Origin of the sequence: Comamonas sp. F1-6, assembly GCF_039581415.1 — a bacterium.
Classification (GTDB): Bacteria; Pseudomonadota; Gammaproteobacteria; order Burkholderiales; family Burkholderiaceae_C; genus Comamonas; species Comamonas thiooxydans.
Genome location: NZ_JBCPWN010000007.1, coordinates 165,217 through 212,260, shown reverse-complemented (window position 1 = coordinate 212,260; position 47,044 = coordinate 165,217). Strand labels below are relative to the sequence as shown.

The following is a 47,044-nucleotide window of genomic DNA, read 5'->3' as shown; positions in this document are numbered from 1 at the left end:
GAAAAGCCCAGCGTTCAACGTGCCCAGTACCGCCAGTCGTCCCCACCAGACACGTGGGGGCACGCAGCGAACAATGGCCAGCAAGACAAGAGCTCCTCCCAGAGCACGAAATGCAGCGAGGAACAGGGGATGCGGAGGCAGCCACGTAGTGGTCAGCACATAGGTGAATCCCCAGAGAATGGCTGCGGCGGCAGCTGAAAGTTTGGCGTTCATGATTTATCCCAGGTAAAGGCGCGGCTCTCCCACGCTTCGAAATTGAAGACGAAACACGGCTGGCAAGGATTGAGAAAAGAGGTGGCGATAGCATCAGCCTTCGGCTGATTTCACGCGCAGTGCGGTCTAGGAGGCTGGAACATGGATCTGGCCAAATCTGCCGCTGTTGAAGTCTGTGACGGCCATGCGAATTTCCTCCTCGCTATTCATCACAAACGGGCCATATCCAACAATGGGCTCCGCGATCGGTATCCCGCTGAGAACAAGCAACGAGCTGTCGTTGTTCGCCTCCAGCAACACCTGCGTACCGTCCACACTCAGATGTGCCACCTGGTCGGTACGAACAGCATCCCGGCCATTGATCAGCACCGAGCCATGCAGCATCACCACAGCCAGTGTGTGCCCTTCCGGCATATGCAGCATTGCGGACTTGCCAGCTGTCATCCGTACATCCCAGACATTGATGGGCGTATGGGTGCGTGCCGGGCCTGTATGTCCCTGATGGTTTCCGGCAATGACTCGCACTCGCCCGGCATTGCTGGAAAGTGGGACATCGGGAATTTCTGCATTGGTGATCGACTGATAACCTGGCTCGACCATCTTGTCGCTGGATGGCAGATTGACCCACAACTGAACCATGTGGAAGGGGCCGCCACTCTCGGCATAGGCAGATGAATGGAATTCCTCATGCAGAATGCCACTAGCAGCGGTCATCCACTGCACGTCGCCGGGGCCGATGACGCCACCTGCCCCCGTGGAATCACGATGCTCGACCTCACCCTCGTAGACGATTGTTACCGTCTCAAATCCACGATGCGGATGTTGACCCACACCCCTACGTTTGCTGGTAGGCGCGAAGTTGTATGGACCTGCATGGTCCAGCAGTAGAAAAGGACTCAGCTGGGTTCCGTGCTGACTGTAGTGAAACAGAGAGCGCACAGGGAACCCATCGCCGACCCAGTGCTGCTGAGGTGCGCTGTAGATTCCTTGAATGGTCTTTTGCATTTACTTCTCCTGAAGTGCGCAAGAACGTAGGACTTGCGAACGAGTTAGAAGTAACTGTAGAGACGCACACGAGCGCTGAATAGCCTGGAATTCTTGCCACCAGCGTTCATTAATTGGAACGATAGTGCATCGTCCCTTTTGAGCTGGTCCTGGACGTCATGCCTGCTTGATTTGTGCCTGCAAGGCAGTGAACTCCACGCCAAGAAAGTCAAGCAGCAACCTTACCGAAGGCAGCAGCCCACGGCGAGACGGGAATACGGCGTGAACGATGCCTGCACGAGGCTTCCAGCCGGGCATGACGTCGACCAGGCGCCCGTTACGCAAATCATCCAGGATCATCATGGCCGGCAACTGCACCACGCCAACGCCATGCAAAGCCGCCTGAAGCAAGGCAATACGGTCTTCGCAAACCATACGAGGCTGGTAATGCACCTCTGCCGTTGCGCCTTGTGGCCCCTGCAACTGCCAAATTTCACTACGCTGCAGCCGACCGTCGCCCAGGCTTGGCCACTGCGAAAGATCCGCCAGTTGAGGCATCCCGCCCATTGCGCTCACAAGCCTAGGGCTAGCCACCAAAAATTGCGTGCTCTCACCTAAAGTCTTCATTACCAACTCGCTGTCTTCGAGCGGCGGGAAACGTACACGCAGAGCCAGGTCCAGTCCCTCACGGATCACATCTACCCGGCGGTTTGTGCTGTCCACCTGAAGTTGAACACGTGGATGCTGCACCATGAAGCGCGCCAACATGTCACCGACTTGGTAGTCCAGCAGCGCCAGCGGGCAACTTAGACGCACGATGCCTTGAGGATCCTCGTGGGTACGATCAATGACTTCCTGCGCAAACTCCGCCTCCACCAGCATTGCCTGACAGCGCTGGTAATACTCTTGGCCAATATCCGTCACAGCAAAGCGCCGACTTGAACGCTGCAGCAGTCGCACGCCCAGGGACTCCTCAAGCAGAGCAATACGGCGGCTGAGTTTGGACTTGGGCATACCAAGAGCTCGGCCTGCCGGAGCAAAACCACCATAGTCCACTACCTGGACGAAGTAGTACAAATCATTGAGGTCGCGCATGGGTGGTGACGAAGCAGAGAACCACGGCAAATCTGCCGCACATGATGATTCCGCATTGTGGCGCATCATCAAATCCAGCAGATAACATGAACTTACCTAGCAGTTCTGTGAAACGGTCTGCAGTCGCACACAAGTGCGTGGACATCGCTCCAGGCCAGGGCATGGGCGGTGGGTATGTACTGCGACTGCTGAATTAGGTTGCGCAGAGCAGATAGCCGGACTCGCGCCCCTGTCTGCCGTTGTGATGCACGACACCCAGCCTGCTCAACTGGGCCACCACCTGCATGACGGTTCCCACACTGACAGGAGTCCCCCGAAGGTATAGCTGGCGATATATCTCATCTCTGCTGAGAGCATGGGGAGCAGAACTCAGCAGGACTTGAAGCACGCCAATTCTGGCGACGGTTGGACGCAGACCTGCTGCCCTCAACCGTTGCATTACGCTTACGCTCTTCAACTCTCGGGCCCTTCCGGCAATCGTCTCCAACCTCCTCCCAAGGCTCTGTAAAGCACGATGCTCGCCTGAAGGCGCTCCTGTCGTATTTGAACTGCCAGGTCTCGGCTCTGATAGGCCACACGCTGCACATCCAGCAAGGTCTGCAGGTTGTCCGCCCCGGCTTTGTAGCGGCTTTCCGCCAGCGAAAGAGCCCTCTGGGCCTGAGCCACTTCCTCCGCCTGAACCAGCGCCTGTCTTTCTGCGCCGTCAACTGCATTCAATGCAGTTTGAACATCATTGAAGGCTTGCAGAATGGCTTTGCGGTAGCCGATCACAAGCTCCTGCTTTTGCGCTGCAGCCAGCTCCCGGTTCGAAGCAAGTCGCCCTGCATCAAAGATCGGAGCCAGAATTCCCACTGCCAGAGAAGACAGGGGATTCTCCAGCAGCCTGCTGAGCTTTTCGCTCTCGGAGCTCAGGCCCGCGGTCAGCGTCACGCGGGGCAGCATGGCTGCTCTGGCAGCGGCAAGATTCGCATCCGCCGCAAGCAATTGAGCCTCCGCTTTCGCCACATCCGGCCTGCGTGTTATCAGATCCGCGGGCGTACCCTGGCGAACGCCTGGAATCGCCAGATTCGAAAGACTGGTCTCGCTCACAAGATCCATAGTCCATTGCCCTGACAGCAGTGCCAGCACCGCGTGCGCATCTGCAATCTGTTTTCGGAGCAAAGCCACAACACGCTGCTGTGCAGCAACCTGGCCACGCTGCTGAGCCAGTTCCACGGAGGTCGCTGCACCATAACGGGCTCTGGACTCGACCAGCTTCAAGAGCCGCTCGGAAATCTCCAGATTGAGCTGGGCAATCGCGGCGCGCTCGCGCAAGCCCACACACTGGAGCCAGGCCTGAGCGACTGAGGCAGTGACCGTCAACCTCACGGTCTCACGGTCAAACACGCTGGCCTGCCTGTTGGACTCTGCGGCGTCTCTCAAAGCACGCTGGCGCCCCCAGAAGTCCAGCTCGTAGCTACTCGACAGACCCACTCGCCAAGTGCTGGCGTCTCTTTCCATATGACTGTTCATCGCTGCAGATCTTGTGGCCCCGAAATCTGCATTCAAATCAGGCACCAGGGCCGCACGTGCATAAGCTGCCCGGGCATCCGCCTGCTGCACTCTCGCGACGGCAGCCGCCACATCCAGACTTTGATTCCTGGCTTGCTCAACCAGCGCGCTGAGCTCCGGGCTGCCAAAACTGTGCCACCAACTGGCGCTGACTTGTTCGTTTTCTGCTCCCTGCTCCTGCGCCCAGGCATGAGGAATATCGAGAGACATTCCCCGGGTCTCGTCACTGGATTGCGTTGTCGCGCATCCAGCCAGAGCAAGAGCCGCCAGCACTGCGTTCCATTTGTACATGCCTACTCTCCCGCCAATGCTCGCACGGGCTCCAGACGCGCCGCCGTCCTGGCAGGCATGAAGCCAAACACCAGACCGGTGAGCACCGCACAGGCAAATGCCCCCAGCATGGCTTTCATCGAAAAAATCACAGGCACGCCAGAGACAAGAAGTGTCATTCCGATGCCCAGCCCTGCAAGCAGACCGACACCCCCACCCACAATGGTCACCATGCTGGCTTCCGTAAGGAACTGGCGCAGGATGTCACGCTGGCGAGCCCCAACCGCCATGCGAATGCCGATCTCCCTGGTGCGCTCGCGTACCGTCATCAGCATCACGTTCATGACTCCGATGCCTCCGACCACCAGTGAAACTGCCGCGATCAGCCCCAGCATCACGGCCATGCTCTGGCGTGTTGCTGCTTCGGCCTGAATGCGGGCTGCTGCATTGCCGATTCCGAAGTCTTCCCGCCCCCCGTGGCGCGCCAGCAAAAGACCGCGGATGGACTGCTCGGCCTCGTGAACCTGCTCCGAGGAGCTGGCCTCCACGACCACGTAATCGGGCTGCGTCTGCGCCTGATAGACCCTCGCGCGCCCCGACTGATAGGGAATGAAGACCATGTCGTCATAGTCCTGAGCGCCAGAGTCAGCCCCACGCTCGCTCATGACACCGATGACTTCGAACGCCGAGTTCCCGATGATCAGCTGCAGCCCCAGGGGATTGGCCACCTCCGGGAAAAAATGCTGGTGCGCCTTGTGGCCTATCACCACCAGCGGAGCCAGATCGCGGTCTTCCACATCGGTGAAGTAGCGGCCCTGGGCAACGCGCCAATGGTGAACCAGCGGCATCTCCTCGCTGGCCGCAAACACATAGACCTGCTTGTCGGCCTTGCCATAGCGCACCGTGACAGGGTCCCCAATGACGGGCATTACTCTGCGTATCGCCGGCAACTCCCGCATGGCGGCCAGATCGTCTTCGGTGATCTGGCCCGCAGGTCCGCCGCTGGCCGGCGGCTTGCTGCCCATATAGAGAATGGCTGTTCCCATGGTGCCCATCTGCTCGACCACTTTGCGCCGTGCGCCCTCGCCTATGGCCAGCATGACGATCACCGAGGCCACGCCGATCACGATGCCCAGCAAGGTCAGGCTGGTGCGCACCCGGTTCATGCGCATGCCGCGCCAGGCACTGCGTGCAGCTTCGGAAATCTCAGCCACCCAGGATATTGCCGACGTTGCGGTGTTGCGCTGCGGGGTCAATGGAGGAACCTCTGCGCGGCTCTGAATGCCATCGGGAGCACTGTCATTGACGACACGTCCATCGCTGATTTCGATGATACGCCTTGCCTGAGCCGCAACTTCGCGGTCATGCGTGATCACGATGATGGTGTGTCCCGCATCGGCCAGCTCGCGCAGCAAAGCCATCACCTCGGCGCCGCTATGCGAGTCAAGCGCCCCGGTGGGCTCGTCGGCCAAAATGATGTGGCCGCCATTCATCAACGCCCGCGCAATGGACACACGCTGCTGCTGACCGCCCGATAGCTGATTGGGACGATTTCCCAGACGCGACCCCAGCCCCAGGCGCTCGAGCAGGAGCTGGGCTCTTTGCACCCGCTGCTCCTTGGCCAGGCCTGCATAAATCGCAGGCATCTGCACATTCTCCGAGGCACTTTCACTGGGAATCAGGTGATAGCCCTGAAACACGAAGCCGAAGGCTTCACGACGCAACCAGGCCAGGGCGTCCGAGTCCAGCAGGGACACGTCCTTCCCTTGAAACCGATAGCAACCTTCGCTCGGTTTATCAAGGCAGCCCAGGATATTCATCAAGGTGGACTTGCCCGAACCGGAGCTGCCGACGACGGCCACATACTCACCCGCGCGAATATCCAGATCAATGCCGTGCAACACGGTCACCGAGGGCTGATCGCCCACTCCGCCATAGTGCTTGCGAATGCCGCGCAGCGAAATCAGCGGAACCTGCTCCATCGCACTCACCATTGCAGCCACCGCAGGCCGCCGGGAATCAGGGTTTCGCCGACGATGACCCGCTCGCCTTCGGCCACACCATCGAGCACCTGCACCTGATGGCGACTTCGTACTCCGAGCTTCACGTTTCGCTGCTCGGGCTTCCGCTTGGCTGTCAGTACCCGAACGCTCTGTGATTGCTGATCTTTCCCAGACTGAAGAGCTGTCAATGGAACCGTCAAGGCCTGCTCGGCGCTACCGGTCACAAAGACCACCTGGGCCGTCATCTGCGGCAGCAGTTCCGCATCCTTGTTATCCACGTCGAACAATGCCGTATAGGTCACGGCCTTGGTGGCCGCCGCAGGTGTCGCCGCATTGCCCGCGGCGGGGGAAACGCTGGCCGGCGGCGCAGGCAGCACCTGCCGCACTCGGCTGTTCCACCGACGCGCCTGTTCCTGACCTGCACTGCCCAGAGTCGTGAAATAAACGGGCATGTCCGCTCTCACACGCCGCACGTCGGCTTCCGATACATCGGTCCAGACCGTCATGGCCGTGAGATCGGCAATGCGCAAAATATTCGGCGTCTGATAGGTGGCATTCAGAGTCTGGCCTTCACGCGCATCGACGGATACCACCGTGCCGGACATCGGCGCATAGATGCGGGTATAGCCCAGACGTGCTTCGTCAGCCTTGAGGCTGGCCTGTGTTTGCTGCATCTGAGCCTTGAGATGGTCGATGCGCGCCGCAGCCCCGGCAACCTGGGCCTCGGCAATCTGCACATCCTCCTGCCTTGTGGCCTCTTCGGCGGCCAGTTGCTGCTGTCGTTTCAACTGCTGGCCAGCCAGTTTCAGCTGTGCCTGCTGCTCCGCGATCTGGGCCCGCAGGCTCGCCAGCGATGCTCTTCCTGCATCCACTGTGGCGCGCTGCACGCTGGGGTCGATCTCCACCAGCAATGCACCTTTCTCGACCCTGGCCCCAGGACTGACCAGCAAACGGGTGATCTGCCCTGAAACCTGAGCCCCCACATCCACATAGGTTCTGGGCTGCAAAGTACCGATGGCAGTGACGGTGGACTCCACATCGCCGCGCTGCACCGCAACACTTTGGTACTCGACCCTGGGCCGACTCCCCCACCACAAGGCAATACCTCCGGCACAGACCAGCAGCAGCCCGAGGCTGCCCCAGCGTTTGATTTGTCCCACCGTCATGAACGTTGCACTTTCCAGAAAACAATTCGCAGTCGCTGCTGAAACCCATGGCCACGGCATGAATTGGAGCGATTGAAGATCAGAAGCCTTGCACGCTTCAAGGGTTCCGTCACCAAAGGCAGCTGACGCCCCCCAGCAGCGCCGTCACGGCGGCTGCCACAGCCAGGTATCGAGCCGACCAGGAAAGCCCCGCGACCGTCGCGAGAGCCCCCAGACTCCAGAAGCCCAGCACGAGCACGCTGCCAACCGATGCACTCCACCCACGCATGGCAGGCAGGCAGACGGCCAGCAAAAGCAATGCTCCCAGCACACGCAGCGCCATACGATGCGCTGTCGGCACCTCGTCCAGAGATGTCAATTGCGCGTAATGGCGGTCCATGGCAAAAGCGAGAGCCGTCATGCCCCCCATCGAAAGAGCAAAGGCCTGCAAGGATGACTGCCACAAGGTCATGACAGGCTCCCTTGCTTCGCTGCACTTGCGTCCGCAGCCACAGGCAGGCCTTTCGACAATTCACGAGCCATTTGCTTTCGCGCAGGCTTCAAGCCCGATGTCTTGCGCATCCAGGCCCAGGCACCAGCCGCCGCCACTCCGACAGCAACGGCAAAAAGTTCTACCCCCGCGCCCTCCCAGTCACCATCGAGAAGGTATGCAGCAAGTTGATCTCCAGTCGTCACGAGATTCAGCAAAGGCAACAGGAGACAAAGCACAGCCAGTGCTGCCATCTGATCACGCCATGCCAGTGGAGGCGACCTCAGCAGCGCATGTATGAGAGCCAGAATCCACAGCGCAAAAAACACCACCAATTCCCATCTGGAGCGTTGCGAAATCTCGACAGACAGCAAACGATTGGCCCACAAAAATCCCACACAGGCGATGCCCAGTCCCACGATGGCCGCCACATTCGCGGCTTCAATCATTCGGTAGACCGTGGATGTGCTGGAGCCAAACTCCCCCTGATGCTTGCCCCGCCGTTTGACCATGAAGAGAATCGATCCAGTGGCCATCATGGCGCTTCCGGCCAGCCCGCAAATGAAGTACATCCACTTCAGCGGCAGCCCGCCATAAGTCGCCATATGCAGCCCGCCGATCACCGATTGCGTGAGTGATGCCGCACCGCCATCCACACCTCCTGGCAAGCGCAACTGCTGCAACTCTCCAGTGGCGGCCGAGAACATGGCCATGCCGCTGCTGGGGCTGAGACGCTTGCTCAGATCGTCGGCGTCATTCCATCCATAGATGCCGATGCGTGCAGCCGCATCGCCCGGGTAATCAATCACCACCGCGCGCACCGGTTGCCCGATCAAGGCCTGCCCGCGCAGCACGAAGGACTCCAGATCCGGTACGGACATGGCCTGGCCCGAACGCTGCGGCTTGCCCGGTTCATTCAGCGCCACCTGGAAAGACTTGACGGCTTCGGCACCGGTACCAAAGTAGGCTGCAATACCGGCAGGCATGAAGGTCGAGCAAGATATGGCGATGCCTGTATAGGCGATCATGAACTGGAAAGGCAAAGTCAGCACCGCCACGGCGTTGTGCATGTCCAGCCAGCTTCTCTGCCCTTTGCGGGCACGGAAGGTGAAGAAGTCCTTGAAGATTCGTCTATGGGTAATCACTCCGCTGACCAGCGCCACCAGCATGGCAAGCGCAGCGATGCCCACGATCCAGAGACCGAGCTGACCCGCGTGCAGCTGATAGTGGAAATCCACAAAATGATGACCGCCCAATGTCTGGCGCACCCTGGGAACTTCGGAAGCATCCACGGCATTTCCGGACGCAGGATCCAGTTGGGCCGCCGCATACTGGCCGTCGCCATCGAACCAGTAGACGCGCAAGTCCCCGCCTCCTTTGGCGTCCGCAGGCCACAGCTCCCACATGTCCGCCCCAGGGTGCTGCCTCTGCATATATGCTATGCCCCACTGCAGACGCTGGCTCATAGAAGACGCCGTCTCCCGCTCAGAGCCTGCCTGCTGGGCCTCGGCCTGCTCATGCGCATGATGCTCCGGGGTCATCCAGTGGGTGATTGGCTCCTCGAAGACGGCCAGGGTACCCGTCAGAAAAACGGCATACAGCAGCCAGGAGAACCACAGGCCGCACCAGGTATGCAGCCATGCCTGAGCCTGACGGAAGCTGCCTTTGCCCGCGCCCGATTCCTTCTTTGCCGGCTGCATCAGCGTCCTTTCAGCAAGATCAAGGCCGCAGTGGCTGCAAGCATGGCGAGAATCAGAATGAGCAGCACGCCCCAGATCCGACGCGGCGATGCCGGGCTGAAGGCACCGATCACCACAGCCACGTACCACAGCCAACTGGACTGCATGCCACCCACCATGGTCTCGAGTCGGGCTTGACTCATCGCACCACATAAAACCACCCAGGCACTGGAGACGGCATAGCCTCCCAGCACTGCAGCAGCCAGACGCGATCCCAGTCCCCAGTCAGAGCGCAGCCCATCAGATTGCGACATTTCTACACCCCGTCAGAAACGGCCCTTGAGAGACACGGTAACGGTACGCTTTTCGCCGTAGAAGTTGCCGTAGCCCGCATAACCAACCGTGCTGTAGTAGGTCTTGTCGAACAGGTTGCCGACATTCACGGCTACGCTCCAGTCCTTGTTGAACGCATAGGCAGCACGTGCCGACCAGACCGCATAGCCCGGGGAAGTGAAGTTGTAAGGTGTCCAGGCTCCGTCATAACGGCCCGTTGCCGGGTTGTAAGCGCTGATGCCCGAAGCCCGGTAGTTCGAGCTCTGAGCCACCACACCGCCGCCCACGCTCCAGCCGCGCAAATCGCCGCTCAAGCGATAGTCCGCCCAGGCCTTGAACAGATGGCGCGGCGTGACCGTGCTGAACTGCGCGCTGTCCTTGCGTCTGTCTTCGTTGCTGTTGTAGGTATAGCCCACCGCCAGTTGGAGATTGGGGGTGATTCGTCCCGTCATCTCCAGATCGATGCCCTGGCTCAGCTTGAAGCCGTCGCGGAAATAGCAGCAACCGCCGCGCCAATCGGTCTGGGGGTAAGCGGGGTCGTAAACGGCTTCGCCTTTTTTATCGGTACGAAACAATGCCGCACTGGCGATCAGATGGGGAGTCAGCTCGCTTTTGACGCCCAGCTCGTAGGTACGGCCACGCACAGGATCCAGAGGCGTCCCTGGCAGCGGTGCAGAGAATTTTCCGGCCTGAGACTGATAGATCTCGGCGGTGCTGAAATACAGATTGGTGGACTTGGTCAGCTCATGCATCAGCCCCATATAGGGTACAAAGACATTCGACTCCCGGCTGCTGGCTGTGAGAGCTCCGTTCATGTCGTGCTGGGTATTGCGATCCTGCAGCACATAGCGTCCGCCAAGCACCACTGACCAACGCTCCACGGGACGCAAGCGCAGCGAGCCATAGAGGCCGCTTTTTTGCGTCTTGCCCTGCGAGCCGCTGGTCCAGTCACCGAGCGGATAGCCCGGATCCTGCGGTGGAATCCGGTTGAAGACGTCGGCCGGCCCCACTCTGGGCCACAGGCTTCGGTTGGTATTGCTGTTGCGGTGCTGATCCAGACCCAGGATCACATCATGGCGCTGACCCAAGGCATCAAAGCTGCCCTGCAAATTGATGTCGAAGCTGGTTTCACGCTCGCGTGACTTGGCTTGATGAATCCACCAGTCCGCCCCCTGCAGCGTGACGGGATCCGGCGAACTTTCGATCTCCGCGCCATTCACGCCCTCATTGAAGCGGGTGTGTCTGAGCTGGGTCTTGAGCAGCCAGTCGTTGCCCAGCTGCTGCTCGAGCTTGGCAAAGACCGTGGTGTTTTCGCGATTGATCCAGTTCCAGGGGGCGCCAAAATTGGTATTGCGCGCAAAGCCGATATCGCTGCCGTCCGCATAGCGCGGCAGGCTGGCATTGAAGCCCGTATTTCTATCTTTCTGATAGCTGGCACCCAATGTGGCAACTGTGCTGGACGTCAGATCCATCTCCAGCGCCCCATACAGCATCTGCCGCTTGAGCTTGGATGGGGCTGCCATTTCCTTGCGGTCATGGTTCACGGCCACGAAACGGCCACGCAGGGTTCCGCTTTCGTTCAGCGCCCCCGTGGTGTCGAGCTCAGCGCGATAGTTGCTCATGGTTCCGCCCGAAAGCAGAACCTGCGTCTGACGCTTGGCCTGGGGCCGCTTGTAGGTGAAGTTCAGAACTCCGCCCGCCTCGCCCGCGCCGAACAGGCCGTCGGCCCCGCGCAGAACGCTGACGCTGTCGAACTGCGCCATGTCCAGACTGCGGCTGCCTGAACGAGAGGAGCTGGCAGCACCGCCATCGAACCGGAAGTTGGTGATGTTCATGCCGCGGGACAGATAGGTGGTGTCCAGCCAGGTCTCTTCGCGCGTGATCCCGGTGGTGTACTTCATCACATCATCGAGCGTGCGCATGGCCTGATCGTCCATGCGCTGGCGCGTCACCACCGTCACCGACTGCGGAACCTCGCGCAAAGACTGCGCCGCCTTGCCGACCTCCACTCCAGCGGCCACATAGGAGTCGCTTGACTCCCCATATACATTGGGAATGGCCTTTTCCTGCACCGTCACTTCCGCAAGTGTCGAGGCTGCGTCCTCTTGTGCATGGCTGACACCGGGCAGCAGGCAGAGCACACTGACGGCTACAGCCGTGGTGTGAAGACGAAATGGCAAAGCCCCGGCTACGGGGCAAAACGAGTGTTCCAGCATGAGCGTACAAAAACAAACCTGAGGGTTCTCTTCAGGCAGGGGAATGCCGAAGTACCAATGACGCTGTGGCTGGAACGGAAAGACCGTATACGGGCTGGCAGCGATGAAACAGAACGAGAATCAATCTCAATTCTATTTCCGCGCGGATTGTAAAGCCCAGGTAAAAAAATTGCCACTGTTTTGTAAATAGATAGCGCAGCACTTGGCACTGCGCCGTGCCAAGTGCTGCTGAATCGCTGCTCATCGCCTGGGTTGACGCCATTCACACAAAGGCATAGGGCCCGCTCCAGCAAAGCCGCGGGCGGTTTGGCGGTACATCTGCGCTCCCGCCGGGTCAGAGTGAAGGCGTCCCTGGGAAACCTGGAATTTCCATGCCGGACCTTGAGCCACTTCGGGCTTTATGGCGCACTCATTGCATAGACATCGGTCAATGGCCGCAGAAAATCCTGTGTGCAGGTTTTCTCCTGGGACCCAGGCGCAGCCTTGAAGACAAAGAAAAAGCCCCGGCTGCATAAACAGACGGGGCTTTTATATATCTTGGCAGGGGAAGAAGGATTCGAACCTTCGCATGCTGGAATCAAAATCCAGTGCCTTAACCAGCTTGGCGACTCCCCTAAAGAGATAGCGATTATAGCCCGGTTTTCCCCGGGTTTCAAAGAACACCCATTGCCAAACAAAATCACGGTCAGCGAATCAATGCTTTGATCGGAAGCATTCAACACTTGCCAATGCCTTTCGCCGCACCGAATCGACTTGTTTCTGGCCACCCACGTTTTCTGAGTCATGTGCCTGAGGCCCGGGCTTGCGGGCCATGCGGCGGAGCAGCTCGCCCCTCTTTGCCGTCTCTTCCTGCAGACCTCCATGCACTCTTGAATCGGGCTCGATGCACGATGCTCTTCCAATGAACTAGGCTACCGAAGTGGCTTTGTTCCCTCCTCAGCAAATTGGCAATGGCTCGCCCATGCAGAGCCCTTGCCGTAGCAAGTGCATCGATCAATCAAGCATGACCTTGGCCTCAAGAATGATCGGCCCCACAGGGCAGTTTCAGCGGCGACAGTGGCGCTGGTGCAGCCCATCAGGTCGGGGATGCCTTGCTCGGCAAACATTGATACATCGGACACAGCCACAAAGGCCCCAGGTCGGCCGTGCAGTAGCAAAGGTGCAGCCCCCGCCCCTCACAGCGAGAGAGGGGGCGCCGAACAAAGGCAAGCGACCTAAGGGAAGCGAGCTCGGCCGCTCATGGTGAACAACGACTATGGGTTGCGCTGCAGATAGTCCACGGCCAGCGCGGCCAGCGAACGTGCACCGGTGGGCAGTTGCTTCTCGTCGATGTCGAACAGCGGCGAGTGGTTGGGCGCTGCCTTGGTGAAGTCCTGGCCTGCCGGCGGTGCACCCAGGAAGTAGAAGAATCCCGGCACCACTTTCTGGAACTCCGAAAAGTCCTCGGAACCGCTGACCTTGGGAATCACCATGGCCTTGCCGCCCAGGGCCAGCTTGAGCGCGGGCAGCGAAGCCTCGGTCAGCGCAGCCGGATTGGTGGTGACCGGATAGGCCACGGGGCCGAAGCGCACCTTGGCCTTGGCGCCGCTGGAGGCCGCGATCTGCTCGGCCGTGGCCGTGATTCGCTTGTGCGCTTCCTGACGCATGTCTTCGTCAAAGGTGCGCAGCGTACCCTGCATCTCGACATTGTCGGGAATGATGTTGTAGCGCGTGCCGCCCTGGATGGAACCAATGGTCAGCACGGCCGGCTCCAGGCTGATGTTGAGCTGGCGGCTGACCACTGTCTGCAGGCCCAGCACCACCTGGCTGGCCGCGACGATGGGATCGACCGCACTCCACGGCGACGAGCCATGGCCGCCCCGGCCCTCAACCTGAATGTTCAGGTTGTCCGAGCCCGCCATCAGCGGCCCGCTGCGGTAGCCCACCATGCCCGAGGGAAGATTGGCCGTGATGTGCAGGCCGTAGATGGCCTGCACATCCTTGAGCACGCCGGCCTCCACCATGGCCTTGGCACCGAAACTGGGTACATGGCCATGGGCATCGGCCTCCACCGGAGCGCCTTCCTCGGCCGGCTGGAAGATGAACTTCACCGTGCCCGGCAGCCTGGTGCGCATGCCTGCCAGCGCCTCGGCTGCGCCCATGAGCATGGCCACGTGGGCATCGTGCCCGCAGGCATGCATGACCGAGACCTGCTTGCCCATGTACTGTGACTTGGCCTTGGAGGCAAAGGGCAGGCCCGTCTTCTCGGCCACGGGCAGTGCATCCATATCGGCGCGCAGGGCCACTGTCTTGCCCGGCCGGCCGCCGCGCAGCACCCCCACCACGCCCGTGCCGCCCACGCCGGTCTGCACCTCCATGCCCAGGCGGCGCAGGTGATCGGCCACCAGTTTCGCCGTGCGTTCCTCCTGGCCCGACAGTTCGGGATGCTGGTGAATGTCGCGACGCCACTCCACCATCTTGGGCGCCAGCGGCTCAATGGCGGCATCCAGCGCCGCCAGAGCCTGGGCATCCAGCCCCTGCGCGCTGGCTGCCAGCGGCAGGCCGCAGGCCAGCAAGCCGGCCAGCGCAATGCGGCGCAGGCCTGTGCGGGGTGGTGTGGAAAGCTTTGTCTCGGACTGTTTGTGAAGCATCTTCGTGACCCTGAAAAATGGCACAAGCAGTCATGCTAAAAGTGAAGCGCCTGTGACAGACACGGCAAAATCGCCATTCGAGGAGTCAGAAACGCCATGCCCCGGACCTTCGTCATCGAGCTGCCCTGCCTGGAGCACAGCGCCACAGGCCACGCCGCGCATCTCGTGGAGATGCTGCGCAGCGCCAACCTCGTTGCCGGCCTGCGCCTGGGCCGGCGCGCACCGCGCTTTGGCTGGCGCTGGGTCGATGGCCGGGGCCGGCCCCTGCCGGCCATGCCGCACACGGCCGAAGGCGCACTGGCCGAAGGTCCGGTGCATGCCGTCTTCGCAAGCGCGCTGCACTGCCCGGACATTCCATCCATCCGCGACATCGTCGCCGCGCATCCGGACTTCACGCAGCGCATCGCCACAGCCTTCGACCAGGGCCTGACCGTGTGTACGCTGGGCAGCGGCGCCTGGTTCGCGGCCGCCAGCGGGCGCTGCGAGGGCCGCCGTGTGGCCCTTCCCTGGTATTTCATGGGCGGATTCGGACTGGACTTTGCCGGCATAGAACTTGCCGAGGGCCAACCCTTTGTGGACGACAGGCCCTGGCTCAGCGCCTCCCACGCCGAAGCCCTGGTACCCCTGGCTCTGGCGCTCACGCGCCATGCCTTCGGCGACGACCTGGCCGAAGCGCTGGCCGCCGTTGTGCAGCCCGACCCCCAGCGCGAACGCGCCACGCGCGCCGCCATGCAGGATCGCCGCATTCCCGCCACGCGGACCAGCGTGCTAGCCCATGCCATAGCCTGGCTGGAGACGCGCGTGGAGCAGCCCTATGACCTGCGGTCGCTGGCGGACGCGGTATCGGCCAGCCCGCGCACCCTGCTGCGCCACTTCCAGCAGGAGTTGGGGCACAGCCCGCTCGATCACCTGCACCGCCTGCGCTGCGCACGGGCTCGGGTGCTGCTGGAGATCACGCTGGAGAGCGTGCCCTCCGTGGCGCTGGCCTGCGGATATGAGGATGCCTCGGCGTTCCGGCGGGTGTTCGCCCGGTATGTGGGAATGACGCCCGCGGCCTATCGAAAAAGGCATGCATTGAGGGCTCCGAGGAGGCGGTGGCGCGTCGCCGCCAGCGAGATTGTGCGGCCTTGACGGCACCGCAAGCTGGCGTAGATCTCATCTGACTGTCGCGGGCTTGTTCGGCAGGGGTTGCCACGATGCAGCCATCTCTACTTCGCACCGTAGGCCAATGAGGAGATCCCCCTGCATTCACCTCACCCGCAAGCCGCGCCATTTCTCTTGAGGCCTGCGTCGCTCCCTGCCGGGGACAAACCAGGCCAGCAAGCCTAGTCCAGCGTCACCTTGGCCTCACGGATCACTTTCCCCCATTTGGCAGTTTCAGCGGCAATGAAGCGATCGCACTCCTCCGGTGTCGAACCTTCTGCAAACGTACCCATGGTCTGCTGCATGCGCTGCGAAATCTCAGGACTGCGAATGATGCGAGCGACTTCGGCGGACATGCGCTGCACGATCTCCTTGGGCACTCCTGCCGGTGCAATCATTGCTGCCCAGGTGCTGCCCATCAGGTCGGGGATGCCTTGCTCGGCAAATGTCGGTACATCGGGCAAAACCGCCAGTCGCTTTTCGCTGGCCACGCCAATCAGACGAATGCGACCGGCCTTGGCAGGCTGGATCAGATTGGGCGGAGGATCGAGGAACAGCGGGATCTGACCACCCATGAGGTCGGTCAGTGCCGGTGCGGCCCCCTTGTAGGGCACATGAGTCATATCCGTCTTGGTCAGCAGCTTCATCAACTCGGTTGTCAGATGCGCGCTGGAGCCGCTTCCCGAGGAACCAAAGCTGACCTTGCCAGGATGTGCCTTGGCATAGGCAATCAGCTCCCGCGTGGTCTTGAACGGAGCATTGTTGGATACTGCTGCAACCAGAGGCGAGATCCCCATCAGAGACACGCCGACCAGATCCTTGCCGGGGTTGTAGGGCAGCTTGGGATACAGCGTGGTGTTGGCCGCATAAGCGGCAATCACCACGCCGAACGTGTAGCCATCAGGTGCAGACTTTGCCACCTGATCCACACCGATGAGACTGTTCGCACCAGGCTTGTTTTCGATGACGATGGGCTGGCCCAGCGCTTTCTGCAAACCCACTTGCAGCAGACGTGCCATCTGATCGGTGAAGCCGCCCGCCGTGTAGGGGACGACGATGCGTATGGGCTTGGAGGGCCAGGGGCTCTGGGCCCAGACCGAGGGTACCAGCATGGCGGCGCCGGCTGCGGCGCTCGATTGAAGAAAGCTGCGGCGAGATGTCGAAGGCATGAATGTCTCTTGGTTCTTGCAAGGATAAAGCGCCGCGCGGCAGCGCGACAGGGAAAGGGAAATACGTCTCAGTATCCGCGGGCCACGTCCACCAGGTTGAGCAAGGGCTCGCCCGCACGCAGGCGGCGCAGATTCTCCAGGCACTGGCGGGCCACGGTGTCGGCTGAAGCCTGAGCCGCGATATGCGGAGTGACAAAGGCCTTGGGGTGCCCCCACACCTTGTTGCCGGGCTGGGGCGGTTCCTCGCGCAGCACGTCCAGCGCGGCGCCGGCCAGATGGCCTTCGTCGAGCAGAGCCAGCAGTTCATCCTCGACCACTTGCTCGCCGCGCCCCACATTGATGAAATAGGCGCCGCGCGGCAGCAGGGAGAGCGTGCGGCGGTTCAGCAGATCGCGCGTCTCGTGCGTAAGCGGCAAGGCGCAGACCAGAATGTCGCTGCCCGACAGCAGTTGCTGCAGACCCTCGGCACCGCTGTGGGTGGTCAGGCCGGCAATGTTCTTGGCGCTGCGGCTCCAGCCCGCGACAGGATAGCCCACGGCCTGCATGGCAGCAGCCACGAAGCGACCGACCTCGCCCAGACCCAGAATGCCCACGCGGCAGTCGGCGCTGGCGCGCACGGGGCGGCGCAGCCAGTCACCCGCCTGCTGCTGGCGCGCGAACAGATCCAGCTCGCGCGTATGGCGCAGCGCGGTGCCGACCACATACTGGGCGATCTCCACATGCTGCTGCGGATCGACGGTGCGCGCCACGGGCAGGCCAGCCGGCAGATCGGGCACGGCCAGCAGCTTGTCCACACCGGCACTGGGTGCGCACAGCAGCTTGAGTTGCGGATAGGCCGGCAGCACGCCGGGCTTGAGGCTCCAGGCGAGCATGGCTTCGACCTCGGTGGCAGGCGCCTCGTCGCGGTGGGCCCAGACGCGCAGATCGGGTGCCAGCGCACGCAGCGACTCGACGATGGGCGTGCCCATGCTGGGGTGGATGTTGACCAGAATTCCCATGGTTTCCTTCAGTCCTTGTAAGACGGATCGATGCGATCCAGACGGCGCAACAGGCCCGGCCAGGCCAGGCCCGCGCCCTTGCCCTTGGTGACCTGACGCGACTGGTTGACCGCGTCGGCAATGATGGGCTGCGGGATACGCGTCAGCTCGCTGCCGCCCGACTGCGCGAGGATCTGGATGCGGCAGGCCGACTCCAGCGTGTACATGGCCAGCACGGCCTCGGCCACGCTGCGGCCGCAGGTGAGCAGCCCGTGGTTGCGCAGGATGAGGAAGTTGCTCGCACCCAGATCGTCCACCAGACGCGGCTTCTCGTCATCGCGCAGAGCCACGCCCTCGTAGTCGTGATAGGCCAGACGCACCAGCGGGAAGATGGACTGCTGCGAGATGGGCAGCAGTCCATCCTTTTGCGCCGACACGGCCACGCCGTAGCGAGTGTGCGTGTGCAGCACACACTGCACCTCGGGCCGGCCGTCGTGGATGGCGCTGTGGATGACGAAGCCGGCGGGGTTGACGTCGTACTCGGCCTCCATCAACGGCTGGCCTTCGTGATCGACCTTGACCAGGCTGGACGCGGTGATCTCGTCGAACAGCATGCCGTATGGATTGATCAGGAACTGGCCGGGCTGGCCCGGCACGCGTGCCGAGATGTGGGTGAAGATCAGGTCGTCCCAGCCGAAGTGGGCGACCAGCCGGTAGGCGGCAGCCAGCTCGACGCGAGTCTGCCATTCCTCGGGCGTCACCTGGCTGCGGACTTCGGACATCGTGGTGTCATGGCTCATGGGATAGTTCTCGTGATGGGCATCGTGGAATGGAAGACAGGCTCAGTGCTCCGCAGCGTACTGGTCGCGCAGCTCGCGCTTGAGAACCTTGCCGATGGCACTGCGCGGCAGCTCGGCGATGAAGCGCAGGTCGGCCAGACGCTGGGTCTTGCCGGCTTGCTGGTTGTACCAGCCCATGATCTCCTCGGGCCGGGCCGGCTGGCCAGTGCGCGACACCACATAGGCCACGGGCGTCTCGCCCCATTGCTCGGAGGGCACGCCGACCACGGCCACGTCGTCCACGGCCGGATGGGCACGCAACTGAGCCTCCAGGTCGCTGGGATAGATGTTGAAGCCGCCGCTGATGATCATGTCCTTGCGGCGGTCGAACAGGGTCAGAAAGCCGTCGGCATCGAAGCGACCCACATCGCCCGTGCGAATGAAGCGCTTGCCCGTGGCATCGAACCATTCGGCCTCGCGCGTCTTGGCGGGCTGACCGTGGTAGCCGCTCATCATGCTGGCCGAATGGCCCACGACCTCGCCGTCCGCGCCGGGGGCGACCTCGCGGCCCTCCTCGTCGATGAGGCGGATGTCATGGCCCTCGGCGGGCTGGCCCACGGTGTGCAGCTTGTCCGGGTGCAGATGGGCTTCAAGGATGCAGGTGCCCCCGCCTTCGGTCATGCCGTAGAACTCGGTGAGGCTGCCGGGCCAGCGTGCCACCACATCGGCCTTGAGTTCTGCGCGAAACGGTGCGCTGGTGCAGAACTTGGCCTGAAAGCTCGACAGGTCATGCTCGCCGAACTGCGGCAGCGCCATGATGCGCTGGTACTGAACAGGCACCAGCATGGTGTGGGTGACGCGGTGCTGCTGGGCCAGTTGCAAATAGCGCCCCGCGTCGAACTTGGGCATGAGCACCACGCAGCCGCCGCTGCCCAGCGTGGGGAAGAACACCACCAGCGTGGTGTTGGAGTACAGCGGCGTGGCCAGCAGCGTCGTGCCCTCGGGGCCGTAGCCATAGACACCGCCCCGGTTGATATGGGTCCAGCGCATGCCGTGCGACTGCACGATGCCCTTGGGAGTCCCCGTGGTGCCCGAGGAATAGATGATGTTGAACGGTGCCTCGGGCGCAAGGCTCACGGCAGCGGGCTGCGCGCCTTCGGGCGCCAGCCAGTCCTCGAAGGCACGGCCCGGCGCCACGCCGTCCAGCGAGATGCATTGCAGTCCGGTGTCTGCGGGCACCAGGTCCTGGGCCGCCTTGTCGAGGAACAGATGGCGTGCCTGGGCATCGCGCAACATGGAAGCCAGGCTCTCGGCCGTGGAGGATGGCGCCAGCGGCGCGACCACCACGCCCGCTCGCAGGGCTCCCAGGAACAGAGCTGCATAGCGCACCGAGCTCAACGCGCAGATGGCGATGGCCTGGCCGGGCTGCACACCTTCGCGCTGCAAGGCTGCGGCCACGCGGTCCATGAGGGCGTCGAGCTGGGCGTAGCTCAGCGTCTGCTGGTCGTCGCGCAGCGCCGCATGGCCGGGCTGCTGGCGCGCATGGCTGCGGATCAGCTCGGCCAGCGTGGTGAAGGGTGCATCGGGCAAAGGCAAGGAAACAGTCATGAGGGACTCCGTTTCAGGAATTCACGAATCTCAAGCGGACTGCACCTGCGGGCCCCACGGCCCTGCGGGCGCATTGGAGGACAGGCCTATTTGGCAGCCAGGCCCAGGCGGTCGATCAGGACCTTGTCCTTGGCGTAGGCCTCGCGCACCCATTGCGCATAGTCGGCACCCGAGCGGTACCAGGCGTCCTGGTTGAGCTGCCTGAGCACCTCGACATGGCGCGGATCGTCCATGGCCTTCTTGAAGGCGTCGTGCAGCTTGCGCACCACGGCCGGGTCCATGCCCTTGGGCCCCGCCAGGCCGTAGGGCGAGGTGGAGACCACGCCATAGCCCAGCTCCTTGGCCGTGGGCACGTCGGGCCAGCGCTGGGTGCGCTTTTCACCGAAGGTCATGAGCAGACGCATCTGGCCGCCATTCACATAGGTGTCCCAGCCCGAGGCATCGCTTTGCGCGGCCACATGACCGCCCAGCAGGGCCTGCTGCAGGTCGGCATTGCCCTTGAAAGGCACATGATTGAGAGTGACCTTGGCGTTCTCAGCCAGCTCCTCCATCAGCAGATGCGGCGAGGAACCTATGCCCGTGGAACCGTATTCGATCTTGCCGGGAGTCTTGCGCGCGGCGGCGATGTACTCGTTGAAGCTTTTGTAGGGCGAATCCGAGCGCACCGTGAAACCGAAGGTATAGCCCGAGACGCCGATGATGTAGCTGAAGTCCGTGACCGGGTTCCAGGCGGTCTTTTGCATATGCGCCATGCGCAGCATGGACATGGGGAACTGGGTGATGGTGTAGCCATCTGGCTTGGCGGTGCGCGCCATGGTGCCGGGGCCCAGCGTGCCGCCCGCGCCAGGCTTGTTCTCGACGATGATTGGCTGGCCCAGCTGCTTGCCCGCAATATCGGCCAGCGTACGCATATGGCGGTCGGTGGGGCCGCCGGCCGGGAACGGCACGATCAGCGTGACGGGCCGCGCAGGATAGTCGCCGGACTGTGCCCAGGCTGATGCGCCGGTGCCAGCGGCAGTCAAAAAGGCGGCTGTGGCGAGAACCAGGCTGCGGCGGTCAAGGGAAATCTGCATGTCTTGTCTCCTGAATCTCTGAACCAGGTGGGGCCGGGGCACATACCTTGTGTGCCGCTCTGGCCGGGGCCCGGACACCGTTGTCCGGGCCGCGCATTGCCATGGCAATGCTTAGATCGTCTTCACCAGCTCCGGCACTGCCTGGAACAGGTCGGCTTCCAGACCGTAATCAGCCACCGAGAAGATCGGTGCCTCGGGGTCCTTGTTGATCGCCACGATCACCTTGGAGTCCTTCATGCCCGCCAGATGCTGGATCGCGCCAGAAATGCCGCAGGCAATGTACAGCTGAGGCGCCACGATCTTGCCGGTCTGGCCCACCTGCAGGTCGTTGGGGGCATAGCCCGCATCCACCGCAGCGCGCGAGGCGCCGATGGCCGCTCCCAGCTTGTCGGCCAGGGGCGACATGACTTCCTGGAACTTCTCGGCCGAGCCCAGCGCGCGACCGCCGGAGACGATGATCTTGGCGGCCGTCAGCTCGGGACGCTCGCTCTTGGTCACTTCGCGGCCCACAAAGCTGCTCTTGCCGCCGTCGGCCACGGCCGCTGCGCTTTCCACGGCAGCAGAGCCGCCAGTGGCAGCTGCTGCGTCAAAGCCCGTGGTACGCACGGTGATGACCTTGACGGCATCGGCGGACTGCACGGTGGCGATGGCGTTGCCCGCGTAGATGGGGCGCTCGAAGGTGTCGGCGGAGTCGACCTTGGTGATGTCGCTGATCTGGGCCACGTCCAGCTTGGCGGCCACGCGGGGGGCCACGTTCTTGCCCGAGGCCGTCGAGGGAAACAGGATGTGGCTGTAGTTGCCGGCAATCGCCAGCACCTGCGCGGCGACGTTCTCGGCAAGGCCGTCCTTGAGGCTGGCGCCTTCGGCGTGGATGACCTTGGAGACGCCGGCGATCTGGGCGGCAGCGGCTGCTGCAGCGGCAGCGCCTTCGCCGGCCACCAGCACATGCACATCACCGCCGCAGGCCTTGGCAGCCGTCACGGTGTTCAGGGTCGCGGTCTTGATCGAAGCGTTGTCGTGTTCTGCAATAACGAGAGAAGTCATATTCAACCTCTAAATTTCTTTACGTTCTGGCGAAGTCCTAGAGAGGACATCAGCCCTTGGCAGCAGCGCAGCCTGGCGAGGGGCGGCCAGCAAAGGCCGCCCCGCAGCCAAGGCCGTCGTCCCCCTTGGGGGAAGGCGCCGCAGGCGACTCAGGGGGAGTCAGATGACCTTCGCTTCATTTTTCAGCTTGTCGACCAGAGCGGCCACATCGGCCACCTTGACGCCAGCGCCGCGCTTGGCAGGCTCGGAGACCTTCACGGTCTTCAGGCGGGGCGTCACGTCCACGCCCAGGTCCTCGGGCTTGAAGGTGTCCAGCTGCTTTTTCTTGGCCTTCATGATGTTGGGCAAGGTGACGTAGCGGGGCTCGTTCAGGCGCAGGTCGGTGGTGATGACGGCAGGCGTGGACAGGGCCACGGTTTCCAGGCCGCCGTCGACTTCGCGGGTCACGTTGACCTTGTCGCCAGCGACTTCAACCTTGGAGGCGAAGGTGGCCTGGGGCAGGTCGGCCAGGGCCGCCAGCATCTGGCCGGTCTGGTTGGCATCGTCGTCGATGGCCTGCTTGCCGCAGATGACCAGACCGGGTTGCTCCTTGTCCACCAGGGCCTTGAGCAGCTTGGCCACGGCCAGGGGCTGCAACTCGACATCGGTCTCGACCAGAATGCCGCGGTCGGCACCGATGGCCATGGCCGTGCGCAGGGTTTCCTGGCACTGGGCCACGCCGCAGGAGACGGCGATGACTTCGGTGACCACGCCTTTTTCCTTCAGGCGCACGGCTTCTTCGACGGCGATTTCGTCAAAGGGGTTCATGCTCATCTTGACGTTGGCGATGTCCACACCCGTGCCGTCCGACTTCACACGGACCTTGACGTTGTAGTCCACGACACGTTTGACGGGTACAAGGATTTTCATGAGAAAGCTCTTTCCTGGTTTTGAAGAGTGAAAGGCTCAGCGGGCCAGGCCCGCGAGCCGCTCGTTGATCAGTGCATGGGCCTGGTCCATGATGCCGGTGATCAGCTGCGCCACCGTCGGCACATCGTGGATCAGGCCTGCAACCATGCCGCAGGACCAGACGCCTGCGTCCATGTCGCCGTCGTGCATGATGCGCGGATAGACGCCGGCCACTTCGGGCGCGATGTCGGCAAAGGTGATGGCCGCGCCCAGCTCGCGCTCCTTTTGCAGCAGGCGTTCGGTGGCGGAGTTGGTCAGCACGCGCTCGGTGTTGCGCAACGGGCGCATGACCAGACGGGTGTCGAGCTCGCTGGCCGCCACGATGGCCTGCTTGACCTTGGCATGCACGGGCGCCTCCTGTGTGGCAATGAAGCGCGTGCCCATATTGATGCCTTCGGCGCCCAGCGCCAGCGCGGCCACCAGCGACCGGCCGTCGGCCATGCCGCCCGAAGCAACAAAGGGAATCTTCAGTTCTTCGGCAGCGCGCGGCAGCAGGATGAAGTTGGGGATGTCGTCCTCGCCCGGATGGCCGCCGCATTCGAAGCCGTCCACGCTGATGGCATCGCAGCCGATGGCCTCGGCCTTGAGTGCATGGCGCACCGAGGTGCACTTGTGAATCACCTTGATGCCGGCTTCCTTGAGCGCGGGCAGCCATTTCTGCGGGTTGTTGCCGGCCGTCTCGACCACCTTGACGCCGCCTTCGATGATGGCCTTGACATAGCCCGGGTAGTCGGGCGGGTTGACCGAAGGGAGAAAGGTCAGGTTGACGCCAAAGGGCTTGTCCGTCATCTCGCGGCAGCGCGCGATCTCGCGTGCCAGCAGCTCGGGCGTGCGCTGGGTCAGGCCCGTGATGATGCCCAGTCCCCCGGCGTTGGAGACGGCGGCGGCCAGCTCGGCCAGGCCCACATGGTGCATGCCACCCTGGATGATGGGGTGCTCTATGCCAAAGAGTTCGGTGATGCGTGTCTTCATGTCGTTGTCACTCCACTGCAATGCCCTTGTCGCGGATCAGCTGGCCCCAGCGCGTGTAGTCCTGCTGGATGCGCTGGCCCAGCTGGGCGGGATTCTGGAAGGTGGCGATGGCGCCCGCGTGGAGCAGCTTGCTCTGGATGTCCTTGTCGGCCAGTATCTGCTGGACTTCAGAGGCGATGCGCTCGACCACAGCCTTGGGCGTACCCTTGGGTGCGAGCAGACCGCCCCAGGAAACAGCGTCATAGCCCTTGATGCCCTGCTCGGCAATGGTCTTGATGTCGGGCAGCATGCTCACGCGCTGGGGCGAGCCCACGGCGATGGCCCGCAGCTTGCCGGCCTGGATATGAGGCAGCGCGGCCACGAGGTCGGCATACATGATGGGCACCTGGCCGCCGATGGTGTCGGTGATGGCGGGCACGCCGCCCTTGTAGGGCACATGCTGCATGTCGAAGCCGGCCATCTGCTTGAGCAGCTCCATGCTCAGATGGCCGAAGCTGCCGGCCCCCGAGCTGGTGTAGTTGAGTGCTGATTTCTGGGCCTTGGCGTGGGCGATCAGGCTCTTGAGGTCGATGACATCGGGCAGCAGCGCAGGGTTGACCACGATGACGATGGGCAGGTCATAGACCGTGGCCACGGGCGCGAAATCCTTGACGGTGTCGTAGCCGGCCTTCTTGTACAGATGGGGCGCCAGCAGCGTGGGCGTAGCCAGCATCATCAGCGTGTAGCCATCGGCCGGGCTCTTGGCGACCTGCACGGCCGCGATGGAGCCCGAGGCACCGGGACGGTTCTCCACGACCACCGTCTGCTTGAGGCGCTCGCCCAGCTTCTGGCCCACGATGCGCGATGCCGTATCGGTGGGACCGCCTGCGGGGAACGGCACGACCAGGCGCAGCATCTTGGTGGGCCAGTCGGTCTCGGCCAGTGCACCTCCGGCCAGGCCGGCCAGCAACGGCGCGGCGGCCAGGGCCAGAACGCTGCGCCGGCTGGTGCAGGCCTGGAGTGCGGGATTGCGCATGTGCATGAAGTCTCCTGTCAAAGCTGTCTCAGCAGTCGTCGGTGGTGGCCCACTGCCGCAGGCCGTAAAAATCAGTCACTCAGTGATCCATGGCGTTGCGCGCCACCCGCAACCTATGAAACTGTCGCGGCGCAAGCGCGGGACGCCGAGCAAGAGCCGCCTCGCAGCGAGGGTGTCGTCCCCCTTCAAGGGGAAAGGAGCGAAGCGACTCAGGGGGGTCAATCAAGCTTGGCGCCGGCTTGCTCCACCAGCGCCTTCCATATCGGCATATCGCGCTGGTAGTTGTCGCGGAAGGCCTGGGGGCTGTTCATCATGGGGATGAAGCCGGCGCCCGTGATGCGCTCCAGCACCTTGGGGTCCTTGATGATCTCGCGCAGGTGGCCATAGAGCTGGTCCACGACCTCCTTGGGCGTGCCGGCGGGAGCGCCCATGGCCACCCAGCCGTAGATCGAATAGGCGTCGTCGGTCACTCCCTGCTCGAAGATGGTCGGCAGCTTGGGCAGGATTTCCATGCGCTCCTTGCCGGTCACGCCGATGGCCTTGAGACGGCCGGAATCGATGAAAGGCTTGGTGTTGAGCGCGCTGGAAAAGCACAGCTGCAGCTGGCCGCCGATCAGCTCCTGAATCATAGGTGCCTCGCCCTTGTAGGCGGCGTGGTTCATGTCGGCATCCATGGTCTTGCTCATATAGGCACCGGCCAGATGGGCGTACGAGCCCACGCCCCAGGAGCCATAGGACAGCTTGCCCTTGTGTGCTTTCACATAGGCCTGCAGCTCCTTCATATTGTTGGCAGGCACCGAAGGATGGACCACCAGCGTGACGGGCGCCGCTGCGACCTGGGTGATCAGTGCGATGTCCTTTTGCGGGTTGTAGGGCAGCTTGGTATAGAGGAACTGGTTGATCAGCATGGAGGTGCTGAGCGACAGCAGCAGCGTATGGCCGTCAGGCGCTGCCTTGGCCACGGCTTCCGTGCCCAGAATGCCGGCCGCACCAGCCTTGTTGTCCACCACCACGGGCTGGCCCAGGCGCTTGGCCAGAACCTCGCCGATGGTGCGCGCCATGATGTCGGTGGCGCCCCCTGCGTTGAAGGGCACGACCACGCGGATGGGCTTGCTGGGCCATGCCGGCTTGCCGGCCTGTGCGAAGGCGCTGCTGGCGCCCGTGGCCAGCAGACTGCCGCCGCCGATGGCGGCCAGTCCTTGCAGAAGATCGCGGCGTGTGACTGGGATGCTCATGGTTTGTCTCCTATGAAGTCGCTGTCTTTGTTTGCCGTCTTGTGCGGCCTTTAATCTTGCTTTTGAGTTATTTATGGCTCTAGAAGATGTCCGCGGCCTGTGAGCCTGACACGGCCCAACAGGGACACCGAGCAAGGGCCGCCCCCGCAGCGAGGGTGTCGTCCCCTCCCGCGAAGCGAGAGAGGGGAAGCCGCACAGCGGCTCAGGGGGTGCTTCATGAAGGCTCCTGGGGCAGCGTGAGAACGCCCTTGGCTTGCAGGTCCTGCAATTGCGCATCATCGAGCGTCAGCAGGCGCTGCAGCACTTCTCGCGTGCCCTCACCCAGCGTGGGCGGTGCATGGCGGATGGGCAGACGCTGTCCGTCCAGGCGGTAGGGCGGCGCGAACACGGGCGTGGTGCCGACCACGGGATGGGGCATGTCGCGCAGCAGGCCGCTGCGGCGCGTGCGCTCGCTGGTCAGGGCCTCGTGCAGGCCGGCCACACGGCCGCAGGGAATGCCTGCAGCCGTCAGGCGCTCCAGCAACTGGTCGCGCGGGAAGCTGCCAATCAGCGTCTTGAGCATGGGCAGCAGCTCCAGCCGGTTCCTGGCCCGGTTGACGTTGGTGGAGAAGCGCTGGTCCTCGACGATGTCAGGGCGCATGATGACTTGACGGCAGAACTTGTCGAACTGACTGTTGTTGCCCACGGCAATGATCAGCGGACCGTCGGCGGCCTCGTACATGCCGTAGGGCACGATGGAGGGGTGGGCATTGCCGTAGCGCTCGGGGTCGCGCCCCAGTTGCAGTGCATCCAGGCCGTAGTAGCCTGTGACCGTGATGCCGCTGTCGTACAGCGCCATCTCTATGAGCCGGCCCTTGCCCGTGCGCTCGCGGCGGAACAAGGCGGCCAGCACGGCCTGGGCTGCATACATGCCGGTTACCAGATCCACCACGGCCACGCCGAATTTGAGCGGCGGCATGCCTGCCTCGCCGTTGAGCGCCATCAGGCCCGCCTCGCCCTGAATCACCAGATCGTAGCCGGGGCGCTTGGCCTCGGGGCCGCTGCTGTCGTAGCCAGCCACGGCGCAGTAGATCAGGTCCGGCTTGATGGCCTTGAGCTGCTCGTAGCCCAGACCCAGCTTCTCGGCGCCGCCAGTCTTGAAGTTGTGGATGAGCACGTCGAACTGAGGCAGCAGTTCATGGAGGATCTTCACGCCCTCGGGCGTTTGCAGATCCAGCGTGATGGACCGCTTGTTGCGGTTCATGCTGTTGTAGTAAGTGGTCTCGGTCTTGCCGATGCGAATGCCCCAGTCACGCGTATCGTCGCCGCGGCCCGGGTGCTCGACCTTGACCACCTCGGCGCCGAAGTCGGCCAGAACCATGCCGCACAGCGGCCCGGCGAAGACACGGGACAGATCGAGTACTCGCACCCCCTCCAGCGGGAAGTCGATGTCCTGGTTCTGTTCGGTATTGCTGTCGGCCATCTGCCTTTTCTCCTTGGAAAATCTTGGTTTCGTCGAGCGCTCAAGCACGCAGTTTGGTGAAATCGGCGCTGCGCTTTTCGAGAAAGGCTGCAATGCCTTCACGGGACTCCTCGCTCCCCTGCGAGCGCACCATGTGCTCCGCTTCCAGCTCCAGCTGCTGCTCCAGCGTATTGCGCGGCGCCTGCCGGCAAAGGTCCTTGATCAAGGCCGTGGCCTGGTCCGGGCCGGTAGCGATCTGGGCGGCCAGCGCGACGGCATCGACCAGAGCCTGGCCGGGCTCGGCCAGGCGGTTGACGGGGCCCAGAGCGTACATGCGTTCGCCGCTGATGCGCTCGCCGGTCAGGCACAGCTCGGTCAAGACCTGCCGCGAGACGAACTCGGCCAGAAAGGCCGTGGCGCCACCGTCGGGCGTCAGACCCACTTTCACATAGGCCACGGAGAACAGGCTGTCGCGGGCGGCCACCAGCATATCGCAGGCCAGGGCCAGCGACAGGCCCGCGCCCGCTGCCGCGCCTTCGACGGCGGCGATGACGGGTTTGGGGCAGTCGCGCACGGCACGAATCAGATCGTGCAGGCCTTCGAGCTTTTCTCGGCGCTGCTCCACGGGCAGTTCGCGGCGCCTGGCCAGTTGGCGCAGATCGCCGCCCGCGCAGAAATGGCCGCCCTCGCCCGTGAGCACGACCGCGCCCACACTGGCGTCAGCCGCAGCATCCGCCAGCGCGGTCGTGACGGCCACGTAGAACGCGGGCGACAACGCATTGCGCGCAGCCGGGTTGTTGTTGCTCAGCACCAGTACGGCACCTTCGCGGCGGGTCAGCAAAGCGTCACTCATTGATGTTCTCCATGTCTAGTGAAACCGCAGCGCCTCAGGCGCTGGAGTTCATGCCTGCGTCAAGGCCATGAAACGCGCCAGGTGATGGTCCTCGTCACCAAACTGGTGGTCGATCATGACCAGTCGCTTGGCGTAATGCGACAGCGGCAGCTCCCAGGTCATGCCGATGCCGCCATGCATCTGTATGCTTTCCTCGGCCACCAGGGTCCCCACGGAGCCCACGGTGTACTTGGCGGCTGACAGCATCTTCTCGCGCTCCGTGCCCTGGGCGTTGTCGATGGCATCGGCCGCATTGATGACGGTGGAGCGCACCTGCTCCACCTCCAGCAACAGATCGGCCATGCGGTGCTGCAGCGCCTGGAAGCTGCCGATGACCACGCCGAACTGCTTGCGCGTCTGCAGATACTCCAGCGTGTTCTGCTTGGCCACATCCATGGCGCCCAGGGCCTCGGCAGCCAGCGCCAGCAAGGCAAAGCCCTGCACATGCTCTAGCACGGCATGGCCCCGGCCCTCGGCACCCAGCAGCGCATCCTCTGCCAGCTGCACGTTTTCGAAAGTCAGCTCGGCGGCGCGGCCGCCTTCCATACGGCTGTAGCCACGCTTGACGATGCCGGCGGCGTTGCCGTCGACCAGGAACAGGCTGATGCCGGCAGTATCGAACATGCCGCCTGCAGTGCGCGCCGACACCAGCAGCAGACCGGCCTTTTCGCCAAAGGCCACCACGCTCTTGGCGCCGTTGAGCACCCAGCCCGTGGCGGTCCTGGCCGCCGTGGCCGTGACCTTGTTGAGCTCGTAGTGACTGCCCGGCTCGTCGTGCGCCAGGGCAGCGATCACGCCGCCGGCGATGATGTCCTCCAGTTGGCGCTTCTGCGCTTCGGTGCCGGCCGCAATCAGGGCCTGGCCCACGACCAGCGCCCCCAGCAGAGGCTCGGCCACCAGGCCACGGCCCAGCGACTCGAACACCACGCTGATGTCAAAGCCCGATCCGCCAAAGCCGCCGTCCTCTTCGGGGAACAGCGCGCCGATCGCGCCCAGCTCGGCAAATTGCGCATACAGCGCGGGGCTGTGACCTTCTGCACCATAGGCCAAATGGTTGCGCTGTTCGATACCGTACTGCTCGGCCACAAAGCGGTTCAGGCTGTCCGCCAGCATGCGGCGGTCTTCGGTGTGTGTGAAGTTCATGACAAATTCTTTCTACCCAATCGAACGAATCGGTGTCGCATGCCACCGCCCGGTTCGCCAGGGACGCCCAGCAAGGGCCGCCCCGCAGCAAGGGCGTCGTCCCCCCGGGGGGAAGGCGCGCAGCGACTCAGGGGGGATTTCACAAGCCCAGAATCATCTTGGAGATGATGTTTTTCTGGATTTCGTTGGAGCCACCGAAGATCGACAGCTTGCGGTAGTTGAAGTAGTTGGCCGAGGCCGTGGCGGCTTCGTCGATGCCGCCTACGGGCGCCTGGTCATGGCCTTCGTACTGGGCCTCGTCGATATAGGGCACGGCATACACGCCCATGGCTCGGCGGATCAGCGACAGGATTTCCTGGCGGATCTCGGTGCCGCGAATCTTCAGCATGGAGCTTTCGGCACCGGGCACGCCGCCACCGGCCACGGCGGCAATCACGCGCAGATTGGTGGTCTTCATGTTCTCCAGGTCGATCTCGACGCGCGCCATGCGGGCCGCGAACAGCGGGTCCTGGCTCAGCGGCTGACCGTTCTTGTGCACCTTGGCGGCGATGACCTTGAGCTTGGCCAGAGCCGAGATGCAAAAGCCCACGCCAGCAATGCCGGTGCGCTCGTAGGTCAGCAGATACTTGGCATAGGTCCAGCCCCGGTTTTCCTCGCCCACCAGATTCTCGACAGGCACCTTCACATCGGTGAAGAAGACTTCGTTGACTTCCTTGTCGCCGTCCAGCGTGCGGATGGGGCGCAGCTCCACGCCGGGGCTGTTCATGTCCACCAGCAAAAAGCTGATGCCGGCCTGGGCCTTGGCCTCGCGGTTGGTGCGCACCAGGCAGAAGATCATATTGGCGTGCTGGCCCTGGGTGGTCCAGGTCTTCTGGCCGTTGACGATGTAGAAGTCTCCATCGCGCACGGCCGTGGTCTTCACCGAGGCCAGATCGGAGCCCGCGCCGGGCTCGGAATAGCCCTGGCACCACCAGTCCTGCCCGCTCAGAATGCGCGGCAGCCAGTACTTCTTTTGCTGCTCGTTGCCGTACTTGATCAGCACCGGCCCCAGCATGTTCACGCCAAAAGGCACGATGCGCGGGCCACCGGCCAGGGCGCATTCGGTGTCGAAGATGAACTTCTCGACCGCCCCCCAGCCCGGGCCGCCATGCTCCTGGGGCCAGTGATTCGCATACCAGCCGCGCTCGTTGAGAATGGCATGCCATTCATCCTGATCAGCCTTGCTCAGGCGCTGGCCGGCCTTGACCTTGGCAGAAATATGCTTGGGCAGCTTTTCCTTGAGAAAACTCTGCACCTCGGCGCGAAACGCCTCTTCCTGGGGGGTGAATTGCAAATCCATTGCTATTTCCTGGTAATCCATGGCGCAGCGCGCCTTTGCAGCCTCTGACACCGGCACGCTCTGAACCAGAGGCGCCGAGCAAGAGCCGTCTCGCAGCAAAGGCGTCGTCCCCCTCCCGAAGAGAGAGGGGGAAGCGGCGCCAGCCGCTCAGGGGGTGTTTAGAAAATCTCGAACAGGCCAGCAGCGCCCATGCCGCCGGCGATGCACATGGTCACCACGCCGTACTTGACCTTGGGGTTGCGGGCCTTGCGGCGCTGGCCTTCAAGCAGGATGTGGCCGGTCAGGCGTGCGCCCGTCATGCCGAAGGGGTGGCCGATGGCAATCGCGCCGCCGTTGACATTCAGACGCTCGTTGGGAATGCCCAGCTGACGCTGGCAATACAGGGCCTGCGAGGCAAAGGCTTCGTTCAGCTCCCACAGGTCGATGTCATCCACCGTGAGGCCGTGGCGCTTGAGCAGCTTGGGCACGGCAAACACGGGGCCTATGCCCATCTCGTCAGGCTCGCAGCCGGCCACGGCAAAGCCGCGGAAAGCGCCCAGGGGCTTGAGGCCCAGACGCTCTGCCAGCCTGGCTTCCATCACCACGCAGGCGCTGGAGCCGTCGGACAGCTGCGAGGCATTGCCGGCCGTGATGAAGTTGCCCGGGCCCTTCACAGGCTCCAGCTTGGCCAGCCCCTCCAGCGTGGTGCTGGCGCGGTTGCAGTTGTCCTGCGTGGCCACCACGTCGCGGTAGGTGACTTCGCCGGTTTCCTTGTTCTTCTCCATCATGCGTGTGGAGCAGGCAATGATCTCGTCCTTGAACAGATCGGCGGCCTGGGCCGCAGCCGTGCGCTGCTGGCTTTGCAGCGAGAACGCATCCTGGTCTTCACGCGTGATGCCGTAGCGCTTGGCCACCACATCGGCGGTGTCGATCATGGCCATGTAGAGCTCGGGCTTGTGCTCCACCAGCCAGGGGTCCATGTCGGTGGGCAGATTGTTGCCGGCGCGGATGCCGGAGATGGTTTCGATACCGCCGGCCAGCATCACGTCCACGCCTTCGGCCACGACGCGCCCCGCCGCGATGGCGATGGATTGCAGACCCGAGGCGCAAAAACGCGTGATGGTGGTGCCGGCGATCGACAGCGGCAGCCCGGCGCGCAACACGGTCTGGCGACCCAGATTGCGCCCCTGGAAACCGTCGGGGTTGCCGCAGCCCAGAATCAGGTCCTCGATCATTTCGGGATCGACACCCGAGCGCTCCACGGCCGCCTTGACGGAGAAAGCAGCCAGCTGGGCGGCAGGAGTGATGTTGAACTCGCCACGATGCGACTTGGTCAGCGGTGTGCGGGCGGTGGAAACGATAACGGCTTCACGCATGGTGCTTGTCTCTGTGAATGTTGAAAACTATTTTTGATAGCTATCTGCGCTTGTCATTCATTGACTTCAGATTCTTTTCATACTGAAACCCATACAAATCAAGCGCTAGCAGCTACTTTTTTAAATTAACCGGGCGATAAAAACTGGCGCACTCCAAGCGCGAGACGCCGAGCAAGAGCCGCCTCGCGGCGGGGCCGCCCAGGCGATGGCGTCGTCCCCTCCCGAAGAGAGAGGGGAAGCCGCGCAGCGGCTCAGGGGTGTTACTTGTTCAGGCTTTCGAAGTTGCGCCCCTCGGCCACCAGCTTCTGCAGCAGCGGCGCAGGCTTCCAGAACAGCGCGTCTTCCTTGGCAAAGGCTTCGATATCGGCCAGCACCTTGGGAAGGCCCTGCATATCGGCCCATTTCATGGGGCCGCCGCGGTGGCGCGGAAAGCCGTAGCCGGAGATAAAGGTCACGTCCACATCCAGCGGGCGCAGCGCAATGCCCTCGCCCACCACCTTGGCGCCCTCGTTGACCATGGCGGCCATGTAGCGGCGCATGATTTCCTCGGCCGTGAACGGGCGCGGTGCCACGCCCTTCTTGGCGCGCTCGGCATCTACAATCGCCAGCACTTCGGGGTCGGGCTGACCGATGCGCGCGCCTTGCGGGTAGAGGTAGAAGCCGCGTCCCGTCTTCTGGCCGAACCAACCCTTTTCACAGATGCGGTCGGCAATCTCCACATAACGGGCATTGGGGTCGCGCGTGGCGGCGCGACGCTTGCGCGTGGCCCAGCCGATATCGCCGCCGGCCAGGTCGGTGACCTGGAAGGGCCCCATGGCAAAGCCGAAGCCGCGCACGGCCTCGTCGATCTCGTAGGGGCTGGCACCGTCTTCCATCAGGTAGTCGGCGGCCTGCTTGTAAGTGGCCAGAATGCGGTTGCCGATAAAGCCGTCGCAGACGCCGGCACGCACCGGCACCTTCTTCATCTTCTTGGCCAGCTCGAAGGCCGTGGTCACCACATCGGGCGCCACCTTGGCTGGCACGACGATCTCCAGCAGCTTCATGATGTTGGCCGGGCTGAAGAAGTGCAGACCGATCACATCCTGCGGGCGGCTGGTGACGGCGGCAATCGCATCGATGTCCAGATACGATGTGTTGGTGGCCAGCACGGCGCCGCTCTTGCAGACGCGGTCCAGCTCCTTGAACACGGCTTTCTTGACCTCCAGGTCTTCAAAGACCGCCTCGATCACCAGATCCACATCGGCAATGTCGTCATAGCAGGTCGAGGGCGTGTAGCGCGCCATGATGGCGGCCTTGGCCTCCTCGCTCATGCGGCCCTTGGCGATCAGGCCGTTGTAGACCTTCTCCACGTTGGCCTGGCCGCGTGCGATGGATTCGGCATCGCGCTCGATCATGGTCACGACGAGGCCGGCATCCAGCGCCGAGACGGTGATGCCCGCGCCCATGGTGCCGCCGCCGATGATGGCGATCTTGCTGAAGGCGCGCGGCTGGGCGGCACGGGCTTCGGGAATCTTGGCTGTCTCGCGCTCGGCAAAGAAGGCGTGGATCAGGCCGGCGCGCTGCGGGCTGTCGATGCAGGCCAGAAACTGGGCACGCTCGAACTTCAGGCCTTCGGCAAAAGGAAGATCCAGCGCGGCCTGCACGCAATCGATGATCTTCAGCGGCGAGAACAGGCCGCGCGACTTCTTGGTCGTGTCCGCACGCAACGCATCGAGTTCCGCCTGGGCGGCGGCCTTGTCGGCCAGGCGTCCTGGCGTGGCGCTGACGGGACGCAGCGGCGCGCCCTGGGTCAGCAGTTCACGCGCATAGGCCAGGCCCGCGGCCACGGGGTCCGGGCCCTCTTCCAGCTTGTCCACCAGACCGGCGGCTAGTCCGGCTTTGGCGCCGATCTGCTGGCCGCTGAGCATCAGCTCGGTCGCGGCCTTGACGCCCATCAGGCGCGGCGCACGCTGCGTGCCGCCGGCGCCGGGCACCAGGCCCAGGGAGACTTCGGGCAGACCCAGCTTTGCGCCAGGCAGCGCCAGGCGGTAATGCGCCGACATGGCGATCTCCAGACCGCCACCCAGTGCCGCGCCATGAATCACGGCCACCACGGGCTTGCTGCAGGCCTCGATACGGTTGCAGACATCGGGCAGGAAAGGCTGGACCGGAGGCTTGCCGAATTCGCGAATATCGGCACCGGCGATGAAAGCCTTGCCCTGACCCACGATGACCACGGCCTTGACCGCGGCGCTGGCATCGGCCTGTTCCATGGCCGCCATCAGACCCTGGCGCACGGCAGCGCCCAGCGCATTGACGGGCGGATTGTTGACGCTGACGAGCAGGACGTCACCGTCTTGCCTGAGTTCGACGACAGAGGTGCTGGCTTGGGCGGTCATGCGAGTCTCCTGAATCTCTTTATGGAATGGGCTTTATTTTTACGACGACAATGTTTTCTAACAATCCCATGAATCATTGACAGACTGTCAAAGGAAATTGAACAAACACGCCATGGACTCGCAATCGCTGACCCTGCTGGTCGAAATCATTGATAGCGGCAACCTCAGCCAGGCTGCGCGCAAGCTCAAGATGACGCGCGCCAATGTGAGCTATCACCTGACCCAGCTGGAAAAGGCAGCGGGCGTGCAGCTGGTCAAGCGCACCACGCGCCGCGTGGAGCCCACGGAGATCGGCATGCGCCTGTACGAGCACGGGCGCAACATCCACAACGAAATGCTGGCCGCACGCGAGGCCATCACGGCGCTGGGCCAGAGCCTGCAGGGCCGCGTGGGCATCAGCGTGCCCAGCGGCTACGGCCAGATCGTGATGAGCGAATGGCTGATCGAGTTCAAGCGCCTGTACCCGGGCATCGTGCTCGACGTGCTGTTCGAAAACCGGGCCGACAATCTGCGCGACGATGTGGACATCATCGTGCGCGTGATCCAGGAGCCGCCCCTGTCCCTGGTGGCGCGCAGCCTGGGCACGGTGCGCTACCTGGCCTGCGCCTCACGCGAATATGCGCAGACCCACGGCCTGCCCAAAACCCTGCATGCCCTGCGCGCCAGCCCGCTGATCACCGCCGGAGTCACGGGGCGGCAATTACGCCTGGCCGCCTATCTGGGCACCGAGCGCCACGAAGTGATGCTGGAGCCCACCATGATCTCCGAGCATTTCCCTTTTCTGCGCGACGGCATTCTGGCCGGCCTGGGGGTAGGCCTGGTGCCCGACTATGTGGTGCAGGACAAGCTGGCCACGGGCGAGGTGCTGAGCACGCTGGACGAGTACCGGCTCAGCATTTTCGGCACCCATATGTATCTGCTCTACCTGCCCAACCGGCATCAGACCAAGGCCGTGCGCACCTGCATCGATTTTCTGCTGGCCAAGGCCCAGCCCGAGGCAACCCGGCTGGCCGCGATGCCCCAGCCCTGAGCCGCAACGCAAAACGCCAGCGACCAGGCTGGCGTTTTCATTCGGACAGAGGCCTCAGGACAGGCTGCGGTTCAGATTCTGCTGTCGCCAGCTGCTGGGGCTTTGCTGAAAATGCTTGCTGAACCAGCGCGTGAACGAGCTGTTCTCGGCAAAGCCTGCCTGAGCGGCCGCTTCACTCACCGACAGCTGCGGATTCTGCAGCGCACGCAGCGCGGCCTGGCTGCGCACGGCGTCCAGCGTTTCCTGAAAGCTGGTGTTCTGGGTTTCGAGGTGCCGCTGCAGCGAACGGGCCGTATAGCCAAGCGCGCCGGCCACATGGGCAATGCTGTGGCGCCCATGGGGCAGCAGCGACTGCAAGGTGCTGCGCACCTGCTGCTCCAGCGATCTGGTCGTGGGCCGCGGCGCATGGCTCTCCATCAGGCTGCGGGCGTGGCTCTCCATGAGGCTGTCGTGATCGGCATCGATGGCCTCCAGATCCTCGTTGCTCACCACGATGCCATCGAAGTCAGAGCCGAACACGATCTCGCTGCCCAGCACGCGGCGATGGCTCATGGTGCTGCCTGGCGAACTGTGTGAGAAGTGAATGCTGGCCGGGCTCCAGCCCCTGCCCAGCTGATATCGGCACAGGCTCATCAGCGCCGTGATGCCCAGCTCGACCGGGTGGCGCCCCGGGTTCTCGCGCTCGGTATCCAGGTTCAGCTGGATGATGGAATAGCGCCCCTGGGTCACCACCTCCGTGCCCACGGTGGTGCTGATCATGTGGTCATAGTCCTTGAAGGTCTTGAGCATGCTGGAGAGGCTGGCCTGGTGCTGCAGCAGCAGGCTGATCGGCCCGAAGTCGGACAGACGCCAATGCGAGCCCATGAGCAGGCCCAGCGAGGCATGCCCTGCCTGGGCGGACGAAACCTCAAGCAACTGCGCAAACGCAGCTTCGGGAACCATGAGGTCGGGAGAATTCAGGCAGCTGTGGTCCAGCCCCACCTGGCGGAACATGCGCAGCGGGTCGATGCCGAGCTCATTCGCCACCTTGGCGTATTTGCACAGGCTCACACTTCGGATACGGGGCTTCATCGTGACCAGGAAAACGGTTGACCCGGGTACTGCGCAACAGGCCCGGATTTCATGGATGGACACAGGCCTTAATGGCAACCTGCGTTTCGGGTGTTGATGTTTATCAATATCACAACAAGCAGTCAATCAATGGATACCAGTAGATCACGACAGATATGACGGTTCGGCGCGCAGATGCGTCCACTTCAAGACACTCCAGGCCCGGCCCTAGGGTTTTCCTTGCACACACCCAAGAGGGCAACAAGCTGACGCGATCGGTCAAGCCCTGCGGCCGTTGCTGCGCCGAGAATTTTTCCATCAGACGGCGGTGCCCTGCATCAAGGCCTTGCCGGGTACTAAGGAGAAGACCATGAAAGTCGAACAACTGACCTGCAGCATCGGCGCTGAGGTTTCCGACATCCACCTCGGCGATGCGTCTCGCGACAAGGGCCTGGCCGAGGAAATTCGCGCCCTGCTGCTGCAGCACAAAGTGCTGTTCTTCCGCGATCAGGACATCACGCGTGCCGAGCATGTGGGTTTTGCCCGCCACTTCGGCGATCTGGAGGATCACCCCGTGGCCGGCAGCGACCCCGACCACCCCGGTCTGGTGCAGATCTACCGCAGCGAAAAGCGCGAAAACTACGAGAACACCTATCACACCGACGGTCAGTGGCGCGAGAACCCGACCATGGGCTGCGTGCTGCGCTGCATCGAAGGCCCTGCCGTCGGTGGCGACACCATCTGGGTCAATATGGCCGAGGCCTACCGCAATCTGCCCGAGGACATCAAGAAAAAGATTGACGGCCTCAAGGCCAAGTCCAGCATCGAGCACGGCTTCGGCGCCGTCATGCCCGAAGAAAAGCGTCTGGAGCTGGGCCGCCAGCATCCCCCGGTCGAACATCCCGTCGTGCGCACCCACCCCGAAACCGGCGAGAAAATTCTCTACGTCTGCAGCTTCACCACCCACTTTGCCAACTACCACACGCCCGAGAACGTGCGCTATGGTCAGGACAAGACGCCCGGTGCCAGCATGCTGCTGAACTATCTGATCAGTCAGGCGGCCATCCCCGAGTACCAGGTGCGCTTTCGCTGGAAGCCCGGCAGCGTCGCCATGTGGGACAACCGCTGCACCCAGCATTACGCCGTGCAGGATTACTGGCCCGCCGCGCGCAAGATGGAGCGCGCTGCCATCATCGGCGACAAGCCTTTTTGAGCGAGCTATCCGAGCCGCTTTTCTGCCCCTTTTCTGACCAGCTATTGCCAGCCACCTGCGCCGCATGCCGGCCGCCGGAACACGATGCATCGCACCAGCACTGCGCAAAAACAATAGCTGGCATCGCTTTACTGTCATCGAAGATAAATTCATAGCTGCCTGAAACGCTTTCAAATAAAGCGTAGGCAGCTATTATTTTTTCATCATCACCTCCTGCATGAATGTGCGCCTGACCAGGCCCCGCCTTGCGCCAATCGCGCCCTGAGGCCGATGACAGAGCGAAGGCCCGGGAGGGCGACAGCACTGCAAGATACAGAGATACAGCCTGCCATTGCTGTAAGCCATGGCAGGCGCGAGCCTGACGAGCCTGAATATGACAATGGTGATCCTCGTCAACCGCGCCTGCAGCATCTCTGCTCGGCGAGCCTCTGGCGAGCACTGCAGCGTGCGGTGTGGGGCGCGCGGCGTGCGCATCACGGACCTCCCGCGCCTTGACAGCTGCGAGCTGGCCAGAGGCATGCTCAAGACCATCCATCCGCAGCCCCCCCCGGCCCAGACGCCTTCACCAGGCCTGTCTCAGGCCCGACCCCAGCCTTGCCAGAGCCATTTTTCCGGGCCTGCCCGAAATCATCCGGGCATGAAAAAGGCCTCCATCGCGGAGGCCGTTTTTGCGCATGTCGGTTCAGCAGAGACCGCTTGCAGGCGAAGCCGTGATCGGCTTGCCTGCAAGCCTGTCCCGGAAGATCAGGAGGTCTTCCTGAGGAAACCCTGGTTGGCGCCGGGCCGGTTGGGCGCAAAGCCGTTGGCGGCCAGACTCTCCTCCACGCTGTCGTAGAACACGCCGATCTTGCTGATCTCACGCGCCTCCTTGGCGGTGGCGACAGGACGACCGAATTCGCGCGAGATGCGCACCAGTTGCTCGATCTGCGAGACGGTGCTGGCCTTCTCGGTACGCGTCTGGTTCCACAGGCAGTCTTCGGTGCCGCAGCGCACATGCAGACCAGCGGCAATGCCCCACATGTTCACGGGCAGCACGTTGCGCACATTGCTTTCCACGGTCAGCACGGCCCCATCGGGCACGGCGCGCACAAAGTTGGCCAGGCTGTACAGGCTGGGCGTGTCCATGCCGCCAGCGATCGCCACCCAGTTCATGACCAGCGGGCCCATGTAGAAGCCGCGGCGCATCAGGCGCTCCACCGACTCGAAGCTGTTCAGGTTGTAGCACTGGAAGGCGCTCTGGATGCCGGCCTTGGTCAGGCGGCGCACATGCTCCTCCACCCAGCCCGGCTGGGCGGGCACGGTCATTTCCTTGTAGGCATTGAACAGCGTGGGATTGGCGCGCGAGGTACCGGCAAAGTCCGCGTCTTCGGCCTGATCGGTCACGTTCATCTGCGAGGTGTTCACCGTCACGGTCACCTGATCGGGCACCGGGTCCAGATCGGCCAGCATGTGGCGGGTGTCGTCGGAGAGCCATTTGGCCGCCTGGCCTTCGTCTTCTGGAGCAAAGCTGATGGAGCCGCCGACCTGGATGATCATCTCGGGAACGGCCTTGCGCACGCCGGAGATCAGCTCGTTGAACTTGGACAGGCGCTTGCTGCCCTTGCCGTCAAGCTCGCGCACATGCAGGTGCAGCACCGTGGCGCCCGCGTTGTAGCAGTCCACGGCTTTCTGGATCTGCGCCTCCATGGTGACGGGGATGTCTTCGGGGAAGTCCGAAGGCAGCCAGCCCGGAGCATAGGGCGCCGCCGTGATGATCAGGGGTTGCTGGTTTTCGGGGAACAGGTGGCCGTCGAGAAAGTTCATGACATGTCTCCAAGTGAATGCGGGCTTCGACGGACAGCCATGGCCGCGGCTTGCCCGCCCTGTGCAATGCCGCCAGGCATTCAAAAGGCATGGGCAACACCGGCCAGCAGGCACCGAATCGTCGAAATTGAAAGCAATTTCACTTTAGGAGAGCTGTCTGCAAAGCGTTTGCCCTAGGACGCTCAAAGCTTGGCAAAGTGCGCCAGAGCACGCGGGCGCTCCGATGCACCCTTGCGCCGAACCGGACCGTCGCAGCTGTGCCGCGACGATGAATGCAGCCTGCCGGCCTGTCGCTGCTCCTATCGCAGCCGGCTGCCTAACCGCGCCATGCGGCCTCGATGGCGGCGATATCGATCTTCCTCATCTCCATCATGGCTTCAAAAGCCCGCCTGGCCGCCGCGCGATCCGGGTCGGCAATGGCCGTGGTCAGCACACGGGGCGTGATCTGCCATGACAGCCCCCAGCGGTCCTTGCACCAGCCGCACTGGCTTTCCTGGCCGCCGTTGCCGACGATGGCGTTCCACAGGCGATCCGTTTCCTCCTGATCGTCCGTCGCGACCTGAAACGAAAACGCCTCGTTGTGCTTGAAGACAGGGCCGCCGTTCAGGCCCAGGCAGGGAATGCCCATGACCGTGAATTCGACCGTCAGAACATCGCCTTGCTTGCCGGAGGGGTAGTCGCCCGGTGCGTGGTGGACCGCGCCCACGGCGCTATCGGGAAAGGTCTGGGCGTAGAACCTGGCGGCTTCCAGTGCCTCGCCTTCATACCAGAGACAAATCGTGTTTTTGCTGACCATCTTGGCTCTCCTGAACAGGAACTGATGAATGTCTGCAAACCCGCAGACCGCAAAACCCTCTCGTCGATGCGCCGGTGCATTGGAGGCTTTCGGCGTCTGTGCATTGAAGCCGCATTTCTCCCGCGCTTCAATCCCCATATCAGGAGCGCAGGGTCATCCCTGCCAAACAGCCTGGCTGTCCGGCTCTCGCCACGGCTGCGGCCCGGACGGTTTCCGATGCGCTCGGGCCGCATGCGGAACCACGCGCACCCTGCCTGGCCCCGGGGCCGCACAACGGAACTCTGAAGCCGCCGCTCGGCACCGGTCGGCTACCCCATCGCTGGCGCACACCAGAGCAATCGAATCTGCTTTAGATCAAGCCAATGCACTTTATTTTTGTCTAGTCATATAATTGACTACACATATATAAGACTGACACTTGAAACCTACGTCATGAAATTCACTCTGAACGGCCAGGAAGTGGACGCGCAAAGCGCCGCTGCCGACACACCTCTTTTGTATGTGCTGCGCAATGACATGCAGCTCAACGGCCCCAAGTTCGGCTGCGGCCTGGGCGAATGCGGTGCCTGCGCCGTGCTGATCGACGGCAAGGTGGCTCGCTCCTGCTCCGTCCCCCTGAAGGCCGTCGACGGCAAGAAAGTCACCACGCTGGAAGGCCTGTCGCCCGACGCCAGCAAGGCCGCCAGCGCGCAGGCCCTGCAGGACCGCGCCGTGCTGGATGTCAGCGCCGCCGAGACAAAGGCGCCAGCCACCGCACGCACCTACACCCTGCATGTGGTGCAGCAAGCCTTTGTCGATGCACAGGCTGCGCAGTGCGGCTATTGCACCAACGGAATGATCATGGCGCTGGTCGCCCTGTTCAACCAGCAGCCCAAGGCCAGCGACGAAGAAATCAGGCATGCCCTGTCCGGCCATCTGTGCCGCTGCGGCACCCATGTGGAAATCATGCAGGCCGCCGCGCGCGCCCGTGAGCTGATTGCCAAGGGCCACAGCCCGGCCCTCCCCGCCGCCGGCGCATCCACAACCGCAAAGGCTGCCTGATCATGAAATTCTTCACCAAAGACAATCACGCTCAACTGACCCGTCGCCAGCTGCTCAAGGCCGGCGGCATGCTGATGGTCGGCTCCGTGGCAGGCGGCCATATGCTGATGGCCCAGACCGCCCCCGAAGCGGCTGCCAAGGGCGCTTTCCCCATTCCCTCGGCCAAGCTGGTGGACAGCTTCATCGCGATTGGCGCCGACGGCTCCGTCACGGCCTACAACGGCCACGTGGACCTGGGCACGGGCGTGCGCACGGCTCTGGGCCAGTTGGTGGCCGACGAGCTGTATGTGGACTTCGCCGCCGTGACCATGGTGCTGGGCCATACCGCCCGCACCCCGGATCTGGGCCCCACCATTGCCAGCAACACCATCCAGGTGTCGTCCCTGCCCATGCGCCATGCCGCAGCGCAGGTGCGCCAGTTGCTGATCAAGCTGGCCAGCGAAAAATCCGGTGTTCCCGCCGAGCGCATCACCACCCGGAAAGGCTTTGTCATCGCCGGCGGCAAGCGCTACGGCTATGGCGAGCTGGTTCAGGGCCAGGATCTGCAGATCGAGGTCGACGACAAGATCGAGCTGCGCAAGTCCGGCTTCAAGTACATCGGCAAATCGGTGCAGCGCGTGGACATCCCCAACAAGGTGCTGGGCGCGCTGACCTATATCCACGACCTGCGCGTGCCCGGCATGCTGCACGGCCGCGTGATCCGTCCTCCCTACACCGGCGCCGATGCCACGGCGCCGCTGGGCTCCAGCCTAGTGTCGGTGGACGAGAAGTCCATCGCCCATCTGCCCGGCATCGTCAAGGTCGTGGTCAAGGGCGACTTCGTGGGCGTGGTGGCCGAGCGTGAAGAGCAGGCCATCGCTGCCATGCGCCAGCTCAAGGTCACCTGGAAGGAATGGAGCGGCCTGCCCGATATGTCGCTGAGCGGCCTGCATCAGACCCTGGTGGACCACGCCAAGACCGACCGCGTGCTGCAGGAAGACGAAGGCGCGCTGCAGGCCATCGAGCAGGTCAAGACTGCACTGACCCGCGACTATGTCTGGCCCTATCACGCTCATGGCTCCATCGGCCCGTCCTGCGCGATTGCCGAAGTGGGTAACGGCCAGATCCAGGTCTGGACCGGCTCGCAAAACCCTCACGACGTGTGCAAGGACATTGCCAAGCTCATGGACGTGAATGCCGACAACATCAACGTCACCCGTCTCGAAGCCTCCGGCTGCTACGGCCGCAACTGCGCGGACGACGTCTGCTCGGATGCGGTGCTGATGTCGGCCGCCGTGGGCAAGCCCGTGCGCGTGCAGCTGATGCGCGAGCAGGAAGCCGGCTGGGAGCCCAAGGGCACGGGCCAGCTGATTCGCGTGCGCGGCGGCCTGGACGAGCAAAACAATGTGGCTGCCTACGAGCTGCGCACCTGCTACCCCTCGAACAACGCCTCGGCGCTGGCATTGATTCTGACGGGCAAGGTGTCCGCCAAGATCGAGGCCCAGCAAATGGGCGACCGCACTGCCATCCCGCAGTACGAATACCCCAAGATGCGCGTGATCTCCCAGGACGCCGTGCCCATCGTGCGCGCCTCGTGGATGCGCGGCGTCTCCGCCCTGCCCAATGTGTTCGCCCATGAGTCCTGGATCGACGAATGCGCCTACCTGGCCAAGGCCGACCCCATCGAGTACCGCCTGCGCTACCTCAAAGACCCTCGTGCCGTGGCGCTGATTGCCGAAGCCAAGAAGCAGTGCAACTGGCAGGAAGGCCCGGCGCGCCGCAATGCGGCACCTGAAGATCAGCGCCTGGTCAAGGGTCGCGGCTTTGCTTATGCCCGCTACTTCCACAGCAAGTTCCCCGGCTACGGTGCGGCCTGGGCGACCTGGGTGGTCGACGTGACCGTGGACCGCGAAACCGGCGAAGTCAAGGTCGACAAGGTCTTTGTCGCCCAGGACACCGGCGCCATGGTCAACCCCGCAGGCGTGCGCCATCAGGTGCACGGCAACGTGGTGCAGTCCACCAGCCGCGTGCTCAAGGAATTCGTCACCTTCGACAAGAGTGGCGTCACCTCCGTGGAATGGGGCGGCTACCCCATCCTGCGCTTTGACGAGCTGCCCGAGATCGACTCGCTGCTGGTCGAGCGCCCCAACGAAGCGCCCATGGGCGCCGGTGAATCGGCGTCCGTGCCCAGCGCCGCCGCCGTGGCCAACGCCATCTTCGACGCCACCGGTGTGCGCCTGCTGGAAGTGCCGTTCACGCCCAGCCGCGTGCTGGCCGCGCTCAAGGCAGCCAAGAGCGGCGCCGTCTCGTCCAAGTGACTCCACCGATAAAGAACATAGATATGCGAACGTTCCAAAAGATTCTGGCGGGCGGTGCGGCCGTAGTGGTCGTGCTGGCTGCCGCCGGCCTGGCGCTCACCCACCAGGGCGAGATTGCGCCCCAGTCAGCCATTCCCGCTGCCGACTTCACGCCCCAGCAGATTGCCAAGGGCAAGCTGCTGGCCGCCATGGGCGACTGCGCCGTCTGCCACACTGCCCCCAACGGCAAGACCAACGCGGGCGGTCTGGCCATGCCCAGCCCCTTTGGCACCATCTACACCAGCAACATCACGCCCGATCTGCAGACCGGCATCGGCGGCTGGAGCTATGAAGCCTTCGAGCGCGCCATGCGCCACGGCGTGGACCGCGAAGGCCAGTACCTCTACCCTGCCTTCCCCTACACGGCCTTCAGCCGCGTGACGGATGAGGACATGAAGGCCTTGTACGCCTTTCTGATGAGCGAGCCTGCCGTGGAGAACGAGGCGCCCAAGACCGCGCTGAACTTCCCCTACAACGTGCGCCGCGGCATTGCGGCCTGGAACTGGCTCTACCTCAAGCCCGGCGTCGTCAAGGACGATGAAAAGCAGGCTCCCGAGTGGAATCGCGGTGCCTACCTGGTCGAAGGCCTGGGTCACTGCAGCGCCTGCCACACACCGCGCAACGGCCTGGCCGCCGAGAAAACGGGTGAGTTCCACCTGAGCGGCGGCAGCGCCGAAGGCTGGGATGCTCCCGCTTTGACGGACAAGACTGCCTCGCCCCTGCCCTGGACCAAGCAGGATCTGGTCGACTATATGAAGACCGGCTTCTCGGCCCGTCACAGTGTGGCAGCAGGCCCCATGGCTCCCGTGGCCCACGGCCTGTCGCAGCAAAGCGATGTCGACCTCGACGCCATTGCCACCTATCTGATGAGCTACCGCAAGGCCGACGCCGCCCCCGGCGATGCCAAGGCACTCATCAAAGAGAAGACCGCCAAGCCCAAGCTGGCACTCGATGCCGAAGGCTATCGCCTGTACCAGGGCGCCTGCATGGCCTGCCACAAGGCAGACCCTTCGGGCAGCAGCTTCGGCGTGCGTCCCCAGCTGGCCCTGAGCACCAGCCTGCACTCCGCATCGCCCGACAACGCCATCATGGCCGTGCTCGAAGGCGTGCAACATCCGGCCCATGCCGACCTGGGCACCATGCCGGCCTTCCGCCATGCGCTCAGCGATGCACAGATCGCCACCCTGCTCAACACCATGCGTGCCCAGTACGGCGTGGACGAGTGGAAGGACCTGCCTGCCAAGGTAGGCCAGCTGCGCAAGCAGACCCAGGCGCATTGACAGCAGGCGCTGCCAAAGCGCTGCACAGCTCTGCACAAGCCGGCCTTCCCTGTCCTTCAGGCCTCGGAAGGCCTTTTTGCGCGTGATCATTTACGGGTAGCGCCGCTACCCGGTGCCCGCCTGATGCTTCAAAATTGCAGCGACCGAGAGAAACAGAGAAAGCAAGCAATGGACAATATCGACGTCTTGGTACTCAAGGCACTGCGTGACTGGCGCTCGGCCGGCCAGCATGCCTTGCTGGCCACCGTGGTGCGCACCTGGGGCTCGTCCCCACGCCCCGTGGGCTCCATGATGGCCTTGCGCGAGGACGGACGTGCCATTGGCTCGGTATCCGGCGGCTGCATCGAAGACGATTTGATCGCCCGCCATACCAAGGCCCTGAACCAGAACCTGGGAATTCCCGACGGTCCGCCGCAGCTGGTGCGCTATGGCGTGAGTGCCGACGAAGCCCACCGCTTCGGCCTGCCCTGCGGCGGCACGCTGGAGCTGCTGCTGGAATTCAATCCCGATGCTGCCAGCCTGCAGCAACTGGTGGCCGAGCTGGAAGCCGGCTCACTGGTGAAACGCAGTATCGACTGCAGCAGCGGCGAAGTCAGCCTGCAGACGGCCGAGCACCCCGACGCGCTGGAGTTTGACGGCCAGCAACTCGTCAACCACCTGGGCCCCGGCTACCGCATGCTGCTGATCGGTGCGGGGGCCCTGGCCGAATACCTGGCCACCATGGCCTTGTTCAACGGCTTCACGGTCACGGTCTGCGACCCGCGCGAGGAATACATGGGCAGTTGGTCGGTGGCCCAGGTCAACACCGTCACCGACATGCCGGACGATGCCGTCACAGCCTTCAAGCCCGATGCGCGCAGCTGCATCGTCGCCCTCACCCACGACCCCAAGCTCGACGATCTGGCCCTGCTCGAAGCCCTGCACAGCCCGGCCTTCTATGTGGGCGCCATCGGCTCGCGCCGCAACAACCACTCCAGGCGCGAGCGCATGATGGAACACTTTGGCGAGACCGAAGCCTCGCTGGCCAGGCTGCGCGGCCCCATCGGTCTCTATATCGGCAGCAAGACTCCGGCAGAGATCGCGGTGAGCGTGATGGCCGAGATTCTGGCCGTGAAAAACGCCGTGCCGCTGCCGCAGGCCATGTCGGTGGAAGTAGCCAAGCACGAGCATGACATCGCCATGAACGAGGCCAGCACGCATTGCGCCATTCCGGAAATCCTCCAGCCGGGCTCGGCGCGCTGATATCCGGCGGTTCAAGCCTGTAGCGCAAAATCCACGGCCGCTGCGGCGTGCAAGGCCGTGGTGTCCATCACCGGCAGTACGCTGTCTGCGGGCTTGATGAGCAAGCCGATTTCCGTGCATCCCAGCACCACGG

The 47,044-nt window shown here is 63.3% G+C and carries 38 protein-coding genes, 1 tRNA gene and 1 pseudogene (1 of these 40 cut by a window edge); 7 read left to right on the top strand and 33 right to left on the bottom strand.

Features of this window, described 5'->3' with window-relative positions; translation table 11 throughout:
* From AAIL66_RS10190 to AAIL66_RS10135, 12 genes and pseudogenes are all read right to left on the bottom strand, one after another.
* A pseudogene (locus AAIL66_RS10190) lies at positions 1 to 213 on the bottom strand (permease); the annotation flags it as partial.
* 126 nt (positions 214 to 339) lie between these two features.
* Complete coding sequence (locus AAIL66_RS10185; RefSeq protein ID WP_343496648.1) at positions 340 to 1,218, bottom strand: pirin family protein; 879 nt, start codon at positions 1,216 to 1,218, stop codon at positions 340 to 342.
* 156 nt (positions 1,219 to 1,374) lie between these two features.
* Positions 1,375 to 2,292, bottom strand: a complete 918-nt coding sequence (locus AAIL66_RS10180) for a LysR family transcriptional regulator (RefSeq protein ID WP_045840363.1) — start codon at positions 2,290 to 2,292, stop codon at positions 1,375 to 1,377.
* 453 nt (positions 2,293 to 2,745) lie between these two features.
* Positions 2,746 to 4,134, bottom strand: coding sequence for an efflux transporter outer membrane subunit (locus AAIL66_RS10175; RefSeq protein ID WP_343496647.1), 1,389 nt, complete (start codon positions 4,132 to 4,134; stop codon positions 2,746 to 2,748).
* A 2-nt stretch (positions 4,135 to 4,136) separates the two neighbouring features.
* On the bottom strand, positions 4,137 to 6,095 hold the full coding sequence (locus AAIL66_RS10170; protein ID WP_274522638.1) for an ABC transporter permease: 1,959 nt from the start codon (positions 6,093 to 6,095) through the stop codon (positions 4,137 to 4,139).
* A 5-nt stretch (positions 6,096 to 6,100) separates the two neighbouring features.
* Entirely contained in the window at positions 6,101 to 7,282 is a 1,182-nt protein-coding gene (locus AAIL66_RS10165; protein WP_343496646.1) for an efflux RND transporter periplasmic adaptor subunit, read from the bottom strand.
* A gap of 109 nt (positions 7,283 to 7,391) precedes the next feature.
* Positions 7,392 to 7,733, bottom strand: a complete 342-nt coding sequence (locus AAIL66_RS10160) for a DUF3325 domain-containing protein (protein WP_343496645.1) — start codon at positions 7,731 to 7,733, stop codon at positions 7,392 to 7,394.
* The gene (locus AAIL66_RS10155) at positions 7,730 to 9,451 is read right to left on the bottom strand and encodes a PepSY-associated TM helix domain-containing protein (protein WP_343496644.1); all 1,722 of its coding nucleotides are present in this window, start codon (positions 9,449 to 9,451) and stop codon (positions 7,730 to 7,732) included. The genes AAIL66_RS10160 and AAIL66_RS10155 overlap by 4 nt, the downstream gene beginning before the upstream one ends.
* Positions 9,451 to 9,744 (bottom strand): hypothetical protein, encoded by a 294-nt coding sequence (locus AAIL66_RS10150; RefSeq protein ID WP_034359605.1) that lies wholly within the window; start codon positions 9,742 to 9,744, stop codon positions 9,451 to 9,453. Before AAIL66_RS10150 ends, AAIL66_RS10155 begins: the two co-directional genes overlap by 1 nt.
* Before the next feature lie 12 nt (positions 9,745 to 9,756).
* Positions 9,757 to 11,943, bottom strand: coding sequence for a TonB-dependent siderophore receptor (locus AAIL66_RS10145; RefSeq protein WP_343496643.1), 2,187 nt, complete (start codon positions 11,941 to 11,943; stop codon positions 9,757 to 9,759).
* A gap of 574 nt (positions 11,944 to 12,517) precedes the next feature.
* Positions 12,518 to 12,594 (bottom strand) — tRNA-Gln (locus AAIL66_RS10140).
* A gap of 638 nt (positions 12,595 to 13,232) precedes the next feature.
* Positions 13,233 to 14,609, bottom strand: coding sequence for an amidohydrolase (locus tag AAIL66_RS10135; RefSeq protein WP_034382523.1), 1,377 nt, complete (start codon positions 14,607 to 14,609; stop codon positions 13,233 to 13,235).
* Between the two features lie 96 nt (positions 14,610 to 14,705).
* Between AAIL66_RS10135 and AAIL66_RS10130 the strand changes: the two genes are divergently transcribed.
* Positions 14,706 to 15,740 (top strand): helix-turn-helix domain-containing protein, encoded by a 1,035-nt coding sequence (locus AAIL66_RS10130; protein WP_034382524.1) that lies wholly within the window; start codon positions 14,706 to 14,708, stop codon positions 15,738 to 15,740.
* Positions 15,741 to 15,934: 194 nt separating this feature from the next.
* Here AAIL66_RS10130 and AAIL66_RS10125 read toward each other — a convergent pair whose 3' ends face one another.
* The 16 genes from AAIL66_RS10125 to AAIL66_RS10050 all read right to left on the bottom strand — a co-directional run bounded on the left by AAIL66_RS10125 (position 15,935) and on the right by AAIL66_RS10050 (position 35,120).
* Positions 15,935 to 16,921, bottom strand: a complete 987-nt coding sequence (locus tag AAIL66_RS10125; protein ID WP_034408380.1) for a tripartite tricarboxylate transporter substrate-binding protein — start codon at positions 16,919 to 16,921, stop codon at positions 15,935 to 15,937.
* Positions 16,922 to 16,989: 68 nt separating this feature from the next.
* Entirely contained in the window at positions 16,990 to 17,919 is a 930-nt protein-coding gene (locus AAIL66_RS10120) for a glyoxylate/hydroxypyruvate reductase A (RefSeq protein WP_034408382.1), read from the bottom strand.
* A gap of 8 nt (positions 17,920 to 17,927) precedes the next feature.
* Positions 17,928 to 18,698 (bottom strand): class II aldolase/adducin family protein, encoded by a 771-nt coding sequence (locus tag AAIL66_RS10115; RefSeq protein WP_343496642.1) that lies wholly within the window; start codon positions 18,696 to 18,698, stop codon positions 17,928 to 17,930.
* Between the two features lie 42 nt (positions 18,699 to 18,740).
* Positions 18,741 to 20,285 carry a class I adenylate-forming enzyme family protein gene (locus tag AAIL66_RS10110; RefSeq protein ID WP_343496641.1) on the bottom strand — a complete coding sequence of 515 codons (1,545 nt, stop codon included), beginning with the start codon at positions 20,283 to 20,285 and terminating at the stop codon, positions 18,741 to 18,743.
* Positions 20,286 to 20,371: 86 nt separating this feature from the next.
* Positions 20,372 to 21,358 (bottom strand): tripartite tricarboxylate transporter substrate binding protein, encoded by a 987-nt coding sequence (locus AAIL66_RS10105; RefSeq protein WP_343496640.1) that lies wholly within the window; start codon positions 21,356 to 21,358, stop codon positions 20,372 to 20,374.
* A 111-nt stretch (positions 21,359 to 21,469) separates the two neighbouring features.
* Positions 21,470 to 22,402: an FAD-binding protein gene (locus AAIL66_RS10100; RefSeq protein ID WP_343496639.1), complete on the bottom strand. Its 933-nt coding sequence runs from the start codon at positions 22,400 to 22,402 to the stop codon at positions 21,470 to 21,472.
* Between the two features lie 159 nt (positions 22,403 to 22,561).
* Positions 22,562 to 23,311 carry an electron transfer flavoprotein subunit beta/FixA family protein gene (locus AAIL66_RS10095; protein ID WP_003052181.1) on the bottom strand — a complete coding sequence of 250 codons (750 nt, stop codon included), beginning with the start codon at positions 23,309 to 23,311 and terminating at the stop codon, positions 22,562 to 22,564.
* A gap of 36 nt (positions 23,312 to 23,347) precedes the next feature.
* A complete protein-coding gene (locus AAIL66_RS10090; protein ID WP_211456793.1) occupies positions 23,348 to 24,322 on the bottom strand; it encodes a nitronate monooxygenase family protein in 975 nt (324 codons plus the stop codon).
* A gap of 7 nt (positions 24,323 to 24,329) precedes the next feature.
* A complete protein-coding gene (locus tag AAIL66_RS10085; protein WP_343496638.1) occupies positions 24,330 to 25,343 on the bottom strand; it encodes a tripartite tricarboxylate transporter substrate binding protein in 1,014 nt (337 codons plus the stop codon).
* A gap of 212 nt (positions 25,344 to 25,555) precedes the next feature.
* A complete protein-coding gene (locus AAIL66_RS10080; RefSeq protein WP_343496637.1) occupies positions 25,556 to 26,572 on the bottom strand; it encodes a tripartite tricarboxylate transporter substrate binding protein in 1,017 nt (338 codons plus the stop codon).
* A gap of 214 nt (positions 26,573 to 26,786) precedes the next feature.
* The gene (locus AAIL66_RS10075) at positions 26,787 to 28,034 is read right to left on the bottom strand and encodes a CoA transferase (protein ID WP_034356038.1); all 1,248 of its coding nucleotides are present in this window, start codon (positions 28,032 to 28,034) and stop codon (positions 26,787 to 26,789) included.
* A 40-nt stretch (positions 28,035 to 28,074) separates the two neighbouring features.
* Complete coding sequence (locus tag AAIL66_RS10070) at positions 28,075 to 28,866, bottom strand: enoyl-CoA hydratase (protein ID WP_343496636.1); 792 nt, start codon at positions 28,864 to 28,866, stop codon at positions 28,075 to 28,077.
* A 48-nt stretch (positions 28,867 to 28,914) separates the two neighbouring features.
* Positions 28,915 to 30,048 carry an acyl-CoA dehydrogenase family protein gene (locus tag AAIL66_RS10065; RefSeq protein ID WP_343496635.1) on the bottom strand — a complete coding sequence of 378 codons (1,134 nt, stop codon included), beginning with the start codon at positions 30,046 to 30,048 and terminating at the stop codon, positions 28,915 to 28,917.
* A 139-nt stretch (positions 30,049 to 30,187) separates the two neighbouring features.
* Complete coding sequence (locus AAIL66_RS10060) at positions 30,188 to 31,387, bottom strand: acyl-CoA dehydrogenase family protein (protein ID WP_034356048.1); 1,200 nt, start codon at positions 31,385 to 31,387, stop codon at positions 30,188 to 30,190.
* A 158-nt stretch (positions 31,388 to 31,545) separates the two neighbouring features.
* A complete protein-coding gene (locus AAIL66_RS10055) occupies positions 31,546 to 32,742 on the bottom strand; it encodes an acetyl-CoA C-acyltransferase (protein WP_003062624.1) in 1,197 nt (398 codons plus the stop codon).
* Between the two features lie 260 nt (positions 32,743 to 33,002).
* A complete protein-coding gene (locus AAIL66_RS10050) occupies positions 33,003 to 35,120 on the bottom strand; it encodes a 3-hydroxyacyl-CoA dehydrogenase NAD-binding domain-containing protein (protein WP_343496634.1) in 2,118 nt (705 codons plus the stop codon).
* A 112-nt stretch (positions 35,121 to 35,232) separates the two neighbouring features.
* Between AAIL66_RS10050 and AAIL66_RS10045 the strand changes: the two genes are divergently transcribed.
* A complete protein-coding gene (locus AAIL66_RS10045; RefSeq protein WP_034356056.1) occupies positions 35,233 to 36,150 on the top strand; it encodes a LysR family transcriptional regulator in 918 nt (305 codons plus the stop codon).
* A gap of 54 nt (positions 36,151 to 36,204) precedes the next feature.
* On the opposite strand, the gene AAIL66_RS10040 is transcribed toward AAIL66_RS10045, so the two are convergent.
* Entirely contained in the window at positions 36,205 to 37,221 is a 1,017-nt protein-coding gene (locus tag AAIL66_RS10040) for an AraC family transcriptional regulator (protein ID WP_034392133.1), read from the bottom strand.
* Positions 37,222 to 37,570: 349 nt separating this feature from the next.
* Here AAIL66_RS10040 and AAIL66_RS10035 point away from each other — a divergent pair, with 349 nt between their 5' ends.
* Positions 37,571 to 38,413: a TauD/TfdA family dioxygenase gene (locus tag AAIL66_RS10035; protein WP_003062631.1), complete on the top strand. Its 843-nt coding sequence runs from the start codon at positions 37,571 to 37,573 to the stop codon at positions 38,411 to 38,413.
* On the opposite strand, the gene AAIL66_RS10030 is transcribed toward AAIL66_RS10035, so the two are convergent.
* The 3 genes from AAIL66_RS10030 to AAIL66_RS10020 form a co-directional block, all read right to left on the bottom strand.
* Positions 38,391 to 38,948, bottom strand: a complete 558-nt coding sequence (locus tag AAIL66_RS10030) for a hypothetical protein (RefSeq protein ID WP_343496633.1) — start codon at positions 38,946 to 38,948, stop codon at positions 38,391 to 38,393. The two genes, AAIL66_RS10035 and AAIL66_RS10030, sit on opposite strands and share 23 nt — an antisense overlap.
* 209 nt (positions 38,949 to 39,157) lie before the next feature.
* Entirely contained in the window at positions 39,158 to 40,216 is a 1,059-nt protein-coding gene (locus AAIL66_RS10025) for a 3-keto-5-aminohexanoate cleavage protein (protein ID WP_034356064.1), read from the bottom strand.
* 316 nt (positions 40,217 to 40,532) lie between these two features.
* Positions 40,533 to 41,012 (bottom strand): VOC family protein, encoded by a 480-nt coding sequence (locus AAIL66_RS10020; protein ID WP_003062636.1) that lies wholly within the window; start codon positions 41,010 to 41,012, stop codon positions 40,533 to 40,535.
* Between the two features lie 432 nt (positions 41,013 to 41,444).
* On the opposite strand from AAIL66_RS10020, the gene AAIL66_RS10015 reads away from it, so the two are divergent.
* The 4 genes from AAIL66_RS10015 to AAIL66_RS10000 all read left to right on the top strand — a co-directional run bounded on the left by AAIL66_RS10015 (position 41,445) and on the right by AAIL66_RS10000 (position 46,911).
* Positions 41,445 to 42,053: a (2Fe-2S)-binding protein gene (locus AAIL66_RS10015; protein WP_012839568.1), complete on the top strand. Its 609-nt coding sequence runs from the start codon at positions 41,445 to 41,447 to the stop codon at positions 42,051 to 42,053.
* 2 nt (positions 42,054 to 42,055) lie between these two features.
* Complete coding sequence (locus AAIL66_RS10010; RefSeq protein ID WP_343496632.1) at positions 42,056 to 44,350, top strand: molybdopterin cofactor-binding domain-containing protein; 2,295 nt, start codon at positions 42,056 to 42,058, stop codon at positions 44,348 to 44,350.
* A 23-nt stretch (positions 44,351 to 44,373) separates the two neighbouring features.
* A complete protein-coding gene (locus AAIL66_RS10005; protein ID WP_343496631.1) occupies positions 44,374 to 45,669 on the top strand; it encodes a cytochrome c in 1,296 nt (431 codons plus the stop codon).
* A 168-nt stretch (positions 45,670 to 45,837) separates the two neighbouring features.
* On the top strand, positions 45,838 to 46,911 hold the full coding sequence (locus AAIL66_RS10000; RefSeq protein ID WP_343496630.1) for an XdhC family protein: 1,074 nt from the start codon (positions 45,838 to 45,840) through the stop codon (positions 46,909 to 46,911).
* Positions 46,912 to 46,922: 11 nt separating this feature from the next.
* Here the strand turns inward: AAIL66_RS10000 and AAIL66_RS09995 are convergent, their stop codons facing one another.
* Positions 46,923 to 47,044, bottom strand: the 3' end of a protein-coding gene (locus AAIL66_RS09995; RefSeq protein ID WP_343496629.1) for an aspartate/glutamate racemase family protein. 607 nt of this gene lie beyond the right edge of the window; only the last 122 of its 729 coding nucleotides appear in the window; its start codon lies off the right edge, out of view; its stop codon occupies positions 46,923 to 46,925.

What these genes read in the sequence shown, in the direction of transcription:
- AAIL66_RS10045 (WP_034356056.1), top strand. Translation starts at nt 35,233, where the DNA reads ATGGACTCGCAATCGCTGACCCTGCTGGTCGAAATCATTGATAGCGGC.
- AAIL66_RS10155 (WP_343496644.1), bottom strand. Translation starts at nt 9,451, where the DNA reads ATGCAGCCGGCAAAGAAGGAATCGGGCGCGGGCAAAGGCAGCTTCCGT.
- AAIL66_RS10115 (WP_343496642.1), bottom strand. Translation starts at nt 18,698, where the DNA reads ATGAGCCATGACACCACGATGTCCGAAGTCCGCAGCCAGGTGACGCCC.
- AAIL66_RS10070 (WP_343496636.1), bottom strand. Translation starts at nt 28,866, where the DNA reads ATGAGTGACGCTTTGCTGACCCGCCGCGAAGGTGCCGTACTGGTGCTG.
- AAIL66_RS10090 (WP_211456793.1), bottom strand. Translation starts at nt 24,322, where the DNA reads ATGAAGACACGCATCACCGAACTCTTTGGCATAGAGCACCCCATCATC.
- AAIL66_RS10080 (WP_343496637.1), bottom strand. Translation starts at nt 26,572, where the DNA reads ATGAGCATCCCAGTCACACGCCGCGATCTTCTGCAAGGACTGGCCGCC.
- AAIL66_RS10005 (WP_343496631.1), top strand. Translation starts at nt 44,374, where the DNA reads ATGCGAACGTTCCAAAAGATTCTGGCGGGCGGTGCGGCCGTAGTGGTC.
- AAIL66_RS10150 (WP_034359605.1), bottom strand. Translation starts at nt 9,744, where the DNA reads ATGTCGCAATCTGATGGGCTGCGCTCTGACTGGGGACTGGGATCGCGT.
- AAIL66_RS10095 (WP_003052181.1), bottom strand. Translation starts at nt 23,311, where the DNA reads ATGAAAATCCTTGTACCCGTCAAACGTGTCGTGGACTACAACGTCAAG.
- AAIL66_RS10050 (WP_343496634.1), bottom strand. Translation starts at nt 35,120, where the DNA reads ATGACCGCCCAAGCCAGCACCTCTGTCGTCGAACTCAGGCAAGACGGT.
- AAIL66_RS10030 (WP_343496633.1), bottom strand. Translation starts at nt 38,948, where the DNA reads ATGGATGGTCTTGAGCATGCCTCTGGCCAGCTCGCAGCTGTCAAGGCG.
- AAIL66_RS10160 (WP_343496645.1), bottom strand. Translation starts at nt 7,733, where the DNA reads ATGACCTTGTGGCAGTCATCCTTGCAGGCCTTTGCTCTTTCGATGGGG.
- AAIL66_RS10185 (WP_343496648.1), bottom strand. Translation starts at nt 1,218, where the DNA reads ATGCAAAAGACCATTCAAGGAATCTACAGCGCACCTCAGCAGCACTGG.
- AAIL66_RS10165 (WP_343496646.1), bottom strand. Translation starts at nt 7,282, where the DNA reads ATGACGGTGGGACAAATCAAACGCTGGGGCAGCCTCGGGCTGCTGCTG.
- AAIL66_RS10075 (WP_034356038.1), bottom strand. Translation starts at nt 28,034, where the DNA reads ATGGCCGACAGCAATACCGAACAGAACCAGGACATCGACTTCCCGCTG.
- AAIL66_RS10065 (WP_343496635.1), bottom strand. Translation starts at nt 30,048, where the DNA reads ATGAACTTCACACACACCGAAGACCGCCGCATGCTGGCGGACAGCCTG.
- AAIL66_RS10175 (WP_343496647.1), bottom strand. Translation starts at nt 4,134, where the DNA reads ATGTACAAATGGAACGCAGTGCTGGCGGCTCTTGCTCTGGCTGGATGC.
- AAIL66_RS10130 (WP_034382524.1), top strand. Translation starts at nt 14,706, where the DNA reads ATGCCCCGGACCTTCGTCATCGAGCTGCCCTGCCTGGAGCACAGCGCC.
- AAIL66_RS10015 (WP_012839568.1), top strand. Translation starts at nt 41,445, where the DNA reads ATGAAATTCACTCTGAACGGCCAGGAAGTGGACGCGCAAAGCGCCGCT.
- AAIL66_RS10020 (WP_003062636.1), bottom strand. Translation starts at nt 41,012, where the DNA reads ATGGTCAGCAAAAACACGATTTGTCTCTGGTATGAAGGCGAGGCACTG.
- AAIL66_RS10000 (WP_343496630.1), top strand. Translation starts at nt 45,838, where the DNA reads ATGGACAATATCGACGTCTTGGTACTCAAGGCACTGCGTGACTGGCGC.
- AAIL66_RS10100 (WP_343496639.1), bottom strand. Translation starts at nt 22,402, where the DNA reads ATGACTTCTCTCGTTATTGCAGAACACGACAACGCTTCGATCAAGACC.
- AAIL66_RS10170 (WP_274522638.1), bottom strand. Translation starts at nt 6,095, where the DNA reads ATGGAGCAGGTTCCGCTGATTTCGCTGCGCGGCATTCGCAAGCACTAT.
- AAIL66_RS10060 (WP_034356048.1), bottom strand. Translation starts at nt 31,387, where the DNA reads ATGGATTTGCAATTCACCCCCCAGGAAGAGGCGTTTCGCGCCGAGGTG.
- AAIL66_RS10035 (WP_003062631.1), top strand. Translation starts at nt 37,571, where the DNA reads ATGAAAGTCGAACAACTGACCTGCAGCATCGGCGCTGAGGTTTCCGAC.
- AAIL66_RS10135 (WP_034382523.1), bottom strand. Translation starts at nt 14,609, where the DNA reads ATGCTTCACAAACAGTCCGAGACAAAGCTTTCCACACCACCCCGCACA.
- AAIL66_RS10105 (WP_343496640.1), bottom strand. Translation starts at nt 21,358, where the DNA reads ATGCAGATTTCCCTTGACCGCCGCAGCCTGGTTCTCGCCACAGCCGCC.
- AAIL66_RS10110 (WP_343496641.1), bottom strand. Translation starts at nt 20,285, where the DNA reads ATGACTGTTTCCTTGCCTTTGCCCGATGCACCCTTCACCACGCTGGCC.
- AAIL66_RS10040 (WP_034392133.1), bottom strand. Translation starts at nt 37,221, where the DNA reads ATGAAGCCCCGTATCCGAAGTGTGAGCCTGTGCAAATACGCCAAGGTG.
- AAIL66_RS10125 (WP_034408380.1), bottom strand. Translation starts at nt 16,921, where the DNA reads ATGCCTTCGACATCTCGCCGCAGCTTTCTTCAATCGAGCGCCGCAGCC.
- AAIL66_RS10010 (WP_343496632.1), top strand. Translation starts at nt 42,056, where the DNA reads ATGAAATTCTTCACCAAAGACAATCACGCTCAACTGACCCGTCGCCAG.
- AAIL66_RS10025 (WP_034356064.1), bottom strand. Translation starts at nt 40,216, where the DNA reads ATGAACTTTCTCGACGGCCACCTGTTCCCCGAAAACCAGCAACCCCTG.
- AAIL66_RS10180 (WP_045840363.1), bottom strand. Translation starts at nt 2,292, where the DNA reads ATGCGCGACCTCAATGATTTGTACTACTTCGTCCAGGTAGTGGACTAT.
- AAIL66_RS10085 (WP_343496638.1), bottom strand. Translation starts at nt 25,343, where the DNA reads ATGCACATGCGCAATCCCGCACTCCAGGCCTGCACCAGCCGGCGCAGC.
- AAIL66_RS10055 (WP_003062624.1), bottom strand. Translation starts at nt 32,742, where the DNA reads ATGCGTGAAGCCGTTATCGTTTCCACCGCCCGCACACCGCTGACCAAG.
- AAIL66_RS10120 (WP_034408382.1), bottom strand. Translation starts at nt 17,919, where the DNA reads ATGGGAATTCTGGTCAACATCCACCCCAGCATGGGCACGCCCATCGTC.